This is a genomic window from Neoalteromonas arenosi (genome assembly GCF_030362855.1).
GTDB classification, from domain to species: Bacteria; Pseudomonadota; Gammaproteobacteria; order Enterobacterales; family Alteromonadaceae; genus Alteromonas_E; species Alteromonas_E arenosi.
This window is the reverse complement of record NZ_JAUCBP010000006.1, coordinates 269,905-326,328: the sequence shown is the minus strand read 5'-3', so window position 1 is coordinate 326,328 and position 56,424 is coordinate 269,905. Positions and strand designations below refer to the sequence as shown.

The 56,424-nt window shown below is 45.7% G+C and carries 52 protein-coding genes, 2 tRNA genes, 1 other RNA gene and 1 riboswitch (1 of these 56 only partly in view); of the genes, 39 read left to right on the top strand and 16 right to left on the bottom strand.

Annotated features, from left to right (window positions below):
* The first annotated feature begins 4 nt into the window (after positions 1 to 4).
* The 4 genes from QTP81_RS05730 to QTP81_RS05715 all read left to right on the top strand — a co-directional run bounded on the left by QTP81_RS05730 (position 5) and on the right by QTP81_RS05715 (position 3,703).
* A tRNA-Arg gene (locus QTP81_RS05730) sits at positions 5 to 81 on the top strand.
* Between the two features lie 398 nt (positions 82 to 479).
* Positions 480 to 770: an OadG family protein gene (locus QTP81_RS05725; RefSeq protein WP_289364318.1), complete on the top strand. Its 291-nt coding sequence runs from the start codon at positions 480 to 482 to the stop codon at positions 768 to 770.
* Between the two features lie 21 nt (positions 771 to 791).
* Positions 792 to 2,570, top strand: coding sequence for a sodium-extruding oxaloacetate decarboxylase subunit alpha (gene oadA, locus QTP81_RS05720; RefSeq protein WP_289364317.1), 1,779 nt, complete (start codon positions 792 to 794; stop codon positions 2,568 to 2,570).
* Between the two features lie 2 nt (positions 2,571 to 2,572).
* Positions 2,573 to 3,703 (top strand): sodium ion-translocating decarboxylase subunit beta, encoded by a 1,131-nt coding sequence (locus QTP81_RS05715; RefSeq protein WP_289364316.1) that lies wholly within the window; start codon positions 2,573 to 2,575, stop codon positions 3,701 to 3,703.
* 2 nt (positions 3,704 to 3,705) lie between these two features.
* Here the strand turns inward: QTP81_RS05715 and QTP81_RS05710 are convergent, their stop codons facing one another.
* From QTP81_RS05710 to pspF, 6 genes are read right to left on the bottom strand one after another with little or no spacing between them, the layout of a single operon-like run.
* Entirely contained in the window at positions 3,706 to 4,521 is an 816-nt protein-coding gene (locus QTP81_RS05710) for an ATP-binding cassette domain-containing protein (protein ID WP_289364315.1), read from the bottom strand.
* A complete protein-coding gene (locus QTP81_RS05705) occupies positions 4,518 to 5,513 on the bottom strand; it encodes an oligopeptide/dipeptide ABC transporter ATP-binding protein (protein ID WP_289364314.1) in 996 nt (331 codons plus the stop codon). Before QTP81_RS05705 ends, QTP81_RS05710 begins: the two co-directional genes overlap by 4 nt.
* Positions 5,513 to 6,406, bottom strand: coding sequence for an ABC transporter permease subunit (locus tag QTP81_RS05700; protein WP_289364313.1), 894 nt, complete (start codon positions 6,404 to 6,406; stop codon positions 5,513 to 5,515). Before QTP81_RS05700 ends, QTP81_RS05705 begins: the two co-directional genes overlap by 1 nt.
* Positions 6,393 to 7,403: an ABC transporter permease gene (locus tag QTP81_RS05695; protein WP_289364312.1), complete on the bottom strand. Its 1,011-nt coding sequence runs from the start codon at positions 7,401 to 7,403 to the stop codon at positions 6,393 to 6,395. The genes QTP81_RS05700 and QTP81_RS05695 overlap by 14 nt, the downstream gene beginning before the upstream one ends.
* A complete protein-coding gene (locus QTP81_RS05690; protein ID WP_289364311.1) occupies positions 7,396 to 9,015 on the bottom strand; it encodes an ABC transporter substrate-binding protein in 1,620 nt (539 codons plus the stop codon). The genes QTP81_RS05695 and QTP81_RS05690 overlap by 8 nt, the downstream gene beginning before the upstream one ends.
* Positions 9,008 to 10,126 carry a phage shock protein operon transcriptional activator gene (gene pspF, locus QTP81_RS05685; protein WP_289364310.1) on the bottom strand — a complete coding sequence of 373 codons (1,119 nt, stop codon included), beginning with the start codon at positions 10,124 to 10,126 and terminating at the stop codon, positions 9,008 to 9,010. The genes QTP81_RS05690 and pspF overlap by 8 nt, the downstream gene beginning before the upstream one ends.
* Positions 10,127 to 10,323: 197 nt before the next feature.
* Between pspF and pspA the strand changes: the two genes are divergently transcribed.
* The 6 genes from pspA to maiA all read left to right on the top strand — a co-directional run bounded on the left by pspA (position 10,324) and on the right by maiA (position 15,039).
* Complete coding sequence (gene pspA / locus QTP81_RS05680; protein WP_289364309.1) at positions 10,324 to 10,998, top strand: phage shock protein PspA; 675 nt, start codon at positions 10,324 to 10,326, stop codon at positions 10,996 to 10,998.
* Positions 10,999 to 11,050: 52 nt separating this feature from the next.
* Positions 11,051 to 11,290 carry an envelope stress response membrane protein PspB gene (gene pspB, locus QTP81_RS05675; RefSeq protein ID WP_289364307.1) on the top strand — a complete coding sequence of 80 codons (240 nt, stop codon included), beginning with the start codon at positions 11,051 to 11,053 and terminating at the stop codon, positions 11,288 to 11,290.
* Positions 11,287 to 11,742 carry an envelope stress response membrane protein PspC gene (pspC, locus tag QTP81_RS05670; protein WP_289364306.1) on the top strand — a complete coding sequence of 152 codons (456 nt, stop codon included), beginning with the start codon at positions 11,287 to 11,289 and terminating at the stop codon, positions 11,740 to 11,742. The genes pspB and pspC overlap by 4 nt, the downstream gene beginning before the upstream one ends.
* A gap of 172 nt (positions 11,743 to 11,914) precedes the next feature.
* Positions 11,915 to 12,715, top strand: a complete 801-nt coding sequence (gene phhA, locus QTP81_RS05665; RefSeq protein ID WP_289364305.1) for a phenylalanine 4-monooxygenase — start codon at positions 11,915 to 11,917, stop codon at positions 12,713 to 12,715.
* A 106-nt stretch (positions 12,716 to 12,821) separates the two neighbouring features.
* A complete protein-coding gene (locus tag QTP81_RS05660; protein WP_289364304.1) occupies positions 12,822 to 14,372 on the top strand; it encodes a sigma 54-interacting transcriptional regulator in 1,551 nt (516 codons plus the stop codon).
* A 16-nt stretch (positions 14,373 to 14,388) separates the two neighbouring features.
* Positions 14,389 to 15,039, top strand: coding sequence for a maleylacetoacetate isomerase (maiA, locus tag QTP81_RS05655; RefSeq protein ID WP_289364302.1), 651 nt, complete (start codon positions 14,389 to 14,391; stop codon positions 15,037 to 15,039).
* A gap of 174 nt (positions 15,040 to 15,213) precedes the next feature.
* On the opposite strand, the gene QTP81_RS05650 is transcribed toward maiA, so the two are convergent.
* Positions 15,214 to 15,681 carry an Lrp/AsnC family transcriptional regulator gene (locus QTP81_RS05650; RefSeq protein WP_289364301.1) on the bottom strand — a complete coding sequence of 156 codons (468 nt, stop codon included), beginning with the start codon at positions 15,679 to 15,681 and terminating at the stop codon, positions 15,214 to 15,216.
* A gap of 196 nt (positions 15,682 to 15,877) precedes the next feature.
* Between QTP81_RS05650 and QTP81_RS05645 the strand changes: the two genes are divergently transcribed.
* Together QTP81_RS05645 and ffs are read left to right on the top strand one after the other, a co-directional pair.
* Complete coding sequence (locus QTP81_RS05645) at positions 15,878 to 16,927, top strand: Glu/Leu/Phe/Val dehydrogenase dimerization domain-containing protein (RefSeq protein ID WP_289364299.1); 1,050 nt, start codon at positions 15,878 to 15,880, stop codon at positions 16,925 to 16,927.
* Between the two features lie 98 nt (positions 16,928 to 17,025).
* Positions 17,026 to 17,122, top strand: an RNA gene (gene ffs / locus QTP81_RS05640) — signal recognition particle sRNA small type.
* A 21-nt stretch (positions 17,123 to 17,143) separates the two neighbouring features.
* Here ffs and QTP81_RS05635 read toward each other — a convergent pair.
* A complete protein-coding gene (locus QTP81_RS05635; protein WP_289364298.1) occupies positions 17,144 to 17,413 on the bottom strand; it encodes a late competence development ComFB family protein in 270 nt (89 codons plus the stop codon).
* 162 nt (positions 17,414 to 17,575) lie between these two features.
* On the opposite strand from QTP81_RS05635, the gene QTP81_RS05630 reads away from it, so the two are divergent.
* The 6 genes from QTP81_RS05630 (at position 17,576) to QTP81_RS05605 (ending at position 25,949) form a co-directional block, all read left to right on the top strand.
* Positions 17,576 to 18,685 (top strand): tryptophan 2,3-dioxygenase family protein, encoded by a 1,110-nt coding sequence (locus QTP81_RS05630; RefSeq protein WP_289364297.1) that lies wholly within the window; start codon positions 17,576 to 17,578, stop codon positions 18,683 to 18,685.
* A 192-nt stretch (positions 18,686 to 18,877) separates the two neighbouring features.
* Positions 18,878 to 21,673 (top strand): TonB-dependent receptor domain-containing protein, encoded by a 2,796-nt coding sequence (locus QTP81_RS05625; protein ID WP_289364296.1) that lies wholly within the window; start codon positions 18,878 to 18,880, stop codon positions 21,671 to 21,673.
* A gap of 67 nt (positions 21,674 to 21,740) precedes the next feature.
* Positions 21,741 to 22,889 carry a prolyl hydroxylase family protein gene (locus QTP81_RS05620; RefSeq protein ID WP_289364295.1) on the top strand — a complete coding sequence of 383 codons (1,149 nt, stop codon included), beginning with the start codon at positions 21,741 to 21,743 and terminating at the stop codon, positions 22,887 to 22,889.
* Complete coding sequence (locus QTP81_RS05615) at positions 22,886 to 23,161, top strand: hypothetical protein (protein WP_289364294.1); 276 nt, start codon at positions 22,886 to 22,888, stop codon at positions 23,159 to 23,161. The genes QTP81_RS05620 and QTP81_RS05615 overlap by 4 nt, the downstream gene beginning before the upstream one ends.
* Positions 23,162 to 23,206: 45 nt before the next feature.
* Positions 23,207 to 24,151 carry an aspartyl/asparaginyl beta-hydroxylase domain-containing protein gene (locus QTP81_RS05610; protein WP_289364292.1) on the top strand — a complete coding sequence of 315 codons (945 nt, stop codon included), beginning with the start codon at positions 23,207 to 23,209 and terminating at the stop codon, positions 24,149 to 24,151.
* A gap of 4 nt (positions 24,152 to 24,155) precedes the next feature.
* Complete coding sequence (locus QTP81_RS05605) at positions 24,156 to 25,949, top strand: tetratricopeptide repeat protein (RefSeq protein ID WP_289364290.1); 1,794 nt, start codon at positions 24,156 to 24,158, stop codon at positions 25,947 to 25,949.
* A 1-nt stretch (position 25,950) separates the two neighbouring features.
* Here QTP81_RS05605 and QTP81_RS05600 read toward each other — a convergent pair whose 3' ends face one another.
* Complete coding sequence (locus QTP81_RS05600; protein ID WP_289364288.1) at positions 25,951 to 26,508, bottom strand: 2OG-Fe(II) oxygenase; 558 nt, start codon at positions 26,506 to 26,508, stop codon at positions 25,951 to 25,953.
* 69 nt (positions 26,509 to 26,577) lie between these two features.
* Positions 26,578 to 27,081, bottom strand: a complete 504-nt coding sequence (locus QTP81_RS05595) for an SEL1-like repeat protein (protein ID WP_289364286.1) — start codon at positions 27,079 to 27,081, stop codon at positions 26,578 to 26,580.
* Positions 27,082 to 27,436: 355 nt separating this feature from the next.
* Here QTP81_RS05595 and QTP81_RS05590 point away from each other — a divergent pair, with 355 nt between their 5' ends.
* From QTP81_RS05590 to QTP81_RS05565, 6 genes are read left to right on the top strand one after another with little or no spacing between them, the layout of a single operon-like run.
* The gene (locus tag QTP81_RS05590; RefSeq protein WP_289364285.1) at positions 27,437 to 28,201 is read left to right on the top strand and encodes a DUF3450 domain-containing protein; all 765 of its coding nucleotides are present in this window, start codon (positions 27,437 to 27,439) and stop codon (positions 28,199 to 28,201) included.
* Between the two features lie 6 nt (positions 28,202 to 28,207).
* The gene (locus QTP81_RS05585; protein WP_289364283.1) at positions 28,208 to 29,569 is read left to right on the top strand and encodes a MotA/TolQ/ExbB proton channel family protein; all 1,362 of its coding nucleotides are present in this window, start codon (positions 28,208 to 28,210) and stop codon (positions 29,567 to 29,569) included.
* Position 29,570: 1 nt separating this feature from the next.
* Entirely contained in the window at positions 29,571 to 30,095 is a 525-nt protein-coding gene (locus QTP81_RS05580) for a MotA/TolQ/ExbB proton channel family protein (protein WP_289364282.1), read from the top strand.
* Between the two features lie 12 nt (positions 30,096 to 30,107).
* On the top strand, positions 30,108 to 30,509 hold the full coding sequence (locus tag QTP81_RS05575) for an ExbD/TolR family protein (protein WP_289364281.1): 402 nt from the start codon (positions 30,108 to 30,110) through the stop codon (positions 30,507 to 30,509).
* A 1-nt stretch (position 30,510) separates the two neighbouring features.
* Positions 30,511 to 31,122 (top strand): energy transducer TonB, encoded by a 612-nt coding sequence (locus QTP81_RS05570; protein ID WP_289364280.1) that lies wholly within the window; start codon positions 30,511 to 30,513, stop codon positions 31,120 to 31,122.
* Between the two features lie 2 nt (positions 31,123 to 31,124).
* A complete protein-coding gene (locus QTP81_RS05565; RefSeq protein ID WP_289364279.1) occupies positions 31,125 to 32,393 on the top strand; it encodes a tetratricopeptide repeat protein in 1,269 nt (422 codons plus the stop codon).
* Between the two features lie 43 nt (positions 32,394 to 32,436).
* On the opposite strand, the gene QTP81_RS05560 is transcribed toward QTP81_RS05565, so the two are convergent.
* Positions 32,437 to 34,422 carry a GNAT family N-acetyltransferase gene (locus QTP81_RS05560; RefSeq protein ID WP_289364278.1) on the bottom strand — a complete coding sequence of 662 codons (1,986 nt, stop codon included), beginning with the start codon at positions 34,420 to 34,422 and terminating at the stop codon, positions 32,437 to 32,439.
* 54 nt (positions 34,423 to 34,476) lie between these two features.
* On the opposite strand from QTP81_RS05560, the gene QTP81_RS05555 reads away from it, so the two are divergent.
* Positions 34,477 to 34,899: an acyl-CoA thioesterase gene (locus QTP81_RS05555; protein ID WP_289364275.1), complete on the top strand. Its 423-nt coding sequence runs from the start codon at positions 34,477 to 34,479 to the stop codon at positions 34,897 to 34,899.
* A gap of 26 nt (positions 34,900 to 34,925) precedes the next feature.
* Here QTP81_RS05555 and QTP81_RS05550 read toward each other — a convergent pair whose 3' ends face one another.
* Entirely contained in the window at positions 34,926 to 36,074 is a 1,149-nt protein-coding gene (locus QTP81_RS05550) for an iron-containing alcohol dehydrogenase (protein WP_289364274.1), read from the bottom strand.
* A gap of 152 nt (positions 36,075 to 36,226) precedes the next feature.
* Positions 36,227 to 36,336: riboswitch (TPP riboswitch) on the top strand.
* 50 nt (positions 36,337 to 36,386) lie between these two features.
* Between QTP81_RS05550 and QTP81_RS05545 the strand changes: the two genes are divergently transcribed.
* From QTP81_RS05545 to lysS, 12 genes are all read left to right on the top strand, one after another.
* The gene (locus QTP81_RS05545; protein WP_289364273.1) at positions 36,387 to 38,489 is read left to right on the top strand and encodes a TonB-dependent receptor; all 2,103 of its coding nucleotides are present in this window, start codon (positions 36,387 to 36,389) and stop codon (positions 38,487 to 38,489) included.
* A 13-nt stretch (positions 38,490 to 38,502) separates the two neighbouring features.
* Positions 38,503 to 38,778, top strand: coding sequence for a YkoF family thiamine/hydroxymethylpyrimidine-binding protein (locus tag QTP81_RS05540; RefSeq protein ID WP_289364272.1), 276 nt, complete (start codon positions 38,503 to 38,505; stop codon positions 38,776 to 38,778).
* A 1-nt stretch (position 38,779) separates the two neighbouring features.
* Positions 38,780 to 39,400 carry a nicotinamide riboside transporter PnuC gene (pnuC, locus tag QTP81_RS05535; protein WP_289364271.1) on the top strand — a complete coding sequence of 207 codons (621 nt, stop codon included), beginning with the start codon at positions 38,780 to 38,782 and terminating at the stop codon, positions 39,398 to 39,400.
* A complete protein-coding gene (locus tag QTP81_RS05530) occupies positions 39,349 to 40,203 on the top strand; it encodes a phosphotransferase (protein ID WP_289364270.1) in 855 nt (284 codons plus the stop codon). Before pnuC ends, QTP81_RS05530 begins: the two co-directional genes overlap by 52 nt.
* A 47-nt stretch (positions 40,204 to 40,250) precedes the next feature.
* Positions 40,251 to 40,327, top strand: a tRNA-Trp gene (locus QTP81_RS05525).
* Positions 40,328 to 40,373: 46 nt separating this feature from the next.
* On the top strand, positions 40,374 to 40,739 hold the full coding sequence (locus tag QTP81_RS05520; RefSeq protein ID WP_289364269.1) for a hypothetical protein: 366 nt from the start codon (positions 40,374 to 40,376) through the stop codon (positions 40,737 to 40,739).
* Positions 40,715 to 41,203, top strand: coding sequence for a ribosomal protein S18-alanine N-acetyltransferase (gene rimI / locus QTP81_RS05515; RefSeq protein ID WP_289364268.1), 489 nt, complete (start codon positions 40,715 to 40,717; stop codon positions 41,201 to 41,203). Before QTP81_RS05520 ends, rimI begins: the two co-directional genes overlap by 25 nt.
* A 115-nt stretch (positions 41,204 to 41,318) precedes the next feature.
* Positions 41,319 to 42,908: a peptide chain release factor 3 gene (gene prfC / locus QTP81_RS05510; protein ID WP_289364267.1), complete on the top strand. Its 1,590-nt coding sequence runs from the start codon at positions 41,319 to 41,321 to the stop codon at positions 42,906 to 42,908.
* A 10-nt stretch (positions 42,909 to 42,918) separates the two neighbouring features.
* Entirely contained in the window at positions 42,919 to 44,640 is a 1,722-nt protein-coding gene (argS, locus tag QTP81_RS05505; protein WP_289364266.1) for an arginine--tRNA ligase, read from the top strand.
* Between the two features lie 65 nt (positions 44,641 to 44,705).
* Positions 44,706 to 45,275 (top strand): NADPH-dependent FMN reductase, encoded by a 570-nt coding sequence (locus QTP81_RS05500; protein WP_289364265.1) that lies wholly within the window; start codon positions 44,706 to 44,708, stop codon positions 45,273 to 45,275.
* A gap of 102 nt (positions 45,276 to 45,377) precedes the next feature.
* A protein-coding gene (gene prfB, locus QTP81_RS05495; RefSeq protein ID WP_289364263.1) for a peptide chain release factor 2 occupies positions 45,378 to 46,476 on the top strand; the annotation gives its coding sequence in 2 pieces (ribosomal slippage) (positions 45,378 to 45,452 and positions 45,454 to 46,476; 1,098 coding nt in all).
* Between the two features lie 14 nt (positions 46,477 to 46,490).
* Entirely contained in the window at positions 46,491 to 48,071 is a 1,581-nt protein-coding gene (gene lysS, locus QTP81_RS05490; protein WP_289364262.1) for a lysine--tRNA ligase, read from the top strand.
* A 242-nt stretch (positions 48,072 to 48,313) separates the two neighbouring features.
* On the opposite strand, the gene QTP81_RS05485 is transcribed toward lysS, so the two are convergent.
* The 4 genes from QTP81_RS05485 to QTP81_RS05470 form a co-directional block, all read right to left on the bottom strand.
* Complete coding sequence (locus QTP81_RS05485; protein WP_289364261.1) at positions 48,314 to 50,263, bottom strand: hybrid sensor histidine kinase/response regulator; 1,950 nt, start codon at positions 50,261 to 50,263, stop codon at positions 48,314 to 48,316.
* Positions 50,264 to 51,160: 897 nt separating this feature from the next.
* Positions 51,161 to 52,051 carry a ketopantoate reductase family protein gene (locus tag QTP81_RS05480; RefSeq protein WP_289364259.1) on the bottom strand — a complete coding sequence of 297 codons (891 nt, stop codon included), beginning with the start codon at positions 52,049 to 52,051 and terminating at the stop codon, positions 51,161 to 51,163.
* The gene (locus tag QTP81_RS05475) at positions 52,041 to 52,772 is read right to left on the bottom strand and encodes a pseudouridine synthase (RefSeq protein WP_289364258.1); all 732 of its coding nucleotides are present in this window, start codon (positions 52,770 to 52,772) and stop codon (positions 52,041 to 52,043) included. Before QTP81_RS05475 ends, QTP81_RS05480 begins: the two co-directional genes overlap by 11 nt.
* On the bottom strand, positions 52,769 to 53,308 hold the full coding sequence (locus QTP81_RS05470; RefSeq protein WP_289364257.1) for an Hpt domain-containing protein: 540 nt from the start codon (positions 53,306 to 53,308) through the stop codon (positions 52,769 to 52,771). The genes QTP81_RS05475 and QTP81_RS05470 overlap by 4 nt, the downstream gene beginning before the upstream one ends.
* Positions 53,309 to 53,407: 99 nt before the next feature.
* Here QTP81_RS05470 and QTP81_RS05465 point away from each other — a divergent pair, with 99 nt between their 5' ends.
* Together QTP81_RS05465 and gshA are read left to right on the top strand one after the other, a co-directional pair.
* On the top strand, positions 53,408 to 56,215 hold the full coding sequence (locus QTP81_RS05465; protein ID WP_289364256.1) for a M16 family metallopeptidase: 2,808 nt from the start codon (positions 53,408 to 53,410) through the stop codon (positions 56,213 to 56,215).
* Between the two features lie 101 nt (positions 56,216 to 56,316).
* On the top strand, positions 56,317 to 56,424 hold the 5' portion of the coding sequence (gshA, locus tag QTP81_RS05460; protein WP_289364255.1) for a glutamate--cysteine ligase. 1,488 nt of this gene lie beyond the right edge of the window; 108 of the gene's 1,596 nt are visible here — the first part of the coding sequence; its start codon is at positions 56,317 to 56,319; its stop codon lies off the right edge, out of view.

The following is a 56,424-nucleotide window of genomic DNA, read 5'->3' as shown; positions in this document are numbered from 1 at the left end:
AGACGCGTGTGTAGCTCAGCTGGATAGAGTACCTGGCTACGAACCAGGCGGTCGGAGGTTCGAATCCTTCCACACGCGCCATTTTATAACCATCCCGTCATTCTCGCGCAGGCGAGAGCCTCCAGCAGTTTTGACCTTAGCGCAAAAAGCGAATAGCAAGTATTACTTCCACAAGACGCGGTAAATACTTCCATGTACGCTCCGCGCTGGCTTCCATGCGAGCGAGGCTTGTTCCAGTAATACTTACCATTCACTTTAAGGTACAGCTGCTAAAGGAAGCGTACTGCTGGTCCTCCTTGCGCAAAGGTTAAGCTGCGCTTAATTCTGCACCGCATGTAATAAATATGTAAATAAAATGAATAAAATCGCCGTAATGAGCAAATAAATGCATTATAAGCGTATTTGTATTCACTTTGCTGTCTTGCGGATGTTGCAAAACTAGATTGACCATGATACTTATGTGGGATTAACTTAATGCTGTGCAACTCGCAATAGGGGCTAGTGTGCAATCCAGTCATTCTCTCACTTCGCAGCTGGCCGAGGCTGGCGTCCTAATGGGCGTTGGTATGCTTTCGGTGTTTATATTTCTAGCTATTTTAATCATCGCTATGCTAATGCTCGGTAAACTTGTTGCAAAGTTTCCCGGCCAACCCGAACAAATAGCACAGCGGCAAACAGCTTCGCCTCCTATATTGCCTAGCTCGAATACTGTTCCACAGCCGGTTATTGCTGCAATATCAGCTGCAGTACATCAACATCGAAACAAATAATAAACCTTTCTAGGAGCTACTATGCGCAAGCCATTAGCGTTAACTGAACTGGTGTTGCGAGACGCCCACCAATCTTTGCTCGCTACGCGGATGCGAATTGATGATATGTTGCCCATGGCAGCTCAGCTTGACGATGCTGGCTATTGGTCTGTGGAGTCGTGGGGCGGCGCCACTTTCGATGCATGTATCCGCTATTTGGGCGAGGACCCTTGGGACAGAATTCGGCAGCTTAAAGCTGCAATGCCGAAAACCAAGCAACAAATGCTGTTACGCGGCCAAAACTTACTCGGCTATCGCCATTATGCAGATGATGTGGTGACCAAGTTTGTTGAGCGAGCGCATACCAATGGTGTCGATGTTTTCCGTATCTTTGATGCGATGAATGATATTCGCAACCTGCGAACAGCAATTAAGGCTACGGTTGATGTTGGTGCCCATGCGCAAGGGACTATTTCTTACACGGTGAGCCCTGTGCATACGCTAGATATGTGGTTGACGATGGCCCGTCAGCTGGAAGATTTAGGTGTTCACTCTATTTGTATCAAAGACATGGCGGGCTTGCTTAAGCCCTATGAATGTGAGCAATTGATAACCGAGCTCAAACAGACGGTTGATGTACCGATTGCCATGCAATGTCACGCGACAACAGGTTTAAGTACAGCCACCTATCAGAAGGCCATTGACGCCGGTATTGATATGCTTGATACCGCGATATCTCCACTTAGCATGACATACGGCCACACAGCCACTGAGACTATCGTTGCTATTCTCGAGGGCACAGACCGGGATACTGGCATTGACCCCAGTCACCTTGCTCCCATAGCCGATCACTTCCGCGAGGTGCGCGATAAATACGCGCAGTTTGAGGGCAGTCTTAAAGGCATTGATGCGCGTATTCTATCGGCGCAGGTACCGGGCGGAATGTTGACGAATATGGAAAATCAATTACGTGAACAAAATGCGACAGATAAGTTCGCTGCTGTGTTGGAAGAAATCCCGCGTGTACGCGAGGACTTGGGATTCATCCCACTGGTAACGCCAACATCGCAGATCGTTGGTACGCAAGCGGTAATGAACGTATTATCGGGAGAGCGCTACAAAAGTATTTCAAAAGAAACAGCCGGTGTCCTCAAAGGTGAATACGGTGCTAGTGCTGCACCAGTTAATCGAGAATTACAGCAGCGAGTGTTAGCGGGTGAAGAACCGATTACGTGTCGACCTGCAGATTTGCTAGCACCTGAGCTGACAACGCTTGAGAAAGAATTAAGTGAATTGGCCGCGGAACACAAATTCGAATTAGCCGATGAGGCGATTGATGATACGTTGACGTATGCCTTGTTTCCGCAAGTTGGTTTGAAGTTTTTACAAAATCGCGGCAATGCCGATGCGTTCGAGCCAGCCCCTGGCGCTGTGCCAGCAGGTCCCAAAGTGCCTGCAACCACGCAAAGCTCCGCCGCAACTGTACACGATGTTTATGATGTGACCGTCAACGGCCAGTTGTATCAAGTAGAGGTAGCGCCTAGTGGCAGCCTGCAAAACGTAACCCCCGCAGCACCCGTTGCCGCAAGCCCAGCAGCGCCTGCTGATACCGGCGCGAGTATTGATGCTCCGCTTTCAGGCACGATTGTTAAGTTACTTGTGCGGGTCGGTGATGCGGTTCAGGAAGGTGATGTTGTGGTCATACTTGAAGCAATGAAGATGGAAACCGAAGTGAGAGCCAGCAGTGCAGGTGTTGTCTCGCAAGTCTTAGTCGCCGATGGCGACAGTGTTCAATCGGGTCAGTCGTTGTTAGTGATGTAACTATGGAAAAGCTTAATATTCTCTGGCAAAGCACTGCCTTACCGCACTTCACTCTCGGTCAAATAATCATGATGGCCGTTGGTCTCGGGTTGCTTTATTTGGCGATTGTCCGCAAATTTGAGCCGCTATTGCTTGTGCCCATCGGGTTTGGGGCTTTGCTGACGAATATCCCATTAGCAGGCTTTTCTGAAGCGGGCGGTGTGCTGCATTATGTATATGAAGTTGGCATCGCTACTGGTGTGTTCCCATTGCTCATCTTTATGGGAGTTGGGGCGATGACTGATTTTGGCGCACTCATCGCTAATCCTCGTATGCTGTTATTAGGTGCCGCAGCCCAATTTGGTATATTTGCAACCCTATTTGGCGCGATTGCCCTTAACGCTGTACCGGGTTTTGAGTTTACCATGCAAGATGCTGCAGCCATTGCGATTATTGGCGGCGCTGATGGGCCAACTGCCATTTTCCTCGCTTCGCGCCTCGCTCCTGATTTACTCGGTGCGATTGCTGTTGCCGCGTACTCTTACATGGCGTTGGTACCTATTATTCAACCGCCGATTATGAAAGCGTTGACCAACGAAAAAGAGCGAGCAATTAAGATGGCGCAGCTGCGCCCGGTGTCAAAACGCGAAAAGATCTTATTTCCGTTAGCTGTATTGTTGCTAACCATACTATTCTTGCCTACTGCAACACCGTTAGTCGGCATGTTCTGTTTTGGCAACTTGATGAAAGAGTGCGGTGTTGTTGATCGCTTGAGTAACACGGCACAAAACGAACTGATCAATGTGGTGACAATTTTCTTGGGGTTGGCAGTTGGGTCAAAATTGTCGGCGGATAAGTTTTTAACGGTTGAAACCCTAGGTATTCTCGGGCTGGGTGCAGTTGCTTTTGGAATAGGCACGGCTGCGGGTGTATTGATGGCCAAACTAATGAGTAAACTCAGTGGTGGCAGTATTAATCCATTAGTCGGTGCAGCTGGCGTAAGTGCAGTGCCAATGGCTGCTCGTGTGGTTAATAAAGTGGGCTTGGAAGCAAACCCACACAACTTCCTGTTAATGCATGCAATGGGCCCTAACGTAGCCGGTGTACTCGGCTCTGCCGTCGCCGCAGGTATTTTGCTCTCATTGGTCGGTTAATATTACTTCAATCGCTTACCATCGCTAGCTTGAGGAATCAGTGATTGGTGCGCAGAGATGAGTCTCTGCGTGATCTCGTGTTTGGGCCAACGAAATAGCGTGTCGGTGCGACCAGCCTCAATGATTTGCCCCTCGTTCATTACGACCATTCGGTCGGCAATATGTCTGACAATGCCTAGATTGTGACTAATAAACACAAAGGATAAACCCAAATCACGTTGCAATTGTAGGATCAGGTTGACCGTTTGCGAGCGAACTGATGGGTCGAGTGCAGCAAAGGGTTCGTCGGCAACTATGACGCTTGGGTTTAGGATTAGCGCACGGGCCATTGCAACACGCTGTTGTTGTCCATCAGACAGCATGTGTGGGTAAAAGAAGTAATGTTCGCGTAATAAACCTACCTGAGACAATACAGCAGCAATTTTTTCTTCTCGTTGCGCGTAACTTAAGTCGGTATTTAGCTTTAGCGGCTCATGCAAAATACCGCCAATGGTAAGTGCTGGATTAAGCGATTCAGAGCTGCGCTGAAAAATCATGCGCACCTGTTGCTTTTGCCATTGCTGTTTGGCCGCAGTGCTAGAATGAGGTGCATCTTGGTGAAAAATTATCTCACCGTCTGTGGGCTGCATAGCGCCGCACAGTAATCGCGCTAGTACGGACTTTCCTGAACGATTACCGCCTATGATGGCAACAGTTTCAGCCTTTTCAATGGTGAGATCAAAAGGACCCAATTTAAAAGCTTCATGCTTGCGTCGCCCAAACCGGCGAGGAGCTTCAGAGACATAAGTTAACGCTTTAGCGGAAAGTATCGTAGTCATTTGGCTTTGGAGTGTAATGGAAAGTGGCAGCTGTACTGATGATCGTGAATTTTGCGAATTTCCGGCGCTTGAACACAGGTCTTTTGTGCTCGCTCGCAGCGCGGTCCCAATCTGCAGCCAATCGGCAGATGTTGTAAGGTTGGGATCGTACCTGGCAGCGTAACTAGCGGTGATTTGGGCGCTAAATCAACCCGAAAGCTCGGCGCACTCTCCATCAATGCTTTGGTGTAAGGGTGTAGTGGCCTTTTTTGCAGTTTTTGAATAGGCCCTGACTCCACTGTTTGACCGCAATATAGAACCGTCATTGAATCAGCCATACTGGATATAGCTAACAAATCATGGCCCACAAATAAAATACTCAAGCCTTTTGTTTGATTGAGACGCTTAAACAGTTTGAGGATTTGTGTTTTAGTCGTCGCTTCCATACCACGTGTTGGGTCATCAGCGATCAATAACGCGGGTTGCGAAACCAACGCCATCGCAATCATAAATTTCTGGCCAATATCAGTGGTGATTTGATGCGGATATGCGCGCATAGTGGCGACATGGTCTTTAATACCGACTTTGTGTAACAGTTGAATCGCAATCTTACGGCGTACCGCTCGTTTCTGCCAAAACCAGCCTGACCCGACAAATTCATAAGGTACGCTTTCTTCGAGTTGCTCGCCTAACGATACAGTTGGATCTAATGTTCCGATTGGGTCTTGAAAAACCACTGCAATATCGCGGCGCATTATCTCGCGCCGCTCTTCGCCGTTCATTGCGAGCAAATTCTTTCCGCGCCAAGTGAGTCGATCCGCCGTAATTCGCATTTGCTGGGGTAAGCCACCAGAGATAGCTCGAACAATGAGGCTTTTTCCAGAGCCTGATTCGCCGACTAGTGCTTGGATTTCATTTTCCTTGACCATCAGATTGGCTTTATCCAAAGCTTTAATCCAGCCAGCTTCAGTATCAATCTCCAGAGTCAGGTTTTTTATATCGAGTAAGGCCATTAGTGTCGTAACCGCCGGTTGAGTGCTGCGCGTAGACCGTCGCCTACGACATTAACTGAAAAAACCATAAGAAATATAGTCAGTCCCGGTAGCGCTATATTCCATGGGGCGATATACACTACATTTAAGCTTTCCGCCAGCATTGCACCTAACTCTATGGTTGAACCCTGCGCGCCCAGATTCAAAAAGCCTAGGGCGGTGATGTCGAGGATGGCAATTGATAACGCAATCGTGCCCTGTACAACTAACATTTCAATCATATTAGGCAGCAAAGAGTAAATGAATATATGTGGTTTACTTGCGCCGTCGAGTTTTGTGGCTAGGATAAACTCCTTCTTCATGAGTTCGCGCACCGTATTTCGAGTGTGATGCACGAAATGGGGGATTAGCGCCAGTGTTATCGCCCACATACTGTTGACTAGACCGGTACCGACAATTGCCACGATAATAATGGCAAGCAGCAGGGTAGGGATTACCATCAAAGCATCCAAAAGGTGGTTGATAATACTTGCACGCACACCGTAACTCATCCCAGCCATAACACCAATCGCAACGCCAACAAGCATGGCGACCATCACCAACATTACGCTAGTACCAAATGTGACCTGAGAAGCATGGATAAGACGCGAAAATAAATCTCGCCCCAGCGCATCTGTACCTAACACGTAGCGCACAGTCCCGCTGGGATCCCACGAAGGCGGGATCAGAGTGGTGTCGGTGTTCTGCAATAAAGGATCATAGGGGGCAATTAGCGGACCAAATAATGCGACAACGGTAAAGAAGCCGAGCATGATTATACCAGCCATCGCCACGTGGCTGCGTTTGAACTCTCGCCATGTTTGTTGCCAAGGCGAAGGGTGTTGTTCGTCAATGTAGAGATTAAAACGTGACATCTTCAAACTTCTCTCTACTTGGATCGATAATGCGATTGAACAGTTCGATCAATATTGTTACCACAATCACTGCGCCAGCGACGGCAAGCATGCCCGCGCGGATTGCAGGGTAGTCTTGCTGATAAATAGCCTGTAACAACCAATTGCCTATGCCTGGCCACGAGAAGATAGATTCGACAATCATCACGTTCGTAATAATGGTCGTAACCTGCATGGCAAGTATTGGTAGAATAGGCAGTAGCGCGTTGCGAAAACCATGCTTGAAGAAAATCTGCGCATTACTTAAACCACGAGATTGAGCTGCAATAATAAATGGTTTGTGCATGACTTCTAACGTTGATCGTCGCACAGCGCGGATTATGGTAGCCATAGTAATAATGGAAACGCAGAAGGTTGGAAGTGCTAAATGCTTCACGGCATCCCACGCAGCTTGTGAGCGGTCAATATTATCAGCAAGAAATATATCGACGAAGATAAAACCGCTGACATTGGGTACGTCCATAAGTAAGTTTAAGCGCCCAGACATCGGGAGCCAGCCAAATTGTAGACTGAAAATCAACACCAATAGCATAGCTAACCAAAACACGGGAAATGAGTGCATAACTGCACTTGCACCCAAAACGGAATAATCAATTCCCTTGTGTGGCTTCAGGCCAGCCCAAAAACCTATGGGAAGGCCAACAAGTAATGCAAATGCCAGTGCATACAGACTTAATTCCAATGTCGCTGGCAACGTGATCGCTATTTCGTCGGCCAACGACTGCCCAGTCATGAGACTAAGCCCCCAGTCACCGGCAAAAATATTGCCAAGGTATTGCCAAAATGCCGAGGTAACGCTGAGATTTTGGTGAGCAGCAGCGGCTTGCTCATCAATCACGCCGGTTAGGTTGGTGTAGGGTTCGCCTGGGAACAAGTAGGCCAGTGCAAAGGAGAATATCACCACAACTAACAGTGTTAGCACTAGCAAGTTAGTGTAGCGCAGTAGGATCTTAATCATATTGTTTGACCACCCCACCTAATCTAACACCACCGTATGTATTGATCGTTAAGTTGTTGACGTTGTTGCGTTGCGCCTGAAATCTGAAGGCGTGAGCGATTGGCATGAGAGGCATCTGTTCGTACAACATCCGGTTTGCTTGCGCATAAATTTGCTTGCGTCGCTCGGTGTCATTGACCAGTAAAGCCTGTTCAATGAGCTCATCGTATGCTGGGTTGCACCACATTGCTCGGTTGGTTCCAGTTGGAATTGCACTGCATGTCAGCAGAGGACGATAAAAGTTATCAGGATCAACATTGTCCGCGGACCAACCTATTAAAACAGAGTCGTGTAAGCCCTGTTGTAAGTTATTTCTAAAGGTTGTCCAGTCATAGCTGACGATGGTGGCTTCAACTCCCACATCTTTTAAGTAAGACTGCATTAGACGCGCCATTTTCATCGCATTCGGGTTGTATGCACGTTGTACAGGCATGGCCCATAAGGTCATTTCAAACCCCGGTTCGATGCCTGAAGCTTGCAAAAGGCGACGGGCTTGCACTGGATTGTAGTTGATATCATCTGCATTCGACTGATGGGCCCACGAAGACGGTGGCAACAAACTGGTTGCACGTCGTGCGCTGTCAAAATATACGGTGTCTAACAAGGTGTTTTTATCGATAGCCATGGCTAATGCGCGGCGTACATCAGGGTTATCAAACGGTGGTTTTTGCGTGTTAAATGCCCAAAAACCTACATTTAATCCCGGTTTCTCTAATAGTTCTAAATCCCTGTTGTCACGAATTACATCTAGTTCGCTTTGTGCGGGAAATACAGAAATATCACATTCACCTGTGATCAGCTTGGCTAATCGCAAGGCACTACGTGGCGTAATATCGAATACTAACTGCGCCTGGTTTACTTTGCCCCGCCAATAATCATCATGTCGTTCGAAGCGAATGAAGTGATTGGGGCGGTATTCAACAAATTTGTAGGGCCCAGTCCCAATCGGGCGATTGTCAATTGCGCTAGGCGTACCCTGTTCGATTAACTGTTGGCCGTATTCAGCAGATAATACGACCGCAAAGTCAGTGGCCAAGTTAGCGAGAAAAGAACTGTCTGGTTGGGCGAGGTGAATTTCTACGCGATAACCGTTGATGCGCTTGACTGCAACAATATTGTCAGCGAGGTCAAGGCTCTGAAAGTAAGGATAAAAGCCACCAGACACCTTGTGGTAAGGATGCTCAACCTGACGCCAGCGGTTAATACTGAACAGCACATCATCAGCGTTAAACGTTCGCGTCGGGGTAAAATAAGGTGTCGTGTGGAAAGCTACCCGCCGTTTTAGTTGGAAGGTGTAGACTAAACCGTCACCACTGACCAGCCAGCTATCAGCCAATCCCGGAACAATGTTGCCTGATTCGGTATCGAAATCGAGTAATCGATCGTAAATTTGGTGCGCAGATGCATCGGCCGTGGTGCCCGACGTATCCAGCTGTGGATTAAAACTACTGGGGTTACTTTCGGAGCAGAATACGAGCCCATTTACTTTGATATCTGAATTAGAAACAGGCGAGCATGCGCTTATGGTGGCAGAAACCACGACAAATGCAAAAAAACGAAGGCCGTTAATCATTGTCTGATTCGTTATTGTTCGCTGATTCGAGCAGGTTATACTTCTTTAAATATCCACGCAATTGATGATAGGTCAAACCCAACTTAGTTGCGGTTTTTTTCTGATTGTATTGACTATCTTTAAGAGCCCTTTGGATCAAGTCAATTTCAAATTCCTGTGACCGCTGTTTTAAATCAATAGGGAACTCAAATTCTTTAAACAATTCCGCCGATGGGGGCGCACTCGCTTCGGTGGTTTCCACACTTGGATCAGCAGAATTTGCCGTGACAATTGGGGCTGGCTCCAGAGCAGCTTGACGGTCAACGGTTTTGACCCGCGCTGTTGGGCGGTAAATTGATTCAAACGGATCGAGCACAATTTCATGGACTGGAAGGTGAGGATTATTGGCGCGATATACTGCACGTTCAACTACGTTTTTCAATTCGCGAATATTGCCTGGCCAATCGTAATCTAGCAGTGTGCGCTTGGCCTTTTCGGTAAAGCCACTGAACAACTCCAACTCTAATTCGCGTGTCATATTGATAGCAAAGTGTTCTGCCAGCATCAAAATATCATCTCGTCGCTCGCGCAAAGGCGGAATAGTGATAACGTCAAATGCCAGTCGATCGAGAAGGTCTGCGCGAAACTCACCGCTTTCTGCAAGACTGGGCAGGTCTTCGTTAGTTGCCGCAATCAAACGCACATCGACTTTCACAGGACGCGTGCCGCCGACTCGCTCGAACTCACCGTATTCAATCACACGCAATAGTTTTTCTTGGATCATTCCTGATGTATTCGCTAATTCATCGAGAAATAGTGTCCCATTATCTGCAACTTCAAATCGCCCTTCTCGGCGCTTACTAGCGCCAGTGAATGCGCCAGCCTCATAGCCGAATAATTCAGATTCCAAAAGGTTTTCACTGAGGGCCGCACAATTGAGTTTTAAGTAGTTTTGATCCCATCGCTTTGATAGGAAATGCAAACGCGCAGCTACGAGCTCTTTACCTGTCCCTCGCTCACCAATAACAAGTACGGGTTTATTCAAAGGGGCTATTTGAGATATTTGTTCCAGAATCTCTAAAAAGCTATTGGCCTGGCCGAGTAAATTGTCCTGTTTACTGAAGCGACTCATAAGATCTTATTATTTGGTTAAAATCACTAAGTGTTAGTGTAATTGATTATTTGTCAAAAAGCAGATTTTTTATACCTCTTAGTTAAATTAAATAAAAACAAGGCTTTACGTTATTTTTATAGTTGGCATTTAATTTGAATATACATTGGCAGCACATGTAAAAAACATTGTTAAGAATTAACTAAGAGGTAATGAACATGGGAATCTTCTCTCGCTTCACAGACATTGTAAACTCAAACATTAATGCCCTATTGGACAAGGCAGAAGATCCAGAAAAAATGGTGCGTTTAATTATTCAAGAAATGGAAGATACCCTAGTCGAGGTACGTTCAGCATCAGCAAAGACTATTGCGAGCAAAAAAGACGTAAGCGCCCAAATTAGTAAGTACAAGGCAGAAGCTCAGGATTGGGAAAGTAAAGCTGAACTGGCGCTTAGCAAAGAACGTGAAGACCTAGCGCGTGCGGCTTTGCAAGAAAAGTCGAAGTGTGAAGAAGCTGCTGAAGCACTTACCAAAGAGTACGCAGTCATTGAGGAACAAATCAGCAAGCTGCAAGATGAAACGGCTCAGTTGCAAGACAAGCTAGCTGATGCAAAAGCCCGTCAGAAGACGATTATCATGCGTCAAAAAACAGCATCTTCACGACTCGAGGTTAAAAAGAGCCTCGACAGTGGCAAGGTTGATTCTGCGATGGGTCGATTTGAACAGTATGAGCGCAAGATTGATGATTTAGAGTCACAAGTAGAAGCTTATGACTTAGGTAAGAAAACCTTAAATGATGAATTTGCTGAACTGGAGTCAGGTGGCAAAGTTGACGATGAGCTTGCTGCATTGAAAAAGAAAATGCAGGCAAAGTCTAAAGCGAAAAAGTAGACTCTACGTAATCAACGACTTAACAACCGCCTAAAGCATCGAGGAGTACATAATGAACGAGGGAATTATTGCTATAGTAGTCGCGCCAATCTTGCTGTTTCTGATTTTCGTGGCACCGATTTGGTTGATTTTACACTACCGCAGTAAGAAGCAGGTCAGTCAGGGCTTAAGCGATGAAGAGTATTTGCGTTTGCAAGATCTCGCGAATAAAGCAGAACAGATGAGCGAACGCATCAACACGCTGGAAGCTATTCTAGACTCGGAAACCCCACAATGGAGGGATAAAGTATGAAGCTTGATAAAACCCTTTACAGAGATCCTGAAAATGGCAAAGTTGCAGGCGTTTGCGCCGGTATTGGCGAGTACTTCGGTATCGAGACGTGGCTTGTAAGGATCTTAACCGTCACCGGTTTTGTCCTACTCGCTGGTCCTTTCATGTTGGTGGCCTATGTTGCATGTTGGTTTATATTGGATAAAAAACCTATCAGTGGTCAGGCTGCTTCAATGCGCACTTTTTCTACTGCAGCACCTAACGCATCAAGCGGAAAAGGTTGGGTTAACGAAACTGAGCAGGAAAAACCGATAGAGGTGAAGGCGCATGTGTGGCAAGCCGGTGAACCACCAAAGCAGGCTTTTCACGATATTCAAATGCGTTTTAGAAAAGCCGAAGAAAGGTTACGTAAAGTAGAAACCTACGTGACATCAAAGGAATTCCAACTCAATCGTGAATTAAGCCGGCTTTAAGTTTAACTGCACTTCTCCCTGTATATTTAAGCCATCGATTAGCGGATGGCTTTTTTTTATTGTGTAAAAAAACTGTTACATTGCTAGTGCTATCGAAAATGTGGTTTGTCTGTTGTTGTTAGCAGTTTTAATTACACTAGCAAGGATTATTAGTCAGTAGACAATGAATACTATGAGTAAAACAAGCCAATACGTTTCAAAGCCTTCCAATGCGAAAGGTTATATTGAGTGGACCGAAGAAGAGAACCAAATTTGGTCAGAGTTGTATGCTCGTCAAATCGACTTGTTAGAAGGCCGTGCTTGCCAGCAATATATGCATGGTATTGATTTGCTTAATATGTCGGTGAACAAGGTACCGCAGTTACCAGATATCAATGCTGTATTACAAGAAACTACCGGTTGGCAAACCGCTGAAGTACCCGCACTGATCCCTTTTGGCGAGTTTTTCCGGCTGTTAGCCAATAAACAATTCCCGGTAGCAACGTTCATCCGCACGCGCGAAGAGTTTGACTATTTGCAAGAGCCGGATATATTCCATGAGATCTTTGGTCATTGTCCACTATTGACCAACCCTGCGTTTGCGCATTTTACCCACACTTATGGAAAATTAGGTCTTGCTGCCAGCAAAGAGGATAGAATTTTCTTGGCTCGACTGTATTGGTTCACCGTTGAGTTTGGCTTGATGAAAACTGCAGAAGGTTTACGGATATACGGCGGTGGTATTTTATCTTCTCCAGGTGAGACTATTTACGCGTTGGAAAGTGATAAACCTGAACGCGTAGCATTTGACCCAATGACCGTGCTTCGAACACCGTATCGCATAGATATTATGCAGCCCATCTATTATGTATTAGAACAAGCCGGTGACCTAGATGCGTTGGCCGACATGGATATTATGGGAATGGTGCAAAAGGCAAAAGCGCTCGGCTTATTTGAGCCGAAGTTTCCGCCCAAAGAAAAATTAGCAGGTTAGTGGGTTACTGACCGCATTAAATGACTCGATAAACGCATAGTGTAAAAAATTAATTACGCTCATCTTAGCATGATGCTAAGATGTCCAAAAAACTTTACAACACCCTATGCGTTTAGAAATCATTTGCCAAGACCGTTTGGGAATCGCCCAGGACGTCCTCGATATTTTAGTTGCTCACAATATTGACCTTCGCGGCATCGAGATTGATGCTGCGGGAAAGATATTCCTGAATTTCCCGAGTATTGAATTTGCTGATTTTCAGCACCTTATGCCCAAAATCCGACGGATTGATGGTATTGAAGATGTTAAAACCACGGCGTTTATGCCCGTTGAACGCGAGAAACACCAACTCAAAGCGATTTTGCAAACCTTACCTGATCCGGTCTTTTCTATCGATAGTCGAGGCATAATTACGCAGGTAAACGACGCTATCGAAGTGGGTCTTAGCATTACTCAACAACAGGTCATTGGCAAAGAAATTGGTGACATAGTCAAAGGGTTTAATTTTGCTAAGTGGCTTGATAGTAAAGAGGTATTGGCCCAAGCATTTAAACTTAAGTTTGCTGATCAAGACTATCTAGCGGACATATTGCCCATTTTTATCCACGATTCTCAGGAAGACAAAATCTTAGCCGGTGCCGTCATTATTTTAAAATCGGAGGTACGTCTCGGGCAGCAGTTAAGCGCATTCAATCGACCGCAGACTGCGGGCTTTGATGCAATCATTAAACAGTCCGTAGCGATGAAACGGGTTATAACCAGTGCGACTCATGTAGCAGCAACAGATAACCCTGTGCTGCTATTAGGTGAAAATGGTTGTGGCAAGAAAACGCTCGCAAAAGCCTGTCATTCGGCCAGTGCTAGAAGTGAGCATGAACCCGTGTTTTTCGATACAGTGGGGTTGACTGAGGAACAGGTAGCGGCGCAATTATTTGGGCGGGTTGAGAGCACTGAGGACGCAGCCACAGTTGGCCTGCTTGAACAAGCGGATGGTGGCACTTTAATCATGAGTGACATTGCAGAGATTTCGGTAGAAATTCAGGGTCGAATACTGCGCTTGATTGAACACGGTAAGTACAGTCGTCAAGGTGAGGTCAATGAGCGGACAGCGAATGTCAGGATCATTGCATGCAGTAGTTACGACCTGCATAACCGTATGGACAGAGGCTTACTTCGCGATGATCTCTATTATCGACTGACTTCAATGGCGATCATGATCCCACCATTGAGGGAACGCCGCGCAGATATTTTACCGTTGGCAGACAATATTATTCAAAAAAAGTGTGTCAAATTAGGGCGACATCGCGCGCGTTTGAGCAAAGCGGCTGCCGATTACCTGCTCAACTATCCATGGCCGGGCAATATCGATCAATTAGAGAAAACTATCGAGCGAGTGCTGGCTTCTGAGCTCCAACAAGAAATCAGCGTTGAAAGCCTCCAGTTACCGACCAATGCCACAAAGGTAAGTTTTATCGACGAGAATTTTGAAGGAAGCTTGGATCAAGAGGTGAAAAATTTTGAAAAAGAGCTGCTGCAACGCTTATATCCGTTTTATCCGAGTACTCGTCAGTTAGCTAAGAAGTTAGGCTTAAGTCATACGGCTATTGCTAATAAATTGCGCGACTACGGCATAAGCCGCAGCGGCTTAAAAAAATAATAACGAGGATTATGTTATGAGTATTCACCTTTACGGTTATTGGCGATCGTCTGCCACTTATCGAGTAAGAATTGCGCTAAATCTGAAGAATATTGCGTATCAATACCACCCGATTCATTTAGTTAAAGACGGTGGTCAACAATACAGCGAAGATTATTTACGCATGAATCCTTCAGGCCTAGTTCCGGCATTTATTGATGACGATGAGGATTTCACACTCAACCAATCGCTGAGTATCATAGAATACCTAGACGAACGATACCCTGAACCCTTGCGATTTTTGCCCAATCACGCGTTGGATAAGGCCCGTATACGCGGTGTCGCGCAAGATATCGCGTGCGATGTTCAACCACTTGCCAATCTGCGCGTGTTAAATGCGATTACCGAGCTCGGAGGCGATGCCAACGCACGCACCGCATGGGCGGTCAAATGGATTGAAAAGGGCTTTACAGCAATAGAGAAACGCCTGCAAACCCGTGCAGGTAAGTATTGTTTCGGCTTTGATGTCACATTAGCTGATATTGTGTTGATTCCTCAGGTGTACAATGCAAAACGCTTTGGTGTTGATATGACAAAATATCCACTAATTGCGTCAATTGATGAGAATTGTAATGAATTAGAAGCGTTTCAGCTCGCAGCCCCTGAAAATCAGCCGGATGCAACTTAACTCAATTTCCAGTCAGTTTGTTGACTATCGCAGGGGCGCTCACTGGTGCGAATTCAGACGCAATCACAGTGCCCGAAGCGATGAAAAACAAGATCTCTGCAATTCCCGCGTGGTAATCTTTCATAAACGTGTTTCTAGCGGGCTAGCGGGTGCGAGCCATTAGAACATTCACCGTTATTGATTTTTGATCGGAAGTTCTGTGGTGTTTTTTACTTGTTTTAACGCAAATGTACTACTCAAATGGTCAACTAATGGCAGGTGGGTGAGCTTTGATTTGAGTAAGTGTTCGTACTCTTCAATACTTTCAACGATGACTTTCAATAGGTAATCCCTATCGCCACTTGTGGTATGACATTCAACAATTTCATCAATGCTCTGCACCGCGCGTTCGAAGTCGTTGAGCGATTCACCATCGTGATTTTTCAATGTGACAAAGATAAAAACCGACACGCCCAAATTAAGCTTCTTACCATCGAGCAGCGTTACTTTTCCTTTGATAATACCATCGGCTTCAAGGCGTTTGACACGACGCCAGCACGGAGTGTGAGACAAACCGACACGTTGACTCAAGTCAGCCATAGAGACGGTCGCGTCGCGTTGCATTACGCGTAGAATTTCACGGTCGAATTTATCTAGTTTCATCGTTACCTAATTACAGTAAAACAAATCTAACTTGTTTGTTTATTCATAAATAATAGGACAAGTATCCTACTAAGCAAGGAGAGGTTGCAACAGTTATTCATGCAAAATTCTTTGCTATCGTGTTTTCGCAACAATCGTCCTCAGCGTGATCCGCTAACATTGACATTTCAATAATGACAATAAAGAGTACCCAGCAGTGAGCGTATTTGAACACGGCGAATTTGATAAACACGAACGCGTTGCGTTCTGGAACGACGAAAAAACAGGCTTAAAAGCGATAATAGCGGTGCATAACACATACTTGGGACCAGCTTTAGGCGGTTGCCGGATGTGGCCTTATGCGAACAGTGCTGAGGCGCTAACTGACGTGTTGCGATTATCCAAAGGCATGACCTATAAAGCGGCCATGGCTGAGCTCAAATTAGGTGGTGGTAAATCAGTTATTCTCGGCGATCCCCGCCGGATTAAAACTGCCGATATGATGGAATCCATGGGGCGTTTCGTTGAATCACTTGGTGGTAGTTATTACACCGCGGAAGATTCCGGTATTAGTGTTGATGATCTGCATAATATGGCGAAACACTCACAGTACATTGCTGGTATTAATGCCAAGTACCAGTATACGGGGGAGCCGTCAGATGGCAATCCTGCCCCTTCGACAGCCTACGGTGTTTTTGTTGGATTACAGGCTGCTGTGCAACATAAATTTGGTACCGGTGTAAATGGTCTTACCGTTGCTATTCAGGGGCTAGGACACGTCGGATATCGTTTAGCCGCTCATTTACACGCAGCAGGTGCGAAATTGATCGTTACCGATATTTATCCAGAAAATACTCAACGAGCAGTAGAGGAGTTTGGAGCAACTGTAGTCGCACCAGAACAAATCAACAGTGTAAAAGCTGATGTTTTAGCCCCTTGTGCAATGGGAGCGACGATTAACCTAGAGAGTATTGCTGGGATCCAAACTAGCGTGATAGCGGGGGCTGCCAATAACCAACTCAGTACAGAAGCCATGGGGGAAATGTTGCGCCAGAAAGATATCCTGTATGCGCCAGATTACGTGATAAACGCTGGCGGTGTGATTGATATCTATCATCAACGATTTGACTCAAGTGCAGCTGCAATGAAGTCGCACATTGAGCGCATCGGAGACAACTTAAGTGCCATTTTTACACGCGCAGACGACGAAAATAAAGCCACTAATGAAGTGGCCAATACGATGGCGGAAGAGCGCTTCAAATACTAATGGGATTTTTCATTGGCTAACAGTCACATCGGCTTGCATTCAGACTTTGAAATAGGGATAATGCGCGCCGCTGGTTAGCCAGCTTTTCTATGGTAGGCGCTTGGTCCTTCCGCAATGATACTTCGTTAACCCGGTCAGGCCCGGAAGGGAGCAGCCGCAGCGAACGACTCATGTGCCGGAATGTGGCTAGGTGCTTGCCACCAACTCCCTTTTATATCACTGCCTAACATCTTTTTGGTTTAAATACCCCAGCGCTTTGTCGACCGCATTGACTACGTTCATTTCCATTTGTTGGCGCTCGTTTTGTGGTAGGTAAAAAGCCATGTCAACTTCGTACCGAATATACCGTGGGGGTACTTGGTTAAGTGCCAAACAACACAAGTCGGCAAGAAAATCGCTTTCTTTGGTCTTATCTAAGCCGAGCTTCTCAATTCTTTCTAGCACTAAATGCTCATAATAATTGTGGATATCATCATCAAGTTTCATATTAGGCCTAAGCACGTCTGATTGTTGTTTAAAAAATAGCATACATTTTGCGGTCTGAAAAAACATTACCAATTCACGGATTGAATTTAGTTTGCTGAACGATATGGGCAATCAACCACTTGAGCTGATAATCTATAAGGATTAAACAAACCGAGAATAATAATGCATAAAAATATCCCACCGGTTTACTACGGTGACTACTTACACCTCGATAAGATTTTAGGCGCACAAAAACTGCAAAGCGAAAAATATGCGGAAGCTGCTCATGATGAGACGCTTTTTATCATTGTTCATCAGGTCTACGAATTGTGGTTTAAGCAAATTTTGCATGAGCTCAACAGTATTATTAGCATTTTTGCTTCGAATAACGTTGATGACCGCGATTTGACCACTGTCGTTCATCGTCTGCGTCGAGTGACGCAAATACAACAGATTATGAACGATCAAATTAGCGTAATGGAAACCATGACGCCACAGGAGTTTCTCGCATTCCGCGATTACTTGGTCCCAGCATCTGGCTTTCAAAGCATCCAGTTTAAACAGTTGGAGATTTCGCTCGGCTTAAAACGCGAGTATAGAATCGATTTCGATCAGCAATCGTTTTACTTGCGACTAACTGAAGACGACCGCGCATACCTCACGAATCTGGAGAAGCAGCCGAGTTTGTTTGAATTAGTCGATAAATGGTTGGCGAGAATGCCGCTGTTAGAAATCGATGGTTTCTCTTTTTGGCAGTTGTATAAGACTGTTACTGAAGATTATCTCGCAGAAGATCGGCAAACAATCACACAAAACCAGGGGCTTTCCCAGACCGAGCGCAATAAGGAATTGGCGGCTCTGGCGCAAACTGAAGCCAAATTTTCTGCCTTACTCGACGAAGCGCAATATCAAGAACTGCTAGATAGTGGCCAATTTCGTCTCAGCCAAAAAGCGATGTTGTCAGCGCTTTTTATTAAACAATATTCACAAGAACCCATTTTCAATTTGCCCTTCCAATTTATTACCTTACTGACGGAAGTCGATGAAAAATTGACTATTTGGCGTCACCGTCACGCCATGATGGTTCACCGGATGTTAGGCGGAAAAATTGGTACTGGTGGTTCTGCTGGGCATGAATACTTGCATCGGACCACGCAGGCAAATCGGGTATTCGTAGATTTCTTTGACATGGCGACTTTCTTACTGCCTAAACACCTTTTGCCAAAACTACCTGACGAGGTGACGCGCTATTTAGAGTTTCATCTATATCAGGCGAACAAAACTAAAGTGTAATAAATTCTTTACGGCTAGATAAAATAATCGAAAAAAATTTTGAACTTTTATGCATCTCACCGTAAACGCAGTTGACCACGCTGTGTGGATATGGTTATTATCGCTGTGAGGTTCACTACCTTACTAATAAAAAACCGATCATACGGTTAATAACAAATCACTATTTGAATTAGTGATCCAGGGAGACAATACATGTTTACAAACTCTAAGCTGGCACAGTCAGTCAAGTTGGCTTGTGCTTTCGGCGCAGTATCATCACTAGGTTTTGCCGCTCCAGCAATCGCTCAAGATGCTGGCGCAGATGAGGGCGCTGTTGAAAAAATCCAGGTAACTGGTTCACGTATCCGTCGTGCAGACATTGAAGGTGCTAACCCAGTATCTGTTCTTGACGCGATCGAAATTGAAAAGTTCGGTATCACTTCAATCGGTGACGTTCTTCAATCAATTCCTGCAGCAGGTTCTGCAATCAACACCAACAACAACAACGGTGGTAACGGTACAACTACGATTAACATCCGTGGTATCGGTTCTAACCGTACGTTGGTACTAGTTAACGGTAAGCGTTGGTCTCCAGGCCTAGGCGGTTCAGTTGACTTGAACAACATCCCAGCTTCAATCATCGAGCGTATCGAAGTTCTTAAAGACGGTGCTTCTGCGGTTTACGGTTCTGATGCGATCGCAGGTGTTGTAAACATCATTACTAAGCAAGACTTCGAAGGTGTTCACGCGAGTGCATACCAAGGTGAGTACATCAGCGAAGGCGACGGTAATAAAGAACAATACGACATCGGTTTCGGTGTTTCTAACGACAAAGGTAACGTTTACTTCAACGTTTCTTACGTAGAAGAAGAGCCAACATTCGCTGGCGACCGTCCTATTTCTGCAGTTCCTGTATTCGGTACTCCAGAAGGTTTCGGTGGTTCATCTGGTACGCCTAACGGTCGTTTCATGTACTATGATGCGAACGGTGATTTCCAGAACCAAACAGGTACTGGTCAGCAAGGTGGTCTAGCACCTTGGACTGAGCCAGGTAGCCGCTTTAACTTTGCTCCTTTCAACTACTTGTCAACACCTCAAGAGCGTATCAACTTATACTCTCAGGGTCGTTATGAGTTAACAGACAACGTGTCAGCTGTTGCAACGGCTTTCTACGGCAACCGTAAATCTGCACAGTTCTTGGCACCTACGCCATTGTTCTTCGGTGCTGCATTCGGTGATTCTGGGTATGTGATCGGCGCGGACAACCCGTTCAACCCGCTAGGTATTGACCTTTCTACTGACCTACCAGCTGGCGATCCAGGTTGGTTGTTCTTGGTTGGTCGTCGTATGTTTGAAGCGGGTAACCGTGAATTCAAACAGAACGTTGACCAGTTCCAGTTCAACGGTGGTTTTGAAGGTGTTCTTGAGTTAGGTGACAGCGAATACTACTGGGATGTTGGCTATACATATGCTGATATCGCACAAAACACGCTAACAGATGGTCTTCTAAACACTGACCGCGTTAAGCTTGCTTTAGGCAATGAGTGTGTTAACGACGCATCTTGCGTACCTTTAAACCTATTCGGTGGTTCTACAGGTATCGGTCAAGGTTCAATTACTCAAGAAATGCTTGATTACATTTCATTTACTGCGCAAGACGCTGCTGGTACTACACTAGAAAGCTATCAGGCGAACATCACTGGTGAAGTTATGGAACTTCCAGCTGGTTTCGTTGGCTTCGCAGCAGGTTATGAGAAGCGCTGGCAAGAAGGTTACGACCAGCCAGACGCGTTGATTGCAGCGGGCATTACTTCTGGTAACTCTCGTCAACCGACTGAAGGTTCATTCAGCGTTGAAGAATTCTACCTAGAATTAGCAGTTCCTCTAGTTGCTGATATGGATTTTGTAGATTCATTAGACTTAGAACTTGCGACTCGTTACTCTGACTACAGCAACTTCGGTGACACGACTAACTCTAAAGTTGGCTTGAAGTGGCGCATTAACGAAGAGTTGATGGTTCGTGGTACATGGTCTGAAGCATTCCGTGCACCTTCAATCTCTGAGTTGTTCCTAGGTAACAGCGATAGCTTCCCACCACTAACTGACCCATGTAACGGTGGCGCAGCAGCTAACCCTAACCTTCCGGGTTGTGCGGGTATCCCTGCTGGCTATGTACAGCCTAACTCACAGATTCGTATCACCGTTGGTGGTAACCGTAATCTAGCGGCTGAAGAAGCAGAAAGCTTCACATACGGTGTTGTTTATGCACCAGAGTGGTTAGAAGGTGCTTCATTGACGTTTGACGTGTTCGATATCGAAGTTGAAGGCGCGGTTTCATCTGTTGGTGCTCAATCTATCCTTGACGCTTGTGCGGGCGACGGCGTAACGCTTTGTTCACTTGTTCAACGTGGTTCACAAGGTCAGATCGTAGACTTGTTCAACGGTTTGGTTAACTTAGGTGGTCAAACAACGAAAGGTTTCGACATGGAGTTAGCATATAACTTCGAAACTGACTTTGGTGACTTCAAGTTCCGTTTAGACGCAACTTATGTTGATGACCGTAGCGTAATCATCGTAGACCCAGTATCTGGTGCGGAAACTCCGTTCCGTGAAGCTGGTCGTGCGTTTGACCGTGACGTTGTTCCACGTATCCGTTCTAACATCAGCTTGAACTGGGTTAACGGTGACTGGACTGCTAACTACTTGATCCGCCACATTGGTTCAACTGTTGAGAACTGTAGCATCAGCGCATCGTTGAACGATGAGCTATGTAGCGATCCTAACAGCGGTCCTGACGGTGAAGATTACAACGAGTTGGGTGCAATGGGTTACCACGATGTATCAGTTGGTTACTTCATCAACGATAACCTACGTGTAACTGCTGGTATCAACAACTTGTTGGATCAAGATCCACCAGTATCTTTCACAACGTTTGCTAACAGCTTCGACCCGTCTATGTACGAAGTACCTGGACAGTTCGGTTATGTTCGCTTCAGCATGACGTTCTAAGATTTTCTTAGTAAGCTAAAAGCCTCTCGAAAGAGAGGCTTTTTTTTTATATGGAATACAGTAGTAAATGAATGGTGAAAGTTTCTTCCAACGCGCAATGCAATGTTTTGCCGAACAAGACAGCGTAGGCGCTAATCATGCGCTGCAGCAAGCCGCGGATGCTGGTCATCCGATGGGTACTTTGTATTTGGCCGAGCAATATTTTCGCGAAGATGCTAGTGTTGCATTTGATTTTTTGCGCAAGCAGTGGCACAAGGGCGTACCCGGTACCTTGCATCGCTTAATAACGTTAAAAGCCTTTTTTACTGACGAAGAGCTCGAGATTGATGATCTTAATGACCTGTACCTAGAAGGTAGTAGGGGGCATATAGAATCTTTACTCGTTTTGGCGCACCTTACCCTTGATGAATTTCCGCAAAACCCATTTATAGGCATGATCGATAAACTCGTTCCGCAATTAATTGTGGATTTGGGGTGTACTGAACATGTACCTTCACCTATGAAGTCGTATACGGCAGAGGAATTATCGCCTTTGCTTACGTCGGCGCTGTGGAAGTGGCGCACTAGGGCGGAATGTGTGACTGAGCTAAGTATGGAACGCTGTGGCATACGTTTATACAAAAATGTATGTAGCAAATTGGCAAGTGCCTATATGAAGTTGCGCTTGGGCCCAATGATGCAGCCGTCTATGGTGCATGATCCTCACACGGGTAAGGGGATTCGCAATGAGGTTAGAACGAGTTATATCGTTCATGTGACTCCCGAGCATATAGATTGGTTTGTGCTCGAGCTTGATGATGTACTCGAGACGTTGACCGGTGTTTGTCGTTCTCGCGGTGAGTCAATGAACTTGCTGCGCTACCAATCAGGTCAGGAATATAAACCACATTATGATGCGATAGTTGGCCAAGGGCCTCAATTTGATCAAATCCTTACTGACGGCGGGCAAAGAATACGCACAGCTATTACGTATTTATCCGATGACTACAGCGGTGGTGAAACGGTGTTTCCAAAATTGGGAATAAAGATAAAAGCGGCAATTGGCGATGTCTTGGTATTTAATAATCTAACACAAGATGGTAATGTAGAGCTTGATTCTTATCATGCTGGTGCGCCAGTGGAAAAGGGAACAAAGTGGGTCCTCACCCGATGGATCCGAGAATCAGCAACACACTATGGTCGTGTTGTGTATCCAAAGAAGGTAAATCTCAAATGAAATATTTAATGATTTTGGCAGCGTTTTTGGTTTTAGCTGGCTGTAATAGCACTACTTCAGCTTCGCGTTCTTCAAGTGACAGTGACCAAAGAGTAGCTGCAGTAGAAGACGATGACGGCGTAGTGTGCAAAATGGAAAAGCGCATTGGCTCAAACATGATGACGCGAGTTTGTCGCACTGCAGAAGAGCGTGCAGCACAAGAAGAAGCAGGTCGTGAAGGCATGCTGCGTATTCAACGTGGCAGCATGACTAGCGGCGCTGATGGCGAGTGATAGCCTAATTTTTTAAAAAGCGCCCTGCGGGGCGTTTTTTTGTGTATGAATTCAATTAACTTCGAATCAAAAATTCAGCATGCGTTAGCGCAACGCGATTATGATACTGCGCTAGAACTCTACGCTGATTGGAACGCATCGTTGACTGTGAATGCTACGCAGTGGCCTGCTGTTCATCGGCAGAATGCGGGTAGTTTGGCACGCAAACGATTATACGATTTGGTGCGGCCATTTATTGGCAAGAGTGCGCGTAATTTAGCCGCTTTGGAGAATTTTGTAGGGCTGCGTTCGGTGCCCTTTGCAAATCCACTACAACAACCGAGCTTTTTTTATTTTCCCGGCTTGCGCGCGCAACCGTTTTATTCACTTGAAGATTTCTGTGAGCTAAACTCTTTACTTTCGGTAGTTGGACGGTCTTTCTCGCAGCTACAGGCACCAGTTAACGAACATGCGGTCAGTTACGTTGATCACATCGGCTCGGTTCCCCAGCAAGCGCAATGGCAAGACTTGCGGCATACATGGCAAGCGCAGCATTTAATCACGGGTGGAAAACGACAACCCGCATCTGAAGCTTTTCCTACAGAATTTCTCGATTGCTTCAAACACGATTTAATACCTAATTGTCCACCATTCGCGCCTGAGGTTTTTATTTCGGTGTTAGAGTCTGACGCCTACATCCCGCCGCATTACGGTATCAGCAACGTAAAGTTGACGGCACATATTCCTTTATGTGTGTCCGACAAAGCGTGGCTGAAAGCAGGGGATGAGGTGTTCACTTGGAGCGATGATGCTAAGGTCATGATATTTGATGACTCATTTTTACATTCAGCTAAAAATGCGGCCACGACGACGCGTAGTGTGCTAATTTTTGACTTGTGGCATCCAGATCTTAGCGTAGAAGAGAGACAGTTCGTGCAGCATTTTATGCGCATTTATTCATCATGGGAACCTCGTTTTGGCCAACTCGCCGGTCTAGATAAAGAGAGTTAACTCAGTGCAAAATCCTATAACACAACAGATCATTAAACTGTATCAACAGCGCCAATATGAATGGGTTATCAAGCAGTTCGAGAGTTCCCTTGGCGTTAAACAGTGTGATCCTCAAAGTGGGGTATGTTATGCCAATGCTCTGCGCCATTCTGGCAATCTGTCACAGGCGAACAAAGTTTATCGCAATTTAAGCAAGCGTTTTGCAACCGTCCCTTTCGTATTAAATGGCCATGCAAATTTACTGATAGCCATCGGCGAGTTTGACAATGGGATTAACTTGCTTAAGAAGGCCTTGCAAATTGATCCTAAATTTTTGGATGGGTACATCAACTTAGCGCGTGCATATTCACTAAAAAAACAATTTACCTTAGCGGAAAAGAGCTATAGACAAGCGTTACAAACCCGCCCTGATGACCCTCAGTTATTAATGGGTTTGGCTAGTGCTCTCCAGCAAAATGATAAGTTAGGTGAGGCTGAGTCTATTTATCAACAACTGTTAATACGGCTTCCCAGTCCTTGGGGAATAAAGTTGTACCTACAGTACGCTAGCTTATTGCGTGTAAAACAAAACTATCGAAATGCTATTTCGCTACTCGAAAAGGCTGTACAGATTGAGCCAAATAATGTTGACGTCATTATTAACTTAGCAGCAAATCACGTTCTACTTCAACAACATGATGCAGCTATAGTCTTTTATGAAAAAGCTATTGCCATAGCGCCGTTAGATGCAAGTTTACAGATTGAGTATGCTCATGTGCGCTGGTCTCTTGGCATCGAAGAGCCCTTTGCTAAGTTAATGTCTGCAGTGCGTAATACGCATGCGAGTTATGAACTGTGCATAGCAGCATTGGACCTGCTTCTCAATGCAGAGCAACTCGATTTAACTCAAGTTGTGATCGAGGCTGGTGTAGGCAAGTGGCAGTCTGACCCGACATTCATGATGTTTGTTGCAAGACATCACCGGTTATGTAACCGACTTGGGGAAGCGCAAATTGCTATCCGAACAGCGGTTACCTCGAGTAAAGGACCACCATCAGTGTCGATAGAGAACGAGCGAGGCTATATTGCGCTGGCGTTAGGAGACGGCAAAACCGCGCTGAATATTTACCGCAAGCTGCAGCGCCGCGAAACCGATGACCAAGGTTGGTGGACGCTATATTCAACGGCGCTAAAGATTGAAAAGGCAGAGCGAGAATACCATCAGCTTTGTGATTATGACTTAGTAAACGTTTCGTCGATATTAAGTTGCAAGCCAGCTGGGTTTATACCTCGGCTGATTGACAAATTAGAGCATATGCACGCTAACTCCCAGCATCCAATTGGTCAGTCTTTGCGCGGTGGCACGCAAACTTACGAAGATATATTTGACGACCCTGAGCCGGTAATTCAGGAGCTTAAGACGTGGATTATGGAGCGAGCAAATGCGTTTACTCAAGCGCAAGCAAAAAATGTTCAACACCCATTTCTACGCCATGTTGGTAAAGCGTTATCGTTTACCGGTTCGTGGTCGGTCAATTTAAAAGTCGATGGATTTCACACGTCACATTTTCACCCACAAGGTTGGTTAAGTGGCGTGTTTTACGTCGATATACCGCCCGCGGTAGATGCCGGCGGGGAAGGTTGGTTGCAATTTGGTAAACCCGAGATTGATCAACTCGACCTACCCGCAGACTATGTCATCAAACCTGAAAGTGGGACGCTCGTTCTGTTTCCGTCTTTCATGTGGCATGGTACTCGGCCTTTTACCCGTGGCGAACGACGTCTGACCATAGCGTTTGATATGGTACCAGCCGACTGAATTATGCGGGTTCAAGCTTAAATGCTAGCGTATATCGAGGCGCGTAGCAGATTCTGTTTGGGGGGCGGCCGACGTGTTTTATTGCGCCATTGAACACGACGACACGGCCCGGCTTAGGTGTGCATGCATATGCACAGTCGTCGTCACGGTTGAAAAATAACGTTTCACCGCCCCATTCAATGTCCCACTTAGGGCACACGTATACGAGCGCTGTCATTTCGTCGTTTTGCGGCAAACAATCGGTATGCGTAAATAGCATGTCACCGTAAGCTGAATGATTACAGTAGCCGCGATAAGCTTTGTAGCGTTTACCGGTCGCTTGCTCTACCGCATTCATTAAATTGGCATACAGCGGCAAAGCTAATATTTGTTGTTCACTAAGATTCACAGCCCAGTGTTTGTAGTCTTGTGTATCTGGGCGGGCAACTTCATTTTTGCGATAGGCACTATTTGTAAGGCCGTTGTATAAATTATTGATTTCATCTGTGCCGCACACATCATCGAACACGTAAATATCGCGATCATCGACCGACACTTGGTATTTAGGGTGGTATTTCATATTAGCGCTCTACGTAATAAAGCCAGTAATGCTGGCTTTTTTACGCAGAGTATACTGATTTTTACGCGATTAGTAAGCGCGCTTCTCGCAGGTAATTTCCTTGATGTTTGTGCCGACGCGAGTACGCTGTCGACAACTCAAGTCTTGTGCCTCAGCACCATACTTAGCGATATGCTCTGCGACGAATGGCTCCATTGCTGCGATAAAGTCAGCAGGTAAGGCTTCTGTTAATTGACGCTCAGCGTCACGCCACTCCTGTGTACGTTGCTCTAATGCGACTTTGAACCACAGCCAACCTTGTTGGTAATCGGGATCCATGCCCCAGCCATTCAAGTACATTTGTGCGAGGTAAAATTGTGCGTCTTTATTGCCCCATTTCGCCGCTTGAAGTAATTTTTCAAATGCTCTCTGATAGTTTTTTGAATTTAGAGCGTACAAACCTTGTTCAACTGTATTTGTGTATACAGACATCCACATCCCTTCTTGAGTGCGCTCTTGAGCGTTAACACTTACAGTGCTGAATAATGTGACCGTAGCGGCAAGTGCAATGGCTTTAATTGACGATGCTTTCATTTTAGTCCCTCGATTTGAAGCAGTTGGTTGATGCAGTAAATGATAGTAAAAAAAGTGTGTATTTCACCTGTACTAATGTTACGAATTGTTAAAAGTATGACGGTGCTGGCAGGACCTGTTCGCTACACCGCATACTCATTCACTTGTTTAGTTAATAATACGTTACATTTACCCCCATTTAGTCCCAGCCAACTTGACTTTGTTGTTACTTCCATGTGACCATCCGCAAGTCGTGGGCGATTTTCGATCGCTTACATCTATCAAAATATAACTAACGGTTTAATAGCCCCTCGCTGTATGTGTGATTGTCCTGCGAGGATTCGAACAAGAAAATTGGTTGGGAACTATGTCCAATATGAGCAAGAGAACTCTTATTGCCTCTGCCGTACTAGGTGCCTTTGCACTCGGTAGTAGCGCCATTGTCTCTGCAGATCCGCTGAACGATCTTCATTCTGAAGAATTTAAAATCCAAGCTGATGCTGCAAAATCTCAAGAAAAAATTAATACCCTGTTTGAGCAATCTCAAGAATTGCTCGTTGAGTATCGCGGGGTTGTTGATGAAACTGAAAACTTAAAAGTTTACAACGATTACTTAGCGGGTTTGGTAGCAGACCAACAGCGCGCAATAGACTCTCTTCAACGTCAAATCGATAGTATCGAAGAGACTAAGCAAGGTATTGTGCCGCTAATGTTCCGCATGATTGACAGTCTTGATAAGTTTATCGACCTCGATATTCCTATCAATCTTGTTGAGCGTAAAGAGCGTGTTCAGCGCTTGCGCGATATCATGAGCAACTCTAACGTTACTGTTTCAGAGCAGTTCCGTCAGGTGATCGAAGCTTATCAAATTGAAAACGAGTACGGCACACGCATTCAGTCATACCAAGGTAAGTTGGATGACAACGGTACTGAAGTAACGGTTGATTTCTTCAACTTAGGCCGTACTGCGTTGTTAGCACTCTCGCTAGATCAAACCACAGCGTGGGTTTGGGACAACGATGCGCGTAAATGGGAACAGCTAGGTGATGAGTACCTCAAGTCTGTTGTTGATGCAGTTAAGATGGCACAGGGCATTATTCCTGCTGATCTTATCAAACTACCAATCAAAGCAGCGGAGTAATCGGTAATGAAAAACGTTTTAAAAACATTACTAGCAGCCGCTACTGTCTCAGTATTGGCTACAACGGGCGCAGTTGCTCAAGAAGCAAAGACGCTTAAAGAGCTTCTGGAAGAAGTTCAACAAAATCGCGTGTCACAAGCGCGAATTAACGAACAGCGCGAAGCAGAGTTTCGTTCAGAGCGCGCTGACAAGCAAGCGCTTTTACGTCGCGCCGAAGCCGAGTTGCGTGCTGAACAGGAGCGTGGCGATCGTCTTGCGCAACAGTTCGCAGACAACGAAACGACGCTAACTGAAAAAGAAATCGAACTTGATAACGCAACAGGTACTTTAGGTGAGATGTTCGGTGTTGTGCGTCAAGCGTCTTCAGAAGCTTATGGTCGAATTGCTACATCTATCGTTAGTGCACAGTATCCTGGCCGTGACGAGTTCCTTGCTCGTATGTCAGAAGAGTCTAAAGGTTTACCAAATATTGGTGAGTTAGAAGACCTATGGTTTGCACTGCAAACCGAAATGACTGAGTCTGGTCAGGTTGCTCGATTCACCACCGAGGTTGTTAGCCTTGATGGTGGAACAACCACTCAAGAAGTTGTTCGTGTTGGTACTTTCAACCTAATCGGTGATGAAGGCTACTTGGTGTATGACGACGAGAACGATGCAGTACAACCGTTGGGCCGTCAACCAGACGGTTACCTAGTGGATTCTGCGTTTGCTCTACGTGGAGCGAATTCTGGCCTTGTACCTTTCTATGCCGATCCATCTCGCGGTTCAATTCTTGGTCTGTTGAAGCAAAAAGCAACGTTGTCTGAGCGTTATCACGCGGGTGGCGTGGTAGGTTATGTCATTACCGGTATGCTAGCTATTGGCCTTCTAATTGGTCTTTACAAGCTAATCACCTTGACCTTGGTTGGCGGTAAGATTAAGTCTCAGCTAAACAACCCTGACAGCCCATCAAGCTCAAACCCACTGGGTCGTATCTTGGCGGTTTATCACGAGAACAAAACAGCTGATGCAGAAAACTTAGAATTGAAATTGGACGAAGCGATTTTACGTGAGTTACCGCGTATTGAAGCTGGTATCAATGTCATTAAGATTTTCGCGGCTATCGCTCCATTACTAGGTCTACTAGGTACGGTATTAGGTATGATTGCAACGTTCCAAACAATCACACTATTCGGTACGGGTGACCCACGCATGATGGCGGGTAGTATCTCAATGGCGTTGGTAACAACGGCACAGGGTATTATCGCAGCGCTGCCATTAATCCTTATGCACAGCATCGTAGCTTCTCGCAGTAAATCGATTGTTCACGTATTAGATGAGCAAACTGCGGGTATCATTGCTACGCACGCAGAGACGGAGCAAGCTTAATATGCTTTACCTGATTGGATTATGGGAATCGGTCAGGGAGTTTATCGCTACTGGCGGTGACGTACTTTATTTCGTTGCCGCTGCGCTCTTTCTCATGTGGGCTTTGATGATTGAGCGCTACTGGTATCTAACTGCCGTATTTCCAAAAGTAAAAAGCAAGATTATTGCTGATTGGGATGCGCGCAAAGATACTACGTCTTGGTATGCGCATAGAATCCGTGATGCATGGATTTCACAAGCGTCAGACGCTTTAAATGCAAGATTGTTAATTATTCGAACTTTAGTCGCAATGTGTCCTCTAATAGGATTGTTGGGTACTGTAACTGGAATGATCAACGTATTTGAAACTATGGCGACACAAGGTACCAGTAATGCGCGTTTGATGGCTTCTGGTATTTCGATGGCAACAATCCCAACAATGGCTGGTATGGTTGCGGCGTTATCTGGTTTATTCGTTAGCTCTCGTTTAGAGGCTAAAGCTAAGATGGCGAAAGAAGGCTTAGTCGATAGCTTGCCGCATCACTAGAGAGAGATTGATATGGGTCGTAAAGTTAGAGAGCAAGAAGAGGAAGCTGCGATTGATATGACACCGATGCTCGACATCGTGTTTATCATGCTTATCTTCTTCATTGTGACCACGGTTTTCGTTAAAGAAGCCGGTATTGAAGTAAACAAGCCAGACGCCAATCGCGCGGTACTGCATAAGAATGCCAACATTTTTATTGCGGTGACCGAAGATGGTGATGTTTGGTTAGATAAGCGCCAAGTTGACGTGGATACTGTTCGCGCCAATATCGAGCGTTTATTAACAGAACAGCCAACTGATTACGTTATTATTCAGGCTGACGTTAAGGCTAAGCATGGTTTGATTGTCGAAATCATGGACCAAGTTAAAGACGCCGGCGTTGAGCGTATATCAGTCGCGGCACGAGGAGGTTAATGTGGCTAGATTTATACTATCTATCTTGATTGGAGCTGCAATAGCATTCGGGTTGTTTGTGGTAATGGCGAAGCTGATTGAAAACTCGGCGCGTCCAGCGGATGAAGTCCCGGAAGCGCCGATTATTGATATCGTTATGTCGGAACCTGATGAAGAAACGCAAACCAGAACGCGTAAGCCGCCTCCGCCTCCGCCACCACCTCAAGAGCCTCCAAAGTTGGAGCAAACTGAGCCAGAGGCCGAAGAGCCAAATACTGACGGTTTTAGTTTGGTTGTGCCTGGTATTGATACAGGCGGTGTTGGTGTAGATATTGGCGGCGTAGGAGCGATGGCACGCGATGGTGAAGCGACACCTATCGTACGTATTGATCCAAAGTATCCGGTACAAGCTGCGCGTGATGGTAAAGAAGGTTGGGTTAAACTTCAGTTTACTATCAATGAAGTAGGCGGCGTTGAGGACATCGTTGTTCTTGAAGCCGAACCGAAGCGTTTGTTTGATCGTGAAGCACGCCGAGCGCTGGCTAAGTGGAAGTACAAGCCAAAGATCGTTGATGGTAAGCCGCAGAAGCAGTTTAATATGTTTGTGCAGCTAGACTTCACTCTGGAGCAATAATCATGATGAAGAAAATGTTTAAACTTTCATTAGTCGGATCAGTGCTTGCAGGTTCGTTGTTAGTGTCTGCCAATGCGAGTGCGCAAAGTAGTGCACCTATCATTTGCCCCGGATATGAAAAGGGTAAAACGCAATTGGTTGGCGAGCGCACTGGTAAACGTGTTCAAAAAGCGTTTGAAGCGTATAACCAGGATCTCATGGATGAGGCGTTGGCAATTCTTTATGACATTGATGCGTCTGATGATTTCGATAAGGCGTACGTTAGTCGCTTTATTGGTAATTTGTTGGCAGCAATGGATGGTCAAGGCGTCAAAGCCTTGGGTTATCTCAAGGATGCTGTAAAAGTTAGAGTCTTGAATGATTTGGAGCACACTCAAACCCTTAAGCTATTAGGTGATTTGAGTATGCAGGAAAAGAAATACGGCGAAGCTATCGATTGGTACAACCAATGGATGGATATGACCTGTAAACAAGACCCTGATGTTTACACGCGCATAGCTCAAGCGTACTACGAGATGGGTCAATTAGATAAGATGATTGACCCAGCCGATAAAGCCATCGCATTGTATGACGAGCCTAATAAAAATCCGCATGTGTTAAAGTTGACGTCGTACTATGAGCGTAAACTTTACCCGCAAACGGTAGAAGTAGCAGAAACCTTAGTTAAGACTTTTCCTGAGACTAAGCAATGGTGGACGCAGTTAGGCTTTTTCTACATGTTAGTAGAGGATTACAAGCGCGCACTGTCGATCTTTGAAATTGCATATAACCAAGGCTTCTTAGAAAAGACGTCTGAAATAAAAGCGCTAGCGCAATTATATGCAACCAACGATATTCCGTTTAAGTCAGCACAGATTCAACGCAAGTACATTGATTCTGGTTTGATTAAGCGCGACGCGGATAGTTTGGCAGCACTTGCAAATACTCTGCATCAAGCTAAAGAGTATGAAGATGCGGCAAACTATTATGGTCAAGCAGCAAGCTTGAGCCAGGATCCTGAGCATTATCGCAAGCAAGGCGTACTACTTCTCACTGCAGAGAAGTATCGTGAGGCTGTTGTTGCGTTAAATAATGCCCTGGAGCGCGGTGCGCCAGATGCGGGTCGTATTCACTTCTCGTTGATGGAAGCTAACTTCTATGCTGGGAATTTCCGTCAAGCATTTGTGCATGTTAAAGAAGCGAAGAAAGATGCTTCTGTACGGCGCAATGCTTCTGCATGGGAACCCTATATTCGAGAGAAAGCGAAAAATCGCGGCATTAATTTGTCATAACAAAAACGCCCCACCGGGGCGTTTTTTTTACCTACAATTCACGTCAAGTAACGTTAATTAGCCGACGTAAGTATTCTTTTATCTGCGATTCGCATTTAAATCCAAACTCGGCAAAATCAGTGATCCGCAGTTTTCTAGAAGTTTCGGATAGACGCTGCATAATTTGTTGTGTTTGTATGTCATTGGCATTTTTACCAAACCATGCAAAACTTTGCTGGCAATGTCCTGCTGCTCGATAGCCAGCAATGTAGTCGCGGATTTTGGCTTTGTGTTGTGAGGGGGTTAGTGTTTTATTTAAATTAAAGCAATGCTTCCCCGTCCGGCTGATAGGGGAAACATAAAGTACATTTTCAGCGTTACTCGCTTTATTCGTTTTACGTCCGCGATAATAGAAGCTGAACCCCGATTGCTGCCAAAATTGCTCAATTTCTGGTTGGCTACCAAAAAGTGTAGTTATTGCATCGATCTGTTGGTGTTCTCGTGCGCACTGGGTGGCTAGGTCTAATAGCGCAGAAGCTATACCTCGACGACGAAATGGAGAGGCCACGGCTATACGGTTAACTCGCCATAGCTTCAGATCACAAAATTCAGGCGCTCGGGTGTTAAAGGCACACAATTGCAATGACATGTGCCCTGCAACTCGTCTTTGTCCTGAACTAATCTCTTCGCGTAATGACGAGACCTGTGAGTTGCCTTCTTCAATGATAACCAACACACCGACAACTTGCGACTCAACATATGCCAAAAACAGTAATTGTTCAGGGCTATCCAAAAGGCGAATGAGATCCTCAGCGGTTGTCTGGTAGTGGGCTAGTTTAAGGAGCGCAAAGACCTGTCTAAATAGCTCTGGTTGCTCTAGTAGTTCAGTACTGCAAACTTGGCGGCAGTAAAAATCACTGGTGTTTAATTGGGATTCCGGCATTTTGATCGTTGCAGAGAGACAAAACACGCGGGTCAATAGGTTCTCTAAACTGTCGTTTAAGTGCCACCGTAACGGTTGCTCTAACTGAAAAGCGTTATAGTGTCGGTACCGAGACTGAATTTCAGGAAGCAGCCTGTGAAGGAAACCTTGTCCCGTACCTTCGTATCCATCAATAGTCGTGCTTAAGATACAATTGCAACGCGCCTGACAAAGTGTCAGCAGCAGTGGAATAGGAATACTCGCCACTTCGTCAATAACTAAAAGATCATAATCAGAATCCTTCAAGTCACTACTGTCAGGGGGGTAAAACCTTAAGTTTTGCTGCGCCTTACTTGCATCAGTTTGAGCAAATAGTGGTTTGATGGCTGAAGCTCGTGAGGATACAACGGCCACTCGACCTGCCTCCGCAAGTACTGCGCTACACAGCCAGCCAAGTAGCCATGTTTTACCTCTACCTCTTCTTGCAGTAAGGCTGAGAATGTAGTTTTCACCCTCAGCAAGTTTCGCTTTCATAGCTGTACCCACAACTCGTTGTTCAGACGTTGCAAATGGAGCGCAATTTGTATCCACAGACATCACGTGTTCAACAGGAGCCAATGGTAGGCGAATTTCACCGCTCTGCTGTTCTATGATTGCGACACTTGAATCACCGACAATCATATTTTGCAAATACGTAGCGAAGGCACTACCAGAGGTTTGTGTGCCATAGGATTGCTTGGCGAGAAAAGTTAACGAATGGCGCCACGTGGCCAATGAGGGGCTCAGAACAACCAAAAGGCCTTGATGAACGATAGTTCCAGCGAGCACCAGAAAGTGTTTTGCTGCAAGGCGCTCACTGGCATTGTAGGTGACTAAAAGCGTTTGCTGTCCTATAAGATGATTGGGGTGGTGGGGAAGCACGGCTTTATTACTCAGTCTTTCGCCATACCAAGAACAAGGTAATTCAGTACCATAATACTGCTGAAAACTGTCTATGGTGTATTCTGCAATTGCTTGTTGCCATACTTTTTCACCACATAACATCAGTAACTGACGATGATTAACAGACTGGCAACGCTGGGTTAACCACTCGTCAATTTGTTTAACAGCATCACTTACGGCAATCATCTATACTTGGTGTCAGTTCTAAGATTTTGATTTAGCTATTGTATAGGAAAAATTATGCGGTTTTTATCTCGTCGACTGGTAATGCCAGGTGATCTCAATTACGCAGGGTCTTTGTTTGGTGGTCGTGCTCTCGAGTGGATAGACGAGGAAGCCGCGATTTATGCAATCTGTCAGTTAGAGACTAACTGTTTGGTAACCAAACACATTGGTGAGATTAGCTTTGAATCTCCGGCACTTCAGGGGGATATTGTTGAATTTGGACTTGCTACTAAAGCGGTCGGTCGGACCTCAATTACAGTCACCTGTTTAGTGAGGAATAAAGCGACAAAGAAAACGATTTGCTTGGCCGATGATATAGTCTTCGTGCAAGTCGACCCTGAAACGCGTCATCCAGTTGCACATGGCAAAACCAAAGCGGCGTTAGAGCAGCAAACGACTGACGAGTTAAAAACGTTGAACCTTATGCCGACTACGTAGCCGGCATTAGTGCAGGGTGGCCTAGACTAAACCGACGCAGTAATTATTCTGGCGGCGTCGTCAGGAGTAATGTCCTGATGCTCGCCGAGCTTGAGATAGCCATTGGTAATTAAACCTTGTTTGACTACATCGGCAGCCTCTTCACCTATATCATATTCACTGAGTTTTGTGCGCATGCCCAAGTCACGGAAAAAGTCTTCGGTTTTACTAATCACTTGATCGATTGCAGCACTTTCATCACTCGTATCAATGTTCCAGACTCGCTCAGCATACTGGAGTAACTTCGCGTGCTTATTCTTGCGCTTAGCATCCATCAGTCTTGGCAATACAATCGCTAATGTCGCTGCGTGGTCGAGTCCATATGCCGCGGTCAGCTCATGGCCAATCATATGTGTTGACCAGTCCTGTGGTACACCGGCACCAATCAAACCGTTGAGCGCTTGAGTTGCATTCCACATTAAATTTGCACGCTTATCATAATCTACATCGGCAATAGCGTCTTTACCGATTTCAATAAGGTTAATTAGAATCGACTCTGCGAATCGGTCCTGAACGCTAGCACCAATGGGGTAGGTCAGGTATTGTTCTATGACATGAACAAATGGGTCAATGACACCATTGATCAACTGTCGCGTCGGCAGTGAATAAGTGACTTCTGGATCAAGTATCGCAAACTGTGGCTGAACTTTGGGGCTTGCGAAAGCCTTTTTGAGTTTTTGCTCACTGCGGTTAACCACTGCTGCTGTATTCGTTTCACTGCCGGTGGCAGGTAGTGTTAATATACAACCCAACGGCACCGCCGTTTTAACTGTACTTCCGTTTAATATATTCCAAGCGTCGCCTTCAAAAGGGATAGCCGCGGCGACAAATTTAGAACCATCAATGACCGAACCGCCGCCAACAGCGAGGATAAAACTGATTTTTTCTTCCCGTGCAAGCTCAACCGCCCGCATTAGGGTGCTGTATTCAGGGTTGGCCTCTATTCCACCAAACTCGACAATATCAAGATCAGCAGTGGCGTCTAAAACCTGTTGATAGACGCCATTTTGCTTAATACTTCCGCCTCCATAGAGCATCAGGATCTTATCTTTAGGCGATAACATTTTAGTTAATTTACTAATGCTGCCTTTGCCAAACTGAACCATGGTGGGGTTGTGAAATGAAAAGTTGCGCATCGATATTCCTCATGTAATTCAATATTACGTAGCGGGAAGTCTAGAAGCGAATGTCTGTAGAGTCGAATAAAAATCAATGATTTATTGTTATACGTAGACTTTCACGGTGCCGGTCTCAGTGTTATCATCCACACCGTACTCGTTATTTAATGAGACACACCTAGGGGTGCTGGCAACGAAAGCCATGCTGAGATCTTCACAAGAGGGAACCCTTATACCTGATCCGGATAATACCGGCGTAGGAATGGTAAAGCTAAATCTTTAACACCTGCCGTAAAACCGGATCTTTTCATGTTTTTACGAAGAGATCCTATGAATAAAACACAATTTGCTTTAGTCGCTATTTCTATTGCGTCTGCTGCCAACCCAGTCATTGCTCAACAGTCGGGCAACGCCAATTCCACAACGACTGAATCCATAGAGCGGATTGTCGTTACCGCTGACTTTAGGTCTGTCACACTCGAGCAGTTGGCATCGAGCGCAACCGTACTAGACCAAACGCGTCTGATGCAGCGTCAACCACAGCACTTAGATGCTTTAATCGGTGCGATTCCAAACATTAACTTCGCCAGTGGGGCTTCTCGCGGCCGATTTGTCCAAATCCGCGGTATAGGTGAACGCAGCCAGTTCAGTGAACCATTAAACCCATCAGTTAGCTTTGAGCTCGACAACATCGATCTAACCGGTTTGTTTGGCTTGGCAAACCCCTTTGATATCGCTCAAGTCGAAGTGTTGCGAGGACCGCAAGCGACCGAGTTTGGCGTTGGTGCATTGGCGGGTGCAATAAAAATGCAAGGTGTTATGCCTGGTGATGAACAAGACAACATAGCATTGATGTCCTATGGGACTGACGATACATGGCGGCTGGGCGCTGCTATGGGGCATTCTTTGGACAGAGATCTGCACGTTCGAGCTTCATGGATTGAACAGCGCAGTGATGGTGATATTTATAATAGCTTCTTAAATGCCGATGATACCAACAGCATCAATGAGAGTGCGGGGCGCTTGGCGCTCTTGAGTGAAATCTCAGATGACACCTCACTGTTAGTTAATTACCGTTATTTTGATATCGATAATGGCTATGATGCATTTTCTTTGGATAACGATCGGCAGACGCGTTCGGATGACCCCGGTTTCGACCGTAATGAAACGCATGCAGCCAGTGTCAAACTAACTACCGACAATAATACATTGCAGTGGCAAGCGATCTTATCTGCAACAGATTCTGAGCTCGCTTATGGTTACGATGAAGATTGGACCTTCACTGGTTTTCATCCAAACGGCTACACTTCATTTGACGGTTATTTCCGTGATGTTTCGACCTTAAACGCCGAATTGCGGGCAATATCGAATCAACCTTTTAGCTTTTTGGGAAGGGACTTTGATTGGGTCGTCGGGGGAATTATACGCCAGCGAGATGAAGATTTGCGCCGTGAGTATACATTTGCTGCGAGCGATTTCACCAGTCGCTATGAACCATCTAATACTGCGTTTTATACGCGTATTGACACACAGTTCGACAATCAATTGAGTCTGCAATTCGGTTTACGTGTAGAGCGTTCAAAGCTTGATTATCGGGACAGCACGGGCTTTTCTGAAACCAGCTCTGATACTCTTGTCGGTGGTAAGTTAGGTTTGAGCTTACCCATCTCAAACGGCATGCTGTATTCCAGTATTTCACGTGGTTATAAAACGGGGGGCTTTAACCCTGATGAGCGCGTTACGCAGCAAGCGCGACTATTTGAGCCAGAATACAACTGGAATTATGAGATCGGCGTGAAGCAGTCAGTATGGGACCAGAAAGGCAGCATTCGTGTTGCAGCGTTTTACATGAATCGAGAAAATACCCAAATCAGTGATTTTGACACACTACTTCGCGACAACGGGTCCACTGATTTTATTGATGTGATTGCCAATGCCGATGTTGGCACCAACTATGGCCTTGAGTTTGAGAGCAACTGGGCACTATCTGATAGTTGGCAAATACAGGTAAATCTGGGATATCTCGATGCAACGTTTGAGCAATATACGCGCGCTGACGGTTCCGTTGTTGCTAAGCAAGACCAAGCGCAAGCGCCTAAATGGACGGGTAATGCGATTTCAACTTTGTATCTAACTGACGAAATCATGTGGCGCGTAGAGTTTGACGTCAAAGACCGCCACCGTTTCTCTGATGGCCACGACGTAGTGTCGCCGGGCTACGCGCTGTGGCATTCGTCTCTCGCTTGGCAATTACCCCGTGTCACGCTGGAGTTGTGGGCTAACAACATTTTTGACCGCGATTATTTCGTCCGTGGGTTCGGTGGCTTTAGCAATGATCCCCGCGATGGTGAATTCGGTTATGAGCAACCAGAGCCTTATTACCAATTTGGTTTAGGGCGTCAAGTTGGAATTACTGCTCAATGGCACTTTTAACAGAGGAATAATCATGCGCTTGTGTACTGCAGAAATTTCGTTGTATCCATTGGCAGATGAGTATTTGCCAGTGATAAAGGGCTTTATTGACCGGTTGAGTGCGGTCAAAGAGTTTGAAATGTCGGTAACTACGACTAGTACCCAAGTGCGCGGCCCATACCAACAATTATTCACTCTGCTTGGCAGTGAAATTGAACGGATCCACGCAACAACAGGGCAGGCAATATTGGTCTGCAAATTCTTGGCCGGTGACGATATACAGCCAGGGCTACACTCTGATAATGGATAATGTGAATAATCTACTTGTTACAGCAATCGAACAAATGCGCGCAATGCACTTGTTCGAAGGGGTAGCAGTGATTCTCGCTATTGCTTACGTGCTGCTTGCAGCGCGTAAGCATATTGCCTGCTGGGCTTGTGCGTTTGTTAGCACATTGATATACACCGTTCTGTTTTACGATGTTAACCTGAAACTACAAATGCTGCTTAATCTGTACTACATGTTAATGGCGCTTTATGGCTATTGGCAGTGGAAAAGGAGTCCAAGCGAAGCGTTCGTTGCCAGTCGTCTGACTGTGCTGCAAAACATCGGTACTCTTACTGTTATTGTGTTGTTCACGGTGTTATGCGCAGAAATTACTGGCTTATTAACAGAAAGCCGCTACCTTTATGTTGATGCATTTGTCACAGTAGCAAGCGTGATCACAACGGTCATGGTTGCACACAGAAAAATAGAAAATTGGTTGTACTGGATGGTCATAAACAGTGTGGCGAGTTGGTTGTATTGGCAAGTAGACTTGTACTTTACTAGCTTGCTATTTGTCAGTTACGTATTTATGTCAGTGTATGGATACTTGCAGTGGCGAAAATCCACGAAAGTAGCTATGAGAGAGCTGAGCGGGGCACAATGATCACGCACTCAGATTTGCCTCAGTCGTTATTGGACTCTTTGGGGTTTGATACCAGCGCCAAATTGCGTCCCATAAACGAAAGCATGATTAACGCAACTTATTGCATCTCGATGGATGATGAAAAGTTTCTCCTCAAGAAATTTTATGCCGATGATGCAACAGCCCGCAGTCGGCCAAATCTGTTAGCGATTCAACGCAAAGTAGCAAAATACGGTTTAGCACCAAATCCTGTATATCTTTGTCAAGAGCAGGGACTTTATGCTGAGGAGTGGGTCACCCCAAGTGTTAAGCCTCTTGCAATTGAGTCTGCTGAAACGCAGATGTTTGCTTTGAGTCGTGCATTGTTTTTGACTCATCAATTACCTATAACAACTGAGTTGCTGGATATTGAGCTCGTGTGGCAACAGTATCTATCAACTGTCCAAGGTGATATTTCAAGATTCAATGCGCAAATTGAACAGCAGTTGCCGTTAGTCAATAAAATTTTAGATGCAAAGCATAATTTTGTTTTTTGTCACAATGATTTAGCTTTAGGCCACATCCTTAACCACGAAAAACCAATTGTTATCGATTGGGAATATGCTTCAACTGGCAATCGATACTTCGATATCCGTTCGTCAATGGCGATTAACCGTCTCAGTGATGCCAAGTGTGAAATGTTGATCAGTGAGTACTCGCGATTATCTGGAATACCAGAGCGCACAATTCGCGCCGGCTTAAATGAAATTGAGCCTATCGTTAATTTGACCTATAAATTATGGTATGCAGCCATTGATGAGCACTTAAAAAGAGTAAACGAGTAACTTTTCTCTTTACCTTTAATTGAGCATACGTATAATGCGTCCGCGCTAGGGGTGTAGTTCGAATTGGTAGAACAGCGGTCTCCAAAACCGATGGTTGGGGGTTCGAGTCCCTCCACCCCTGCCACTTTTCTCTGCTATACTGCGCCAAGTTTCAATCAACACACACGCTAATGACGGCTAAAAACTCTGAATATCAACGTGCAATTTTGCAGGTCATGGGGCTTTCGACCTATGAGTCGACATTAGCGCCAGAAGCACCACTTCAGGTCACATCTGAACCAAGTACCGAACCGGAAGATTTAGATGCTGATAAAGCCAGCATGGAATTAGCGCAGTTGTCCGGATCTGAAACGCTTAAACAGGATATTCAAATGGCTTTGGAGACTGTCGCCATTGAGGGGACAAATCTGCTTTTTTCAATCCGCGCAGGTGCCGAAGTAAGCCGCAGTGCAGAAGGTATAGTCTTGCCTTGTGAATTAAACCAGTTAACGGCTAGACACAAGCAGCGTTTGTGGTCAGTCATAAGCCAACGATGACTATCACTTTCCAGCCACTCGATGCTGACAGTGCGGCACAAGCTTATATTATATGTCAGCAGTCGCACCCTGTACCTTGGTCTGAACGGGTGTTTCTCGATTGTTTAACCGCACCTTACTATGCCTGGGTCGCTATCCATCAGTCTTCTATAGTCGGGTACTACATTGGTTTGCTGGTGGCCGATGAAGTGACCTTAATGGACATAGCTGTCGCGCCGCAACAACGAGGTAATGGCGTAGGCAAAGCGTTACTTGAACATTTCTTGGCGAACCCCAAAACCTTGCAAGGCAACTTATGTTGGTTAGAAGTTCGGGCATCGAACACCGCAGCGATTGCCTTATATCAAGCTAATGAATTTGTTCTGCAGGGCACCCGCAAGAACTATTATGCATTAGCAACTTCACAAAACGATAAAAAATTTGAAGACGCCTTGGTAATGCAACGTAAAAACAGCAGAAAATAGAACGGATTAATTTAATCGCTAGTCCAGATTCGCTATACTAGCGCGCGTTTTTTTATCAGCAGCTAATCTCCAACGACATTTAGCTAGCAACTTTACACTTGAGGGCATTGTTTGCATGGCCAACGCCAGCCTAAATACAGAAATTCAAAAGCGACGCACATTCGCGATAATCTCGCACCCGGATGCGGGTAAAACAACTATCACAGAAAAGGTATTGTTGTTTGGTAATGCGTTGCAAACTGCCGGTACGGTTAAAGGTAAAAAGTCGGGCCAGCATGCCAAGTCTGACTGGATGGAGATGGAAAAAGAGCGGGGGATCTCGGTGACAACCTCGGTTATGCAATTTCCTTATGCTGACAAACTGGTTAACTTGCTCGACACACCAGGGCACGAAGATTTCTCAGAAGACACCTACCGCACATTAACAGCCGTTGACTCGAGCTTGATGGTGATCGACGCCGCTAAAGGTGTTGAAGACCGAACGCGTAAGTTGATGGAAGTGACGCGTTTGCGCGATACCCCGATCCTGACCTTCATGAATAAGTTGGACCGCGATATCCGCGATCCGATGGAGCTGTTGGATGAGGTTGAAACCGAACTGGATATTTTGTGCGCACCTATTACTTGGCCAATTGGTTGTGGTAAGTCGTTTAAGGGCGTTTATCACCTGCATCGCGATGAAACCATTTTATACCAGTCGGGTCTTGGTCATATGATCCAAGAGGTACGGATAGTCAAAGGGCTAGATAATCCCGAGTTGGACGACGCTGTTGGTAGCGATTTAGCTGCACAACTACGCGATGAGATTGAGCTTGTGCAAGGCGCGTCAAATGAGTTTGACCACGAACTCTTTATTCAAGGCCAACTTACCCCGGTTTTCTTTGGTACTGCATTGGGTAACTTCGGTGTCGACCATATGCTTGACGGTTTAAGCGAGTGGGCACCAGCGCCACAAAGCCGCGAAACTGAGCTTCGCACCGTTGATGCGACTGAAGAGAAGTTCAGTGGTTTTGTATTTAAAATCCAGGCCAATATGGATCCGAAACACCGCGACCGTATCGCTTTTTGTCGAATCGTTTCGGGTCAGTATAAGAAAGGCATGAAAATGCGCCACACACGGATTGGCAAAGACATCCGTATTTCTGACGCATTGACATTCTTAGCTGGCGACAGGGCCCTGCTCGAAGAAGCCTATGCGGGTGATATCATTGGTTTGCACAATCACGGTTCGATCCGGATTGGCGATACCTTTACTGAAGGCGAAGACCATCGATTTAAAGGTATTCCAAACTTTGCGCCTGAATTGTTCAAGCGTATTCGTTTAAAAGATCCATTAAAGCAAAAACAGTTGCTAAAAGGACTCATTCAGTTAGCCGAAGAAGGTGCCGTACAGGTGTTTCGTCCGCTAGCGAACAATGATTTGATCGTAGGAGCCGTCGGGGTACTGCAGTTTGATGTAGTCGTCGCTCGACTCAAAGCCGAATACAATGTTGAAGCATTGTATGAGCACGTCAATGTTAGCACTGCCCGATGGGTTTACTGTGATGACGAGAAAAAGCTCGATGAATTTAGACGTAAGAACCAAACAAATTTGGCGCTTGATGGTGGTGATGCACTGGCTTATGTCGCACCAACGATGGTGAACTTGTCACTGGCCCAAGAGCGTTTCCCAGATATAACTTTTAATCCAACGCGAGAGCATTAAGCGAAGATTTATGAATTTAACAGCTATATTAACCGAAAGATTTCAACAAGCGCTTACCTCGTTGGGTTTTGCGGATGCAAAAATTCCATTAAGTCGCAGTACTCGTCCAGAGTTTGGTGATTATCAATTTAACGGTGCAATGGGCTTGGCAAAGGCCATGAAACAAAACCCGCGTCAAATTGCTCAGCAAATTGTGGATGCTGTAGAACTTGATGACATCGCTGACAAGCTCGAAATAGCTGGGCCAGGATTCGTCAATATTCACATTGCGCCTGCTTTTTTAGGTCAATGGGCCAGCAAAGCCGCCGTTGATGCTGATTTAGATATCGCCAAACAAGCGCCACAAAAAATTGTCATTGACTACTCGTCGCCCAACCTAGCCAAAGAGATGCACGTTGGGCACCTGCGCAGCACCATTATTGGTGATGCTACGGTTAAAGTGCTTGAATATTTGGGCCATGATGTCATTCGTCAAAATCACATGGGCGACTGGGGTACGCAGTTTGGCATGTTGCTAGCACACTTCAGTGATCAGTTAGCCGAAAACTCAGTCGCTGAGACGGCACTGAGTGATTTAGAAGACTTCTATCGCGCTGCAAAAGTGCGCTTTGATGACGAAGAAGGCTTTGCCGACCGCGCTCGCGATTACGTGGTCAAGTTGCAAAGCGGTGACGCCAAGTGCCTCGAGCTTTGGCAACAATTTATCGACGTTTCAATTCAGCACAGTGAAGAAGTGTATGAATTGCTAAATGTTAGCCTAACGCGCAAGGACGTCATGGGGGAGAGTGCCTATAACGACGATTTAGCAGCGACCATTGAAGCACTTGAAACCGCAGGTATTGCCGTGGAAGACCAAGGTGCGAAAGTGGTGTTTATCCCAGAGATGGCTGACAAAGAGGGCAACCCAGCAGTATATATCGTCCAGAAATCGGGCGGTGGTTACTTATACGCCACAACTGACCTAGCGGCCGTACGTTATCGCAATGGCGTGTTAAACGCCGACCGCACGCTTATCTTTACCGATGCACGCCAAAGTTTGCACTTTAAACAAACTGAGATTGTTGCGCGCAAAGCTGGCTTTATGACTGATGAACAAAGCTATGAACACTGCCCCTTTGGCATGATGTTAGGAAAAGATGGCAAACCGTTTAAAACGCGTACGGGCGGTACGGTTAAGCTCAATGATTTGCTGCTAGAGTCGATTGAGCGTGCGACAGCCCTAATCGCCGAGCGTACGCAAAACACTGAAGTTGACCCAGAACTCGCGCGGAAAATTGGCATCGGCGCGGTAAAGTATGCAGATTTGAGCAAAAATCGCACCACTGACTACGTGTTTGATTGGGACAATATGCTCAGTTTTGAAGGTAATACAGCACCGTATTTACAATATGCCTATACGCGTTGTAAGGCTATTTTTAAGAAGCTTGAAGGTCATTTTAGCGTTGGCGAAATCGTTATCGAGCAAGCGCAAGAAAAAGAGTTGGCAATTAAACTCATGCAGTTTGAGGATGCGCTTTTAGTGGTTGCTGCTGATGCAACACCGCATGTGTTATGTGCATATTTGTACGATCTGGCGAGCAGCTTTATGCGCTTTTATGAAGCCTGTCCTATCCTCAAAGACAGCGTTGCTGCTGATACCCAAGTCAGCCGTTTGAGTTTAGCTATGCTGACGGCAAACACGATTCAAACCGGTCTTGATCTGTTGGGGATTGAGACAACAGAGCGCATGTAACGATTTGATCATATTTAGTATCAAGGCGTAGTAATTGCGACAAATTTTTGTGAAAGGAAAACGATATGGCGAAGATTCTGGCTTTTTCAGGTAGTGCACGTAAAGCATCTTACAACCAAGCTGTAGCCGCAGCTGCCGCTAAATTAGCTGAAGAAAAAGGCGCAGATGTAACACTGGTGAACCTCGCTGACTATCCAATGCCAATCTTTAACGAAGATGAAGAAGCAGCGACTGGTATGCCTGCAAAGGCACGCGCGTTTAAAGAGCTACTGATGTCGCACGATGCATTTATTATTGTTTCCCCGGAGTACAATTCCAGTTATCCAGCCTTGCTTAAAAATGCCATAGACTGGGCCAGCCGTATGGAAGACGGTGAGAAGCCTCTGCAAGCATTTAAAGGTAAGAATGCGCTCATCATGGCGTCTTCTGCCGGAGCGCTTGGTGGTATGCGGGTGCTGGTGGTACTGCGTATGCTACTGGGCAATATTGGGATTAATGTACTACCGGGTCAAAAAGCGATCGGCAAAGTCGATAGTTTGATCGAAGATGGCGTCTTGACCGACGAGAAAACCCTTAAGCAAATCGGTTCATTGGTTGATGGCCTAATCGACTTTACCGATAAACTGCACGGCTAATTCCTCATTCGCTGAATTTGCATAGGCTATGCAAATTCAGCACTATTCACTGGGCCGTAAATTCGGTAGTATCCGCTAACTTTTTTTAGACTGAACCAGCACATGTTTGAAGTAAATCCAATCAACACCGCAATCGATGACGTAAAACAGCGTACCGAGCTGCTTCGGGGGTATCTTTGACTACGACCAAAAGGTCGAAAAGTTAGAAGAAGTTAACCGCGAACTCGAAAGCTCAGATGTTTGGAATGATCCTGATCGCGCCCAAGCGTTAGGCAAAGAAAAGGTTGCGTTAGAGCAAGTTGTCGAAACGATTCAAGCGCTAGAGCAAGGCTGTGAAGATGTAATTGGATTGGTTGAGCTGGCTGTCGAAGCTGAAGATCAAGAAACCTTTGACGAGGCGCAGCAAGAGCTACAAGAGTTGCTCGCCAAGTTGGAAGTGCTTGAGTTTCGTCGCATGTTTTCAGGCCCTAACGATGCTTGTGATTGCTATCTGGATATTCAATCGGGCTCTGGCGGTACCGAGGCTCAAGACTGGGCCAATATGCTTTTGCGCATGTACTTGCGTTGGGGGGAAGAGCACGGCTTTAAGACCGAGTTGATTGAGGTCTCTGACGGCGATGTTGCTGGTATCAAAAGTGCTACCATACGCTTCGGTGGAGAATACGCATTTGGTTGGTTGCGAACTGAAACTGGGGTGCATCGCTTAGTGCGTAAATCGCCGTTTGACTCGGGCAACCGTCGACATACGTCGTTTGCTTCGGCGTTTGTTTACCCCGAAATCAATGATGATATTGAAATAGATATTAACCCAGCGGATTTACGCATTGATACCTATCGCGCGTCAGGTGCCGGTGGACAGCACGTAAACCGTACAGACTCCGCCGTGCGGATCACCCACATTCCGACTAATATTGTCGTGCAGTGTCAAAATGACCGTTCACAGCATAAGAATAAAGATCAGGCGTTCAAGCAGTTAAAAGCCAAGCTGTATGAATACGAACTACAAAAGCAAAATGCCGAGAAACAAGCGATGGAAGACAATAAGTCTGATATCGGTTGGGGCAGCCAAATTCGCTCTTATGTACTGGATGACTCGCGCATCAAAGATTTGCGCACCGGCGTTGAAACTCGAAATACACAGGCTGTGTTAGATGGCGGACTTGACCGTTTTATCGAAGCAAGCTTGAAATCTGGATTATAAACTGGAACCCATAAATGACTGAACAAAACCAAGCTGCAACTCAAGACAACCTTGAAGACAACAAGTTGATTGCTGAGCGTCGTGCCAAACTCGACAATATTCGTCAGCAGTGCAAAGCCAATGGGTTCCCGAATGATTTCCGCCGTGAGCACTACGCTGACGCATTGCAGTCGCAATTTGGCGAGTTCGACAAAGAAGCGTTAGCAGAGCAGGGTAATCAGGTCAGTATCGCCGGTCGTATTATGGCCAAGCGTGGGCCGTTCTTGTTATTGCAAGATATGACGGGTCGTATTCAATCGTATGCCAGCAAAGATACCCAGAAAGATATCAAAGCGCGCTATGGCAGCCTTGATATTGGTGACATTATTGGCGTTGCTGGAACTTTACATAAATCGGGTAAAGGCGATTTGTATGTGGATATGGAGCAATATGTTTTGCTTACTAAAGCATTGCGTCCTCTGCCAGAAAAATTCCACGGTCTGGCCGATCAGGAAACGAAGTATCGCCAGCGCTATGTTGATTTAATCACGAGTGAACAAACCCGCAAAACCTTTGTGGTTCGCAGCAAAGTGGTTGCTTCTATCCGTCAATTTTTGGCGCAGCGCGACTACCTCGAAGTTGAAACGCCGATGTTACAGGTGATCCCCGGTGGCGCCACGGCAAAACCCTTTATCACGCACCACAATGCCATGGATATCGATATGTACTTGCGTATAGCGCCTGAATTATATCTCAAGCGCTTGGTAGTCGGTGGTTTTGAACGCGTATTTGAAATCAACCGCAACTTCCGCAACGAAGGGCTTTCGACACGTCACAATCCAGAGTTCACTATGTTGGAATTCTATCAAGCCTATGCCGATTACAATGACTTGATGGATTTGACCGAAAACATGTTACGCCAAGTGGCGCAGGATGTATTGGGTACTCACTTGATTGTAAATACGGTTAGAAACGCCGACGGCGAAGTAGAGCAAACTACCGAGTATGATTTTGCTAAACCATTTGTGCGTTTGACGATGAATGATGCGATATTGGCACACTGGCCGGTCGATACAATGGGTGAGATTACGCCGGAAATTGAGACTGCAATTAAAGACCCAGAGGCTAACCTAGAGACGCTAAAAGCTGTCGCTAAGCGCTTGCATATTACAGAGCCAGAAGTTGAAGGTATTTGGGGCGCGGGTAAATACTTATGCGAAATCTTTGAAGCAACGGCTGAAGAAGAGCTGGATCAACCAACCTTCATAACGGCGTATCCTTGGGAAGTTTCGCCACTTGCGCGTCGCAATGATGATAATCCGTTTGTCACTGACCGTTTTGAGTTCTTTGTCGGTGGGCGTGAAATTGCTAATGGTTTCTCAGAGCTCAACGATCCGGAAGACCAAGCTGAGCGCTTTTTAAAACAGGTATCGGAAAAAGATGCCGGTGATGACGAAGCGATGCATTTTGATGCCGATTACATTCGCGCATTAGAATACGGCTTACCACCAACGGCTGGTGAGGGGATCGGTATCGATCGACTCGTAATGCTATTAACCGATAGCCCAACGATTAAAGATGTAATCTTGTTCCCGCATATGAAGCCAGAGCAATAAGTCGTGTTTCTATAAATGAATACTGCGGCATTGGGCGAAAGGGCTCAGTTAAACGATTTATTTCGGTGAGCGGTCGACGGCTCTTTTGCAACTCACAAAATCCGATGCTCTGGAGCATCGGATTTTTTATGCGACTTCAAACAGTCTTTGTCACCCTCCCCAAATATCGTAGGTCCGAAAAGTTATCTTGGGTAATTAGAGCGTTACATTATTGAATTGGTTCGAATAATCCGGCTTATTATTCAGAGCGATGAAATCCTCTCTGCTAGTTCTCTAAGTCTAAAGGGCTTCCCTATTACATCAAGCGCGCCCTCTTTCTTGATTCCTGCTACAGTGTCATCTGACATAAAGCCAGAGCACATTAAGACCTTTACATTGGGATTGATTGCTTTGAGCGCTTTCAATGTTTCACGTCCGTTCATTTCAGGCATCATCATATCTAGCAATACTAAGTCGATGTCAGGCCACCTTTGTGCGTAAAGTTCAATTGCGTGCCTTCCATCAGAGGCAAAAAGTGGTGTGTGCTCAAGAGTAATTAGAAAGTCAGCGCAGACCTCTCGGATAGAGGCCTCATCGTCAACGACTAAAATAGTTAACGAGCGTCCATCTGAAGAAGCCTCTAACTCGTCACTTGAGCTGGCCTTTCGTGCTATTAATTCGCTCAAGGGTAAGATAATTTCGATGGTAGAGCCTTCGTTAAGCTCACTTTTTATATTGATAAGGCCACCAAAACTTTGCACTGAACCGTATACAGAGCTAAGACCTAGGCCAGTTCCTTTACCTTGCGGCTTAGTCGTATAAAAAGGTTCCATAGCCTTTTGAATATCATCTGCAGACATCCCAGAGCCAGAATCGCTAACTTTAATTGAGATATGCTCCCCGGGCTCGAGGGAGCTGAAACTAGCATGCGGGTCACACTCTTTTACTTCGATTACGTTGGTGGATACCTCAATATAGCCGGATTCGTGGATCGCATCACTTGCGTTCAACCCTAGGTTTAACAGTGCATTCTGTAACAAATATTTATCTGCAAGCACGACAAACCTGGGGGCGGTAAGGTTTGTTTCTATTTTGATCCGCTTATCAATGGAGTGTCTGAGTAGGTCAATTACAGCATAAATCTCAGCATGAATATCTACAGGTGTGAAGGTGATATCCTGCTTTCTTGCAAAACTCAACAGTTGTTTAGTCAGGTGTTTTGCATGCTCCGCAGTCCTTGAAATTTTATCAGCGTATTGTTTTGCTTGCGAGAGAGCGCTACTGTCCACAATCAAATCCGCAAAGCCCATCACACTTGCTAGCTGATTATTAAAGTCGTGGGCCACACCACCTGCCAAAAGCCCTAGCGCCTCCAATTTCTGAGACTGAATTAGCTCGCTCTCCATTTTTTTTCTGTCAGAAATATCGACATGCGAACCTATCATTTTGACAGGCTTGCCATTTTCATCCTGCAGCACAGAAGCATGACAAAAAATCCACAAATAGTGGCCGTCTTTATGCTGAAATCGAAATTCACTTTCATGTTTTTTAGTGCATTCGTCGATACTCTTCTCAATAAGTTTTAGCGTACCAGGGAGATCATCTGGGTGGACTCTACTTTCCCAGCTTTCAAAAGCATCGACAAACTCATCATCAGCGTAACCAATTTGGCGTTTGTACTCTCTAGAAAACCGCACTTCATTACTAATTAGATCCCATTCCCAAAATCCGATATTTGCAGCTTTCACCGACTCTTCATAACGCTGATTAGCCTCTTCTAGCTGTTGACTTTTCTTTTCAAGTGCCTCAAATAAGCGTTTGCTCTCGGTAATGTCAAAACAAGAGCCGATATAACCCTTAAATTCACCGTATCCGTCATAAAAGGGTGAACCATCGTCTTGGATCCATCCATATGAGCCGTCATTACGTTGTAATCGATACTCCATCGAAAAAGGCTGTCTCGCATCAAATGCAGTAACATATATGGAAAGGCAACGTTCATAGTCGTCTTCATGAATGCCATCAGCCCAACCATAACCATACTCTTGTTCTAAACTTCGACCTCGGTATTGCAGCCACGCTTTATTAAAGAAAACACATTGTTTAGTAACGTCTGCCACCCACAACAGAACCGAGGACGCATTAGATAAGGCTAGTCCAATGTCAGAATGACCGGAATCAATCGTAGTCAACTCACTAATTATCTGTTTCACAATCGCTAGAAAAAATACGTCTATTTCGTGAAGTGTAGTTTATAAAAAGGTCATGCACCTATTATTCGACGATAAATAATTCAATACTCTCTCGCTACGTGTATATGAGTGCCGATGCTTAAGCGAGCAGTTCAGCGTAAAATGCTGACCGCTTCCCGATGCGGTAGTTTGCTTGCGTCACACAATTTGGGCGATTAGAGGTAATATTCAATCTCTGTACGGACAAAAAACAGTTTTCGGAGAGGATAAGTTGAGCTGATTGCTCAACACTTCTGAACTTAAAGGCAGGTTAAACATGCGCAAAGTGATCGAGTAATTTTCATTATTTCACAGAAACACCACTACCGAGGGAAAATCAACCGAAAAGTAGACTGTCTCTTAGGGTATTAATGACCATTTTCTTTCTTATGCTTGAGCTATCTTAATTTGAGAGATTGATTCGCTTAGCATAGGCATTATTCATAATGGAGTCTTTATCATCATAGCTACTTGGATAAGTTTAAAAAACACCATTTTTGTAATCGCAACCCCCGTCAATCAACATTCAATAATCTAGACCCACTATCTAACCTTTCATCTTTTAAGTGCAAATATTCTGTATGAAAGGGCGCGGACATGTTTTCGCTTTGCCAGGGAGGAAGTTGAATACCAAAACGATAGTCTCTGATATTAGCCATCATGGCTTGCCAGTTTTCCGTTGATTTACCTTCACATCGTGACATAACCTCAGCCTAAAGGCAGATTATGCTCAATTTGAGCACGGACAAAATTCTAATGGTTTGTGTCAATTGTTCTTTTATAAACCCCGCTTTAATGTCGTAAAGTAAAGAACTTTCATGTGCTACGCGAGTTAGCTTAGTATTAAACGGTTACGTCGGATTTACGCTGTATCAATGGCTAACCTAACGCCTTAACCGCATGATAATGTTCAGTAAGTTGCGGGCACTCGATACCAGCATGCTTCGCAATGCTCAGCGCATAGCCATTGATAGCATCAATTTCAGTAGGGCGGCCAAGGGCGACATCTTGCTGCATCGAGGAGAAGTTCTCTGCAGTGCGTTGCATAACCTGTTGTGCCCGCCCCAGAATCGATGCGGGTGATTCATCAAAACCTTGTTTACAAGCCAGTATTGATAGCTCGTTGGCCACTAATTGTAACTGCGGCTGCCAGCGTGGGTTCAGTAATTCGCCGTTGCGAAACCCATGGATAGCGGTGAGTGGGTTGATAAGGCTATTAATCGTTAGTTTTTGCCACTGGGTACGGCGGATATCGATACTGATTGAACTATCGCCAAATAGATCATTACAAACTGTGTTTAAATACTCGAGACTAGCTGGCTCGGCCTGCGATTGCAGTGTACCGATAAAAGTTTCCCCCTCGCCGGTTTGAACGGCAGTAGTTGGAGACGGCTTAAATGCTGCGATACTCGTGGATGCGGCATATAATTGATATGGCTTTTGATCCAATGCTGATTGCGACCAATCGAGCATCCCGTTATGCACCAGCAGAACCTGAGTGTTTGTACAAAAATGCGCTTCGTATTGCGTCAGCGCAGCTTCAATTTGGTAGCTCTTGAGCGGCAGAACAACAAGTTGCGGCGAATTATCCTCTGGCCAATGATGCTGAGGTAATGTGAGTTCGACTTGTCTTTTATCTAGTAGTGTTACTTGTCGTACTGGCGTATTTCTTGGACGGTTAACGACTGGATAGCCTTTATTAACCGCCTGTGCAGCTAACACGCTACCTAAAGCACCACTACCCACTATGTGAACGTGTTTATATTGCATGTAGTGCCTTGGAAAGTGGGCGGGGCCAATTGAGTTGTTCAAGATCCCCAAGGTCTTTGACCGTTTGCACCACTTGTGTTTGATTGAACCAGTCGCCTTGTTCGGGGTAGCGATAAAAACTGTAGCGCTCTTTAAACAACTCAAAGGCGAGTTGATAGGCATGCAGATACATTCTATCGCTTGCATGCTTCGCATAACGTGCATCGCCGAGTATAGGTGCACCGATTGACTGTAAACTGACGCGCAATTGATGGGTCTTGCCGGTCAGAGGCTTAAGCACGAATAAACGCAGTGACGGATACTCGGGTTGGGCAACGCTATAACTAAAAAATTGGGTATAAGCTGGATTGTCAGTTGCTGGCGTCAGCTTATAATTGCCGCGCCGAGCTTTGCTCAAATCACCTAAAACATGTCCTTGCTTCTTCTTGGGTTTTTGCGCACTTATCGCGAGATAAAATTTTTGCACTCGACGGTTCTGAAATGCATCTGACAGCGCTGCTGCGACATCTGCTGTTTTAGCTAATAGCAAGAGTCCTGAGGTTGCAGTGTCAAGGCGGTGCACCAAGTGCAGGCCAGTGTAACCACGAGCCTCAAGCATTGGCAGAATTGGGTTGTCACCGTCCTGATAGTGCATACAAACGCCGGGCGGTTTATCAATAACTAGAAAGTGTTCAGTGTCTGCGAGGATGTGCAGACGCGGCTGCGCATCACTCGTTGTCATGCTTGGTCAATAATCTCGACTGCTGTAGCGTAGTCCAAATCATCGACAGCGGTAACTATGGCTTGTTTTTGTTGTTCAGATAAATCGCTAGCGGCTAGAAACGCATGTAACTTTTCGTCTGATACAAAACGCTGTTGACGCAACGCGGTAATTACCTCATCGCCAGCGGTATTCGATAGCGCTTGGTTGCTACCATCATCGCAATAACTGACAACCGCTTCTAATGTAGTATTTAGCGCCGCAATAAATGGCGCTAAGTCGACGTTACAATCAGTGGCACGTTTAATTTCTTGATCTTTGCTCTTTGCTGCCAAGTGCAGAAGGTCCAGGCCCAGATTACCACTCACGCCTTTGATCGTATGAACCAGCAATTGCATCGCTTCTAGGTTGTTTAGTTGTTGAATTTCCGATAACTTGCGTTCGCTGTGCTGGTATTCGTCATGAAAGCGTAGCAATAGGCGTTTGTACAACGTCTCATTGCCACTTAGCTGCTGGAGGCCGAAACTAGTATTTATTATGTTTGTTTGCTGTTCCATTGACGCTCAAAGTAGTCAGTTATGCATTTAGTGTACGTGATTTATTGGCTATCGTGTAGTCTTGTATAGTTTTCATATTTACGGATTGAAGTTAGAAGAATGATAAGAACAATTGGGCTAGTTGTGTTAGTCGCTGTGACGTTAGTGGGTTGCAGTACGCCAAAGGGTAATAATGCTGATGAAACTCAGCAGATTGGTATTGAGCATACTCGTTATCAACTCGACAACGGGTTAACGGTAATTCTGCACCAAGACACTTCAGACCCCCTAGTGCACATTGATGTTACCTACCACGTGGGCTCATCGCGTGAAGTGGTTGGTCGTTCTGGCTTCGCTCACTTTTTTGAACATATGATGTTTCAAGGCTCCCAGCATGTCGCAGATGAACAGCACTTTGCCATGATCACTGAAGCAGGGGGTGACATGAACGGGACCACTAACTCTGACCGCACAAATTACTATCAAACTGTACCGCGCAATCACCTTGAAAAAGTCTTGTGGTTAGAATCTGATCGTATGGGATTTTTGTTACCCGCAGTTACGGTTGAAAAATTTGAGAACCAGCGCGATACCGTCAAAAACGAACGTGCCCAGCGCGTTGACAATCAACCCTACGGTTTGCGCAGTGAGCGCACTAGCGAAGCACTGTATCCAGCTGGACATCCTTATTCGTGGCCAGTAATCGGCTACGTGGAAGATTTAGAGCGCGTTGGCGTTGATGATTTAAAAGCCTTCTTTAAGCGTTGGTATGGTCCCAACAATGCCGTTTTAACGATCGGCGGCGATATTGATATTGACCAAACAAAGGCATGGGTTGAGCAGTACTTTGGTCCAATCCCCAGAGGACCAGAAGTCGAAGATTTACCCAAAACACCGGTGACCCTTACAGAGAGCCGGTATTTGACCCTTGAAGACAATGTGCATTTACCGTTTTTGCAGATGACTTTTCCTACCGTTCATGCCAGACATCCTGACGAAGCACCGCTTGATGTGCTAGCGGATATTCTGGGTGGTGGTAAAACATCAATCTTCTATAAAAACCTGGTAGTTAGCGGACGCACTGTGCAGGCGGCTGTATCACATCCGTGCCGGGAATTGGCCTGTGAGTTTCAGTTATTAGCATTGGCAAACCCCGGCGTAGAGCCTAATTTGAATGATTTGTATGAGCGCTTTCATCAGACGTTTGCTGAGTTTGAGCAACGCGGTGTGCAGCCCGATGACTTAGAGCGAGTTAAGATGAGCATCGAAGCAAGAACCATATTCAGTCTGCAAAGCGTAGCCAGTAAAGTCAGTATGCTTGCGTATGGACAAACCTTTGCGGGTGAGCCAGACCTCGTACAGGCCGATATTGATCGCTACAACGCAGTGACCGCAGAAGATGTCATGCGAGTGTATGAAAAGTACATTAAGAATAATCCAGCGGTGGTGCTGAGTATTGTGCCTATGCAGCAAACGCAGCTTGCTGTGGCCAAACCCCAGTATGAAATACCAGCTCGTGATATTCCTGCGTTCGATGCGGTTCAAGAGGTCGCTCAGACGCCTATTGAAGATTCTTTTGACCGCAGTCAAATACCGCCTGAAGGTAAACCTCCTGTTGTCAGTGTACCGGACTTTTGGCAAACACAAGTACTCGATAATGTGCCCTTGTTAGGTGTAACCACATCTGAAACGCCAACAGTAAGCCTCTCAATTAGTCTAGAAGGTGGACCATTATTGGATCCGATTGACAAAGCGGGCTTAGCGTCGATGACAGCGATGATGATGAATGAATCGACAACTCAGCGTAGCAATGTAGAACTCGCCAATGCATTATCTAAGCTTGGAAGTAGCGTGCAATTCTCTGCATCTGGTCGCTTTACCACGATTTATGTCAGCAGTATCAGTAAGAATTTGCCGGCAACATTGGATATTCTCTATGAGAAATTATTTTCTCCGGCGTTTTTAGAGGCTGATTTTAATCAACTCAAACAGCGCAGCTTACAAGCCATTCAGCAGCAAATGAAAAACCCGAATGCGCTCGCGTCACGTGCGCAAAGCGCAATTTTATATGGTCCGGAAAACCGCGTCAGTATGCCTGATGGCGGCACCTATACAACGCTGAGCAATATTCAGTTAGACGACGTTAAGGCGTTTTACGCGCAATTTTACAACCCGGCTAAAGCCAACATTGTGATTGTTGGTGACATTGAACAATCGTTAGCGGTTAGGTTATTGGCACCACTTAAAGAGTGGGCAGTTGCAAACTATGAAATTCCAGCGTACGCAGCATTTCCTGAGCACAACGAGGGCAAAGTGTTCTTAGTCGATAAGCCCGGCGCAGTCCAATCAGTGGTCAGTGTAGTGCGCCGTTCGATGCCCTACGATGCTACCGGCGAATACTTTCGCGCGCGCTTGATGAACTTCCCTCTGGGTGGTCACTTTAATAGCCGGATCAATCTTAACTTGCGGGAAGATAAGGGCTACACCTACGGCGCTAATAGTTACTTTAGTGGTGGTAAAACGCTGGGTATTTTTGCTGCAGGAGGGGACTTCAATGCCCCTAATACACTAGAGAGTATTCAAGAGATTTTGCGTGAAATGTCGGAATACAAGCGCGATGGGATCACCGCACAAGAGTTGGCGTTCCTAAAAAGTGCCTACACTCAAGGCGATGCTCTGGATTATGAAACGCCAGCGGCTAAGGCGCGGTTTTTACGCCACCTGCTGGTCTATGAATTGGATAAAAGCTTTTCTGAGGAGCAGCTTGCGATCATTCAGGGGATAACCGCTGAAGAGATTAATCTTGTAGCTAAGGCATTGATCCAGCCCCAAGATATGCACATTATTGTAGTTGGGGATGCTACATCACTAGAGCCACAGCTCGCCGAGCTTGGTCGAGAAATTATTCGTTTTAATGCAAGCGAATAATCTAGGTTAGCCTAACTTTGTATTACGCGGCGTAAGCATTGCGGATAAAAGACGTTATACTTGCGCCAATTACGACGATTTATCAGAAGTGAGTCAGACGATTGATTAACAATCCAACTGTTTTTGCCCAGGCGCTTAAAGGTTTACAAACTGATGCAGCACGAGCAAGTTTACGCGGGATAAAGCACGGTGTAGAGCGCGAGGCTTTG

What these genes read in the sequence shown, in the direction of transcription:
- oadA (WP_289364317.1), top strand. Translation starts at nt 792, where the DNA reads ATGCGCAAGCCATTAGCGTTAACTGAACTGGTGTTGCGAGACGCCCAC.
- QTP81_RS05715 (WP_289364316.1), top strand. Translation starts at nt 2,573, where the DNA reads ATGGAAAAGCTTAATATTCTCTGGCAAAGCACTGCCTTACCGCACTTC.
- QTP81_RS05710 (WP_289364315.1), bottom strand. Translation starts at nt 4,521, where the DNA reads ATGACTACGATACTTTCCGCTAAAGCGTTAACTTATGTCTCTGAAGCT.
- QTP81_RS05705 (WP_289364314.1), bottom strand. Translation starts at nt 5,513, where the DNA reads ATGGCCTTACTCGATATAAAAAACCTGACTCTGGAGATTGATACTGAA.
- QTP81_RS05700 (WP_289364313.1), bottom strand. Translation starts at nt 6,406, where the DNA reads ATGTCACGTTTTAATCTCTACATTGACGAACAACACCCTTCGCCTTGG.
- QTP81_RS05695 (WP_289364312.1), bottom strand. Translation starts at nt 7,403, where the DNA reads ATGATTAAGATCCTACTGCGCTACACTAACTTGCTAGTGCTAACACTG.
- QTP81_RS05690 (WP_289364311.1), bottom strand. Translation starts at nt 9,015, where the DNA reads ATGATTAACGGCCTTCGTTTTTTTGCATTTGTCGTGGTTTCTGCCACC.
- pspF (WP_289364310.1), bottom strand. Translation starts at nt 10,126, where the DNA reads ATGAGTCGCTTCAGTAAACAGGACAATTTACTCGGCCAGGCCAATAGC.
- pspA (WP_289364309.1), top strand. Translation starts at nt 10,324, where the DNA reads ATGGGAATCTTCTCTCGCTTCACAGACATTGTAAACTCAAACATTAAT.
- pspB (WP_289364307.1), top strand. Translation starts at nt 11,051, where the DNA reads ATGAACGAGGGAATTATTGCTATAGTAGTCGCGCCAATCTTGCTGTTT.
- pspC (WP_289364306.1), top strand. Translation starts at nt 11,287, where the DNA reads ATGAAGCTTGATAAAACCCTTTACAGAGATCCTGAAAATGGCAAAGTT.
- phhA (WP_289364305.1), top strand. Translation starts at nt 11,915, where the DNA reads ATGAGTAAAACAAGCCAATACGTTTCAAAGCCTTCCAATGCGAAAGGT.
- QTP81_RS05660 (WP_289364304.1), top strand. Translation starts at nt 12,822, where the DNA reads ATGCGTTTAGAAATCATTTGCCAAGACCGTTTGGGAATCGCCCAGGAC.
- maiA (WP_289364302.1), top strand. Translation starts at nt 14,389, where the DNA reads ATGAGTATTCACCTTTACGGTTATTGGCGATCGTCTGCCACTTATCGA.
- QTP81_RS05650 (WP_289364301.1), bottom strand. Translation starts at nt 15,681, where the DNA reads ATGAAACTAGATAAATTCGACCGTGAAATTCTACGCGTAATGCAACGC.
- QTP81_RS05635 (WP_289364298.1), bottom strand. Translation starts at nt 17,413, where the DNA reads ATGAAACTTGATGATGATATCCACAATTATTATGAGCATTTAGTGCTA.
- QTP81_RS05630 (WP_289364297.1), top strand. Translation starts at nt 17,576, where the DNA reads ATGCATAAAAATATCCCACCGGTTTACTACGGTGACTACTTACACCTC.
- QTP81_RS05625 (WP_289364296.1), top strand. Translation starts at nt 18,878, where the DNA reads ATGTTTACAAACTCTAAGCTGGCACAGTCAGTCAAGTTGGCTTGTGCT.
- QTP81_RS05620 (WP_289364295.1), top strand. Translation starts at nt 21,741, where the DNA reads ATGAATGGTGAAAGTTTCTTCCAACGCGCAATGCAATGTTTTGCCGAA.
- QTP81_RS05615 (WP_289364294.1), top strand. Translation starts at nt 22,886, where the DNA reads ATGAAATATTTAATGATTTTGGCAGCGTTTTTGGTTTTAGCTGGCTGT.
- QTP81_RS05610 (WP_289364292.1), top strand. Translation starts at nt 23,207, where the DNA reads ATGAATTCAATTAACTTCGAATCAAAAATTCAGCATGCGTTAGCGCAA.
- QTP81_RS05600 (WP_289364288.1), bottom strand. Translation starts at nt 26,508, where the DNA reads ATGAAATACCACCCTAAATACCAAGTGTCGGTCGATGATCGCGATATT.
- QTP81_RS05595 (WP_289364286.1), bottom strand. Translation starts at nt 27,081, where the DNA reads ATGAAAGCATCGTCAATTAAAGCCATTGCACTTGCCGCTACGGTCACA.
- QTP81_RS05590 (WP_289364285.1), top strand. Translation starts at nt 27,437, where the DNA reads ATGAGCAAGAGAACTCTTATTGCCTCTGCCGTACTAGGTGCCTTTGCA.
- QTP81_RS05585 (WP_289364283.1), top strand. Translation starts at nt 28,208, where the DNA reads ATGAAAAACGTTTTAAAAACATTACTAGCAGCCGCTACTGTCTCAGTA.
- QTP81_RS05580 (WP_289364282.1), top strand. Translation starts at nt 29,571, where the DNA reads ATGCTTTACCTGATTGGATTATGGGAATCGGTCAGGGAGTTTATCGCT.
- QTP81_RS05575 (WP_289364281.1), top strand. Translation starts at nt 30,108, where the DNA reads ATGGGTCGTAAAGTTAGAGAGCAAGAAGAGGAAGCTGCGATTGATATG.
- QTP81_RS05565 (WP_289364279.1), top strand. Translation starts at nt 31,125, where the DNA reads ATGATGAAGAAAATGTTTAAACTTTCATTAGTCGGATCAGTGCTTGCA.
- QTP81_RS05560 (WP_289364278.1), bottom strand. Translation starts at nt 34,422, where the DNA reads ATGATTGCCGTAAGTGATGCTGTTAAACAAATTGACGAGTGGTTAACC.
- QTP81_RS05555 (WP_289364275.1), top strand. Translation starts at nt 34,477, where the DNA reads ATGCGGTTTTTATCTCGTCGACTGGTAATGCCAGGTGATCTCAATTAC.
- QTP81_RS05550 (WP_289364274.1), bottom strand. Translation starts at nt 36,074, where the DNA reads ATGCGCAACTTTTCATTTCACAACCCCACCATGGTTCAGTTTGGCAAA.
- QTP81_RS05545 (WP_289364273.1), top strand. Translation starts at nt 36,387, where the DNA reads ATGAATAAAACACAATTTGCTTTAGTCGCTATTTCTATTGCGTCTGCT.
- QTP81_RS05540 (WP_289364272.1), top strand. Translation starts at nt 38,503, where the DNA reads ATGCGCTTGTGTACTGCAGAAATTTCGTTGTATCCATTGGCAGATGAG.
- QTP81_RS05520 (WP_289364269.1), top strand. Translation starts at nt 40,374, where the DNA reads ATGACGGCTAAAAACTCTGAATATCAACGTGCAATTTTGCAGGTCATG.
- prfC (WP_289364267.1), top strand. Translation starts at nt 41,319, where the DNA reads ATGGCCAACGCCAGCCTAAATACAGAAATTCAAAAGCGACGCACATTC.
- argS (WP_289364266.1), top strand. Translation starts at nt 42,919, where the DNA reads ATGAATTTAACAGCTATATTAACCGAAAGATTTCAACAAGCGCTTACC.
- QTP81_RS05500 (WP_289364265.1), top strand. Translation starts at nt 44,706, where the DNA reads ATGGCGAAGATTCTGGCTTTTTCAGGTAGTGCACGTAAAGCATCTTAC.
- lysS (WP_289364262.1), top strand. Translation starts at nt 46,491, where the DNA reads ATGACTGAACAAAACCAAGCTGCAACTCAAGACAACCTTGAAGACAAC.
- QTP81_RS05480 (WP_289364259.1), bottom strand. Translation starts at nt 52,051, where the DNA reads ATGCAATATAAACACGTTCACATAGTGGGTAGTGGTGCTTTAGGTAGC.
- QTP81_RS05475 (WP_289364258.1), bottom strand. Translation starts at nt 52,772, where the DNA reads ATGACAACGAGTGATGCGCAGCCGCGTCTGCACATCCTCGCAGACACT.
- QTP81_RS05470 (WP_289364257.1), bottom strand. Translation starts at nt 53,308, where the DNA reads ATGGAACAGCAAACAAACATAATAAATACTAGTTTCGGCCTCCAGCAG.
- QTP81_RS05465 (WP_289364256.1), top strand. Translation starts at nt 53,408, where the DNA reads ATGATAAGAACAATTGGGCTAGTTGTGTTAGTCGCTGTGACGTTAGTG.